Origin of the sequence: Streptomyces sp. NPDC101225 (assembly GCF_044767585.1) — a bacterium.
In the GTDB taxonomy this organism is placed as follows: domain Bacteria; phylum Actinomycetota; class Actinomycetes; order Streptomycetales; family Streptomycetaceae; genus Streptomyces.
Map to the genome: position 1 here is coordinate 1 of NZ_JBIWOE010000002.1, position 57,671 is coordinate 57,671.

The following is a 57,671-nucleotide window of genomic DNA, read 5'->3' on the forward strand; positions in this document are numbered from 1 at the left end:
TGCTGAACAGTGATCTTGGTCGACACGGTTCTAGCAGGAGCTCCATCTCTGCTTCCTACGGCTTGACACACCAACCCCACGCCTAACTACACGGCGTTGGTACTAGCCCCATGTAGCGGCGGGCTTCGGTCCACTCGTCGTTCTGCTCGGCCAGCACCGCGCCGACGAGTCGGATGAGGGCGGTGCGGTCGGGGAAGATGCCGACCACGTCGGTGCGGCGGCGGATCTCCTTGTTCAGCCGTTCCTGTGGGTTGTTCGACCAGATCTGCCGCCAGATCTCGCGTGGGAACGTGGTGAATGCCAGCAGTTCGTGCTGGGCGGAGTCCAAGTGGGCCGCCGCCTTGGGGAACTTGGCCTCCATCGCGTCCAGCACATGTCGCATCTGGGCCTGGACGGCGTCGGCATCGGGCTGTTCGAAGACCGTCCGCAGCAGCGTGGCCACCCACGGCTGGGCGGACTTCGGCACCTGGCTCAGCAAGTTCCTGGCGTAATGCGTGCGGCATCGCTGCCAGGAGGCGCCGGGGAGGACCGCGCCGATCGCGTTCACCAGGCCGGTGTGGGCGTCGGAGACGACCAGCTGGACGCCGGACAGGCCACGGGCGGTCAGGGAGCGCAGGAAGGCGAGCCAGCCGGCGCCGTCCTCGGCGGTGGCGACGTCGATGCCGAGGATCTCGCGGTGCCCGTCCGCGTTGACGCCGACCGCGATCAGCGCGTGAACGTTGATGATCCGGCCGCCCTCGCGGACCTTCTGGGTCAGTGCGTCGACCCAGACAAATGCATACGGCCCGGCGTCCAAGGGCCGGTTACGGAAGGCGGCTACTTGCTCGTCGAGGTGCTTGGCCATCGCGCTGGCCTGGGACTTCGACAGCTGGGTGACGCCGAGGGACTCGGCGAGCTTCTCGACTCGGCGGGTGGACACGCCAAGCAGGTAGGCGGTGGCGACCACCGAGATGAGGGCCTGCTCGGCCCGGCGGCGTCGTTCAAGGAGCCAGTGCGGGAAGTGGCTGCCCTGCCGCAGTTTGGGGACGGCCAGTTCGACGGTGCCGGCGCGGGTGTCCCACTCGCGAGGGCGATAGCCGTTGCGGTGGTTGACGCGTTCGTCGCTGACCTGCCCGAAGTCGGCGTTGCAGAGGGCGTCGGCCTCCGCGGACATGAGCGCGTCGGCGAAGGTCTTGACCATCGCGCGCAGCAGATCGGGACTCGCCGCGGCGAGGTTGTCCTCGGCGAGGCCGTGCAGGGGCAGACTGTCGGGTGCGGTCATCGTGCTGATCTCCTTCGAGGCTTCGACACTTCGAAGATCAGCCGGTGGCCGTTCATCTATGCGGGCCCCATCCCAACGCCGGAGCAAACCCCCGGATCAGGTCGAACCCGTACACCACTTCCCTGGACGTAACCCACGACACAGCGGCCGTTCCGACCCCTCACAAGACGCAGTGAGTCTCCTCCAAACCACGGAGGGGACTCGGAGCCTTTCGATGTCCCGCAGAAGCCCTACGGCGCCTCAGACCCACTCCACCTCTGAATGGATGTCCGAAGCGCCTCCAGGCCTCGGCAAGGGCGTGTGTGGACCGCGCTCCGTTGTCGGGGACCATCGTACTGAGGCGCCAACAGCAGCCAGGGCGGCGACCACATCGTCCTCACTCGCCTCCGCCAGGGCCTCAGCAATCCGCGCAAGAGGTTCGCTCATGTCAGTGCTCGTGACCACCGGAAGCGGGCGCCTGACCAGCGTTCTTGACCGTCAGTGGCAGCAGTTTCTTGCCGGTCGGGCCGATTTGGATGGAAGTGTCCATCTGCGGACAAACCCACCATTACACATTAGCGCAACCGCACTACTCCACCTCGATGCCGTAATCCTGAATGAGCTGCTCCAGTCCGCCCATGTAGCCCTTGCCGCCGAGCACGAAATCCCAGTCACCGCTGGTTCTACGTCGGAAAGAACCGAGCACCAAGGCAGTCTCTTGAGGCCGCCCGTCGGAGACGTCAAGGCGCCCGAGTTCTGCCATCGCGGGGTCGAGGAGTCGGATACACGCGTCCGTGAACCCAGACAGATCCGCCTCCGGGTTGACCTCTGGATCAACGGCAGCCGCCAGAACGAACCGGTCGGCACTCGCCGGCAGCGAGTCGAAGGAGACCCGAATTGCCGCCTTGTCCGGGTGCGCAGCCGGGAGCGCGCATACCGAGCCGTCCGGGGTCTGAGGGTTGTTGAAAAAGACGAAGTGGTCGTCGCTTAGAACTCGGTTGCCGGTGCAGACAAGCGCGCACACATCCAGCGCAACGTTCCCGGACCAGGACATGCCCAACACGTTGTAGTCGTCGGGTGAGGTGGTGGCGCTCTGCGGCACTGGCTGCGGCGCTCGCACTGCCCGTCCCCCCTCCCCCAGGCGTCCGTGCAGTCCATGTCGGTGGAGCAGGTCGATGAGCTCGCTTCCCGAGATGAGTTCCAACGGCTTGCCGTTGGCAAAAGTGTGTGAGCCGGGACCGAACCCTGCTGTCGTCACCAGGACGCCCTTGTTGGCGCCTGCGTCCTGCACCGTGCCGTACAGGTCACGGACAGCCGTCGGGGGCACAGTGTTGCGGTAGCGCTTCACCTGCACGACGATCTTGCCGCCACGGATCGGCGTGGGGTCCACGGCATCGACGTCCACGCCACCATCGTTCGAGCGTTGTGTCGTCACAGCCTGCATTCCCATGGCCCGGAAGAGGTCAGCGACAAGCGACTCGAAAGCGATCGGATCCATCTCGTACAGATCTGGTTCCTCGTCGCCGCCGTGAGTGACCACGCGGTTTCCGACATCCTGCGGCTTGCGGGCAGGCCTCACGGGGCCCAGTTGGTCCGGCCGAGACGCAAGCTGTCCCCGAAGACCGTCGGTCAGGCAACTGACCGCATCCACCTGTTCCAAGTGCAGCCCGGCGAACACCGACCGCTGTGCCATGACAGTCGCCAAGAAGATGTGCGCCTGCCGCCCCGTCGCCGGATCGTGGTCGTCCACGAACCCGTTCAGCGCCACAGACTCAAGTGCATCGAACTCGTCAGCCGCGAACATTTCGTGCGTCACCAGCAGCATGCACTGCGCCAGAACCTCGCGGTACAACGCCCGACGCTGGCCCATGGGACGCGGAGTTTCCTTGTCCTGGTCAACGGTGGGCATATACCGCACCGACTTCGCCTCAGGCACGACCCCGTACCCCGGCAACTCCCAGTCGAGCACCAATTGTCGTGCCGCCGGGTCGTATGCTGCCGCAACCTGCCGGGGGAACCCTTCGGGCCACGCCGTCGAGGAATAGAGGGCCGCCGAGAAGTACTCGACGACGGAGTCAGGGTCCCCCCGTCGAACGCCTTCAGTCACTTCGACAATACCGGCATTGTGCCGACGCACCTCCGACCGCTGTCCTTCTGCCCACTGCTCGTACTCACGCTGCTGTGCCGCTAACTGTTGCTGCCGTTGCGCCTCCGCGGCCTGCGCCGCATGCCAGTCGTGTTCGAAGCGGGCACGCGCCTCGGCCTCCGCCTGAGCCCGCCGACTCGCAGTCCACCCACCCTGGGCTCGGTACTGATTCGGGTCCGGCATGGGAATCGGGACCGCCAGCGGCCCAGGTGAGAAGGGCTGAACCGCTTCAGCGCGCATCAACGAGGCCGCTCTGAAGGCCGGAGCCCGACATCCAGTAGCGAGCACCCCTTGCAGGGACGCCACCTGCGCATCCAGTTCCTCGGTACGCCGCCTGGCCTCCGCTTGCCGATACTCCCGGTGGGTTTGCGCAACATGTCGCTGGTAGGCGCGCGCCTGCCGCGCCTGCTCCCTCTGCCGTCTGGCCTCAGCCTCCAGCTGACGCTGTTGCTGACGTTGCATCTCAGCCCAGACGCCGACAAAACCACTAGAACGACGACTCATGTGCTGCAAGCCCTCCCCAGGACGTCGGCGGCGCCGACCAAGACTCTGGTTGCCCCCACAACCAGGAGTGACGAGACGACTGTATCCAGCAACAGCCGCCCCGCCTACGGACTTGCCAAAGGCAACCCACTTCGACTATCTCCGCAGGTCACCACTCTTATAGCGTAACCATGGGTTCGTCAGACGGCACTGCGAGATCGTTACCGAAACGGCTGAGCCCCCTCCCGTGAAAGGAAGGGGGGCTCAGAAGCTCGCACCACCGCTTAGCCGAGACCCGGAGGGGATCAGACCCACTCCACCTCGGAGTCGACACCCGAGGAGCCGCACGGCACCGGCAAAGGCGTCCGAGGCCCGCACTCCGGCATGAGCGGCCGACGACGCGACGCACCGGCGGTAGCCAACACAGCAGCCACCTCGTCCTCACTCACCCCCGCCAGGACCTCAACCACCCGATCGAGTGCCCCGCTCATGTCAGTGCCCGTGACCGCTGCTCGCAGCGTCCTTCTTGACCGTCAGCGGTAGCAGCTTCTTGCCGCTGTTGCTTACTTGTGGCCAAGTGTCCATCTGCGGGCACACCCCGCAGTCGAAGCAGGGGGTCCAGCGGCAGTCCTCGACCTCCGTCTCGTCGAGGGCGTCCTGCCAGTCCTCCCAGAGCCAGTCCTTGTCGAGGCCCGAGTCGAGGTGGTCCCAGGGGAGGACCTCCTCGTAGGTGCGCTCGCGCGTCGTGTACCAGTCGACGTCCACGCCGAACGCGGGCAGCGTCTTGTCCGCGCACTGCATCCAGCGGTCGTAGGAGAAGTGCTCGCGCCAGCCGTCGAAGCGGCCGCCGTCCTCGTAGACCGCGCGGATGACCGCGCCGATGCGGCGGTCGCCGCGGGAGAGCAGGCCCTCGACGATGCCCGGCTTGCCGTCGTGGTAACGGAAGCCGATGGAGCGCCCGTACTTCTTGTCGCCGCGGATCTTGTCGCGGAGCTTCTCCAGGCGGGCGTCCGTCTCCTCCGCCGAGAGCTGCGGCGCCCACTGGAAGGGGGTGTGGGGCTTGGGGACGAAGCCGCCGATCGACACCGTGCAGCGGATGTCGTTGGACCGGGAGACCTCGCGGCCCTTCTGGATCACGTTCATCGCCATGTCGGCGATCTGCAGGACGTCCTCGTCGGTCTCCGTGGGCAGGCCGCACATGAAGTACAGCTTCACCTGGCGCCAGCCGTTGCCGTAGGCGGTGGCGACGGTCCGGATCAGGTCCTCCTCCGAGACCATCTTGTTGATGACCTTGCGCATGCGCTCCGAGCCGCCCTCGGGGGCGAAGGTCAGGCCGGAACGGCGGCCGTTGCGGGTGAGCTCGTTCGCCAGGTCGACGTTGAAGGCGTCCACGCGGGTGGAGGGCAGGGAGAGGCCGATCTTGTCGTCCTCGTAGCGGTCCGCCAGGCCCTTGGCGATGTCGCCGATCTCCGAGTGGTCCGCGGAGGACAGCGAGAGGAGGCCGACCTCCTCGAAGCCCGTCGCCTTCAGGCCCTTGTCGACCATCTCGCCGATGCCGGTGATCGAGCGCTCGCGCACCGGGCGGGTGATCATGCCGGCCTGGCAGAAGCGGCAGCCTCGGGTGCAGCCGCGGAAGATCTCCACCGACATGCGCTCGTGGACCGTCTCGGCCAGGGGGACCAGCGGCTGCTTCGGGTACGGCCACTCGTCCAGGTCCATGACGGTGTGCTTGGACACGCGCCACGGGACGCCCGACCTGTTGGGGACCACGCGGGCGATACGGCCGTCGGGGAGGTACTCGACGTCGTAGAAGGCCGGGACGTAGACCGAGCCGGTCCTCGCGAGGCGGAAGAGGACCTCCTCGCGGCCGCCGGGGCGGCCCTCCGCCTTCCACTCCTTGATGATCCGGGTCATGTCGAGCACGGCCTGCTCGCCGTCGCCGATGATCGCCGCGTCGATGAAGTCGGCGATCGGCTCGGGGTTGAAGGCGGCGTGGCCGCCCGCCAGCACGATCGGGTCGTCCAGGCCGCGGTCCTTCGACTCCAGCGGGATGCCCGCCAGGTCCAGGGCCGTGAGCATGTTCGTGTAGCCCAGCTCCGTCGAGAAGGAGAGACCGAACACGTCGAAGGCCTTGACCGGCCGGTGACTGTCCACCGTGAACTGCGGGACGCCGTGCTCCCGCATCAGCGCCTCCAGGTCCGGCCACACGCTGTAGGTGCGCTCGGCGAGGACGCCCTCCTGCTCGTTCAGCACCTCGTAGAGGATCATGACGCCCTGGTTGGGCAGGCCGACCTCGTAGGCGTCCGGGTACATCAGCGCCCAGCGGACGTCACAGGACTCCCACGGCTTGACGGTGGAGTTGAGCTCTCCGCCGACGTACTGGATCGGCTTCTGCACATGCGGGAGCAGAGCTTCGAGCTGCGGGAACACGGACTCTGCGGCCGCAGCGACTTCGGCAGGCATCTCGCAAACCTTCGGGGGCTGGACGGAACTGACAGGGGTGACCATCTAGCCTAACGCGACGCCGCGCCCGCCCCGACCGCCCGGATCGCCGCGGGCCGGCCGGAACCGCGCCGCCCGGTCGGCCGGTGCGCGCGCCTCAGACCCGCATCCCGCCCGTGACCTCGCGCCACGCGCCCGGCAGCTGCGCCTCGTCCGCCGCGGCGCGTGCCTCCTCGCGGCCGTAGAGCAGGCCGTAGGTGAAGACGTTCTCCCCCGCCGCGTGGGCGACGGCCGACAGCTCGCGCAGGGTCTGGCGGGTCATGACGCTGTCCTGGTGGTCGCCGAGCAGGTTCTGCAGCGACTTCATCGACTTGGCCAGCACGGTCGCCGGGTCGCCGAGGGAGGCGATGGCGGCCTCCGCCGAGTACCGCGTGCGCTTGGCCTTCTTGCGCGCCTCGTGCAGGGCGAGGTCGCGCTCGGTGCCGGGTTCCGCGGCGACGGCCCGTTCGACCTGGGAGGCCAGCTTTCCGAAGTCCTTGCGTACGGCCTTGGCGATCACCTGCTGCGGGCTGCCGGCGGCCGCCCGGCGCAGCGGCGGTGCGGAGACCAGCGCGTCGACGCTGTCGAGCAGCGCGAGGTACCGCCGGGAGTCCAGGACACCGATCAGCCGGCGTCGCGATCCGCTGTGCCGGGCGTGCATCGAGGTGCGCAGGCGGGTGCGGACGGGGCCGAGGACCAGCGTGCGGGGCAGCTCGTTCAGCGCCGCGGTGAGGCGTTCGGTCAGGACCTCCTGGTCCCGGTCCACGCCGAGCTCGGCGGCCAGCCACTTCAGCTCCTCGCCGACGGGATCGGTGACGGTCCGGTCGAGGACCTTGGCGTACGAGCCGAAGGCGCTGCGCATGCGGCGGGTGGCGACGCGCATGCGGTGCACGGAGTCGTACGTGTCCTGCCGTACGGCCGGGTCGAGCTCGACGAGGGCGTCCCGCTGCTCGCGGATGTAGGCGAGGACATGGTCGCCGGCCGTCTCCGCAGCCCCGGGCCCCTGCCCCGCGCCGGCCGTCTTCCCGGCCGTCTTCCCAGCCGTCTTCCCGGCCTTCTTCCCGGCGTCCCCGCCCTTCCCCCTGTCCCCGGCCTTGCCGACCTTCCCCGCCTCCTCGGCCTTCCCGCCCTTCCCGGCCTTCCTGGCCTTCCTGCTCTCCCTGGCCTCCCCGCCCGTACCGGCCTGCCCGGCCTGCCCGGCCTGCCCGGCCTCCTCGCCCTTCTGGGCCTTCCCGGCCTCCTGGGCCTTCTCGGCCTTCCCTCGTGGAGCCGTCTCCGCCAGCGCCCGGGCCAGCTTCGACGCCGAGCCGGAGGGCCGTACGCCCGCCTTGCGCAGCCGCTTGTCGACCTTGTCCAGGAAGGCCGGGTCGCCGCCGTCGGCGAGCTCCACCTCCAGCTCGGTCCACTGGGCGACGCCGCCGTCGCCGGTGAGCCGCTCCGCGCGCACGGCGTCCACGCTGACCTCCGCGAGCAGCCGGCCGTCGGCGTCGACGAGGTCGCGGATGTCGCGGTCGGACCGCAGCCGGACCACGGGCAGCAGTTCGGCGTCGCGGACGCGGGAGCGGACCAGGCCGGCGAGACTGCGCGGCAGGCTGTCGGAGAGCGGGGCGTGGATCTCGTCGCGGACACCGGGAGCGACGGGGAACTTCAGGTGCCAGCCCGCGTCGGCACCGCCGGTGCGGCGGCGCAGCGTGATGGCGGAGGCGGCGAGGCGCTCGTCGGCGGTGTCGTAGTACGTCGCGTCGAGATGCGCGACGCCCTTGTCGACGACCGCGTCGACCCCGGCCACGCCTGTCAGATCGGGCAGACCGCTGTCGTCGGACTCGTACTTCCGCTCGATCTCACGCTTTGTGTCCGCCATGACCTGAATCTAGTGGGATTCGTCCCCGAGCGGCAGGGCCTCTTGGGGACGAATCCCAGGCAAACACGCATGCAACACCAGGTGCGCTACGCCGACATGGGCCGCTGCGCCTTGATGGACTGCAGCAGTCCCACCGCTATCCAGACCGCGAACATCGACGAGCCGCCGTACGAGACGAACGGCAGCGGCAGGCCCGTGACCGGCATGATGCCGAGGGTCATGCCGACGTTCTCGAAGATCTGGAAGGCGAACCAGGCGACGATCCCGGCGGCGACGACCGTGCCGTACAGCTCCGTCGAGTCGCGGGCGATGCGGCAGGCCCGCCACAGGATCACGCCGAGGAGCAGGATGATGAGCCCCGCGCCGACGAAGCCGAGTTCCTCCCCCGCGACGGTGAAGACGAAGTCCGTCTGCTGCTCGGGCACGAACTGGCCGGTGGTCTGCGAGCCGTGGAAGAGGCCCGCGCCGGTCAGACCGCCCGAACCGATCGCGATGCGGGCCTGGTTGGTGTTGTAGCCGACGCCCGACGGGTCGAGCGCGGGGTTGGCGAAGGCGGCGAACCGGTTGATCTGGTACTGGTCCAGGATGTGCAGCTGCCAGACGGCGACCGCGCCCAGGGCGCCCGCCGTGATGAGGCCGAACACCCAGCGGTTGGAGGCGCCGGAGGCGAGCAGCACGCCGAGGATGATGACCACCATCACCATGACCGACCCGAGGTCGGGCATGAGCAGCACGATCAGTATCGGTACGGCGGCCAGGCCCAGGGCCTGCAGGACGGTGCGGTGGTCGGGGTACTTCTTGTCGCCCGCGTCGACCCGTGCCGCCAGCAGCATCGCCATGCCCAGGATGATCGTGATCTTCACGAATTCCGAGGGCTGGAGGGAGAAGCCGCCGCCGAGCACGATCCACGAGTGCGCGCCGTTGACCGTGGAGCCGAGCGGGGTGAGCACCAGCAGGATCAGGAAGACCGAGAGGCCGTACAGGATCGGGATGACGGTGCGCAGCGCGCGGTGGCCGACCCAGACCGTGGCGACCATCAGGGCGAACCCGATGCCGGTGTTCATCAGGTGCCGGATGAGGAAGTAGTACTGGTCGCCCTGGTTGATCTCGGTGCGGTTGCGGGTCGCCGAGTAGACGAGGACCATGCCGATCAGCGACAGCGCGAGCGCCGCGAGCAGTATCGGCCAGTCCAGCCGGCGGGCGAGCGAGTCACGCGCGAAGATCCGCGTCCAGCCCGCCCGCTGGGGCCCGTATCCCGAGACGGAGAAGCTGTTGCCGGTCATGCGAGCATCCTCCGGTTCCCGCGCCTGCGCGCCCGCCTGCGGGTGTTCCGGTTCGTCGCGGTCGGTGAGGCCGTGGTCGCGGCCGGCTGGGTCCCGCCCTGGTCGGCCGCGCCCTGCTCCTGGGCCTTCTTGAGGTCCTTGACCGGGTCCTTGCCGACCTTCGGGGAGGTGATCGTGCCGTCCGTCCTGACCTTCGGCAGGCCCTTCTGCGGGGTGGGCAGCAGCGCCTTCTTGTGGTCGATCGAGCCGTCGGCCTGGACGCCGTAGAGGGCGCTGTAGATGTGGCGCACCGCCTCACCGGAGGCGCCGGAACCCGTACCGGCCTGGGCGATGGTCATGATGACCGTGTAGTCCTTGGAGTACGTGGCCAGCCACGAGGTGGTCTGCTTGCCGTAGACCTCCGCGGTACCGGTCTTGGCGTGCAGTTTGATCTTGTCCTGCGGCCAGCCCTGGAACTTCCAGGCGGCGGTGCCGCTGGTGATGACGCCCGCGAGCGCCTTGTCCATGCCCTTGAGGGTGGCCTTGCTGACCGGGAGCTTGGCCTTGACCTTCGGCTTGATCGGCGTGACCGTCTTGCCGTCGGCGCTGATGACCGCCTTGCCGATGGTGGGCACGTACTCGGTGCCGCCGTTGGCGAGCGCCCCGTAGATCATCGCCTCCTGGATCGGGGTGAGCAGCGTGTCACCCTGGCCGATGGAGTAGTTGATCGAGTCGCCCTCGCGCATCTTGTTGCCCTCGAGGCAGTTCTCGTAGGCGATCTTCTCGACGTAGGTGCCGTTCTTCTTGCCGGACTTGCACCAGGCGTCCTTGTTGGCCTTCCAGTAGTCCTGCTTCCACTGGCGGTCCGGGACGCGGCCGGAGACCTCGTTGGGGAGGTCGATGCCGGTCTGCTTGCCGAGGCCGAACTGGTGGGCGGTCTTGTAGAAGTAGTCCTTGGGCTGGCCCTTCTTCGGGTTGATGCCGCCGTCCTTCTTCCACTCGCGGTCGGCGAGGCCGTAGAAGACGGTGTCGCAGGAGACCTCCAGGGCGCGGCCCAGCGAGATGGGGCCGAAGTTCTCGCCCTCGAAGTTCTTGAAGACCTGGCCGCCCACCGAGTACGAGCTGGTGCACGGGTAGCCGCCGTCCCAGACGTAGCCGGCCTCGACCGCGGCGGCCGTGGAGACCACCTTGAAGGTGGAACCGGGCGCGGACTGACCCTGTATGGCGCGGTTGAGCAGCGGGTAGTCGGAGCCCTTGCCGGTGAGCTGCTTGTAGTCCTTGGCGGAGATGCCGCCGACCCAGACGTTCGGGTCGTAGGTCGGTGCCGAGGCCATAGCGACGATGCGGCCGGTCTTGGCCTCCATCACGACGACGGCACCCGAGTCGGCCTTGTAGTTCTCGCCGGTGATCTTGTCGTACTGCTGGCGGGCGGTCTTCATGGCCGTGTCCAGCTCGTACTCGGCGACGCGCTGGACGCGGGAGTCGATGCTGGTGACGAGGTTCGAACCGGGCTGGGCCGCGTCCGACTTGGCCTTGCCGATGACCCGACCGAGGTTGTCGACCTCGTAGCGGGTGACGCCGGCCTTGCCGCGCAGCTCCTTGTCGTACTGGCGCTCCAGGCCGCTGCGGCCGACCTGGTCGGAGCGCAGATACGGCGAGTCGGTGTCCTGGGCCTTGGTGAGCTCCTCGTCGGTGACCGGCGAGAGGTAGCCGAGGACCTGGGCGGTGTTGGACTTGCCGGGGGCCGGGTAGCGGCGCAGCGCCTCGGGCTCCGCGGTGATGCCGGGGAAGTCCTCGGAGCGCTCGCGGATCTGCATGGCCTGGCGGGCGGTGGCCTCGTCGGTGATGGGGATCGGCTGGTAGGGCGAGCCGTTCCAGCACGGCTGCGGTGTCTTGGCGTCGCACAGCCGGACCCGCTGCATGACCTCCGTGGGATCCATGCCCAGGACCCCGGCGAGCTTGGTCAGGACGGCCTTGCCGTCGTCCTTCATCTTCAGCAGGTCGGTACGGGAGGCGGAGACCACCAGGCGGGTCTCGTTGTCGGCGAGCGGGACGCCGCGTGCGTCCAGGATCGAGCCGCGCACGGCGGGCTGGACCACCTGCTGGACGTGGTTGCCGGACGCCTCCTTGGCGTAGGCGGAGCCCTCGCGGATCTGCAGGTACCACAGCCGGCCGCCGAGGGTCCCGAGCAGGGAGAGGACGAGAATCTGGATGACGACGAGGCGGATCTGGACTCGTGGGGTCCGTCCGGTCTCCGGAATGTTAGTCATGGGCGAGGCCCAGTCCCTCGGGGGTGGTGGTGGGAGACGGGTGGTGGGCGGTGGTCACTGCGGCTGCCTCCCCCTGTCGGTGTGCGTACGAGTCATATCCGACGGACCTGTGAACGACGGCCGTCAACTTCCGCGCCCTCACAGCCGCTTGACGCCCTTGATGCGCCCCACGCGCGCGGTGCGGGTTCTGGCCCTGGTCTTCAGGCCGCCCAGGGCGCCGCGCTGGCCGCCGACCTTGAGGCCGGTGCCGGCGGAGATCCAGCCGGAGGAGATGTCGCTGGTCTTCTTGGACGAGGAGGACGCCTCCGCGGCGAGCGGGTCGTTGTCGGCGCGCCGGGCGAGGAACATGACCCCGGGGACCACGAAGGGCGCGAGGAGCAGGTCGTAGAGCGCCGCCGTGAACAGCAGGCCGACGAGACCGACATGGCGGGCCGCGGTGTCGCCGACCAGGGTGCCGACGCCCGCGTACAGCAGGGTCGAGCCGATGGCGGCGGCGACCACGACGGCCATCGGGCCGGTGGCCGACTTCAGCCGCCCGTGGTCCGGCTTGGCCAGTCCGGCGAGGTAGCCGATGACGCACAGCACCAGGGCGTAGCGCCCGGCTGCGTGGTCGGCGGGCGGCGCGAGGTCGGCGAGCAGGCCGGCGCCGAAGCCGACGAGGGCGCCGCCGACATGGCCGTAGACCAGTGCCAGGCCCAGCACGGTCAGCAGCAGCAGGTCGGGCACGGCGCCCGGCAGGTGGAGCCGGGCGAGGACGCTGACCTGAAGCACCATGGCCACCACGATCAGGGCCGCGGAGAGCAGGATCCGGTTGACGCGCATGGGGATTCAGCTCCTACTGCTACGGGGTCTGGCCGGCGACGGGCGCACTGGCCGAGGGGGTGACCGTGACGGTGACCGTCGGCGTGGGGGTCGGCTTGGGCTTCTTCGGCAGGACCGTGTCGCGCGGGTCCTTCTTCGGGGCCACGACGACGACGCCCACGACGTCGAGCTTGGTGAAGCTGACGTACGGCGTGACGTACAGGGTGCGGGTCAGGTCGCCGCCGGACGGGTCCACGCGCGAGACCACGCCGACCGGCACGCCCGGTACGAAGGGCTTGTCCGCCTGGGAGCCGAAGGTGACGAGCCGGTCGCCCTTCTTCACGTCCGCCTTGCTGTTGAGCAGTTCGACACGCAGCGGACGGTCACCCTGTCCGGAGGCGAAGCCGAGTTCGTCGCTGTTCTCCATGCGGGTGCCGACGGTGAAGTCCGGGTCGTTGGCGAGCAGGACGGTCGAGACGTCGGGGCCGACGTTGGTGACCCGCCCGACCAGACCGTCGCCGTTGAGCACGGTCATGTCCCGCTTGATGCCGTCGTTGGCGCCGATGTCGAGGGTGACCGTCCAGGAGAAGCCCTGCGCCGCTCCTATGGCGATGACCTGGGCGCCCTTGATGCCGTACTGCCCCTCGGCGGCCACCTTCAGCATCGTGTCGAGCTGCTTGAGCCGACTGGCGTTGCGGTCGTCGCTGCCGAGCTTCGCCTTGAGGGCCGCGTTCTCCGTCTCCAGACGGGCGAGCCGGTCGTGGCGGGTGCCCGAGTCGCGGACCGCGGAGACCGCGTCGCCGACCGGGTTGACCGCCGACGACACGCCGTTCTCGACCGGGCCGAACACCGTGGCCGCCACCTGGCGGGCGCCGTCGACCGGTGAATCCTGCCCACCGCGGATGTCCACCGTGATCAACGCGAACGCGATGGCGATCAGCAGCACCAGGAGCAGCCGGCTCTCTCGTGTGTCCCTCACGTGCGGCGGCCGTGCCTTCCTCATAGGAATGTGCAGAGGTTTGGGTGTTCAGATGTTGGGGTGTGCAGAGGCTTACGCGTGAGCCTATGCCTCCATATCAACGATCCGCCGCACGAGAGGAGGTCGTCTCGTACGGCGGAATCGAAGCGTTACGTCATCTGCGCGGCTGGGCGTCCAGCACCTGCTGGAGCGCCTCGAACTCCTCCACGCACTTGCCGGATCCGAGCGCCACGCTGTCCAGCGGATCCTCGGCGATGTGGATGGGCATGCCGGTCTCCCGGCGCAGCCGCTCGTCGAGTCCGCGCAGCAGCGCCCCGCCGCCCGTCAGTACGATCCCCCGGTCCATGATGTCGCCGGACAGCTCCGGCGGGCACTTGTCGAGGGTCGTCTTGACGGCGTCGACGATGGCGTTCACCGGCTCCTCCATCGCCTTGCGGACCTCGGCGGCGGAGACGACGACGGTCTTGGGCAGCCCGGACACCAGGTCCCGGCCGCGGATTTCGGTGTGCTCGTCGGAGTCGAGTTCGTACGCCGAACCGATCGTGATCTTGATCTGCTCGGCCGTCCGCTCACCGAGGAGGAGGCTGTACTCCTTCTTGATGTGCTGGATGATCGCGTTGTCCAGTTCGTCCCCCGCGACGCGGATGGACTGGGCGGTGACGATGCCGCCGAGCGAGATGACCGCGACCTCGGTGGTGCCGCCGCCGATGTCCACCACCATGTTGCCCGTGGCCTCGTGGACCGGCAGGCCGGAGCCGATGGCGGCCGCCATGGGCTCCTCGATGATGTGCACCTGGCGCGCGCCCGCCTGGGACGACGCCTCGATGACGGCACGGCGCTCGACGCCCGTGATGCCCGAGGGCACACAGACGACGACCCGCGGCCGGGCCAGATACCTCCGCTTGTGGATCTTCAGGATGAAGTAGCGGAGCATCCGCTCGGTGATCTCGAAGTCGGCGATGACGCCGTCCTTGAGAGGTCGTACGGCAACGATGTTGCCAGGAGTCCGGCCGATCATCTTCTTCGCCTCGGCGCCGACCGCGAGGATGCCACCGGTGTTGGTGTTGATCGCGACGACGGACGGCTCGTTGAGTACGATCCCGCGACCCCTGACGTACACCAGCGTGTTGGCGGTCCCGAGGTCGACAGCCATGTCACGGCCGATGAACGACATTGAGTTCCCCATCAGGATTCGTCTGGCCTTCCTGGGAGCTTTTGAGGGCTTTTCAGGTAGGCGAAGTGGGTGCTGTGACGTGAAGGCTTCCATCGTAATGGCGCCTGCACGAACACTGCGTAAGGGTCTCCGCCATTGTCAGCAGATGCTGGGTGCGTTCGCTTGGTGAGAGGGGCGTTCGGGGGCTCTCGTTCCCTCGATCGCCACGCATATGCCAGAAGATCGAGGGCAAACGTATCGACCTCGTGCTTCCTCCGGCCCTGAGGTCACGCGCGTCCGGGGAAGAAGATCTTCACCTCGCGCTCGGCGGACTCCTCGGAGTCGGAGGCGTGGATGAGGTTCTCCCGCACGATCACGCCGTAGTCGCCACGGATGGAGCCGGGCGCGGCGGCGATCGGGTCCGTCGGTCCGGCGAGCGCGCGCACGCCCTCGACGACCCGCTCGCCCTCGACGATCAGCGCCACGACGGGGCCGGAGGCCATGAACTCCACCAGCGGCTCGTAGAAGGGCTTGCCCTTGTGCTCGCCGTAGTGCTGCTCCAGCGTGTCCTGGTCCAGGGTGCGCAGCTCCAGCGCCGTGATCCGCCAGCCGGCCTTGCGCTCGATGCGGCCGATGATCTCGCCGGTCAGGCCACGGCGGACGGCGTCGGGCTTGAGCAGGACGAGGGTGCGCTGGGTCACGGCGGTGCTCCTAGGGATCAAGGGCGTTGCGGGTGTTCGCGGTCCTGTCGCCGAACTCCCGTCGTGCGCCCGGACGCCGGGCAGGCGGGTGTTCGACGACAGGCCCGAGATTACAGGGCGTGTCCGGAGCCGTGTCACGCAGCGTCAGGAGTGGAGGAGGCGGCCTCCGCCGCGAACCGCGCCTTCGCCTCGTCGATCTTTCTGCCGTAGTGCACCGAGGCCCACCACAGGGCCGCGAAGACCGCGCCCAGGAAGAACATCGTCGGGACGGCGAAGCCGGAGGCGACGAGCGCGGCCTGGAGGATCCAGCCGAGGGCGATGCCGCCCGGACGCGTCACCACGCCGCACAGCGCCAGGCACAGGAACATCGCGACGCCGCTGACCGTCCACACCGTCGCCGTGGTCAGGCCGGGGTCCTTCATGGCGACCAGGCCGGCGAAGCCGATCACGAAGAACTCGCCGATCAGGGTCGAGGCACAGAGCGTACGCACGGGTGGTCAGCCCCTTCCCAGGAGCAGTCGGGCCTCGCCGACGGTGATGACGGAACCGGTGACGAGCACACCGCCGCCCGCGAACTCGCCCTCCTCCTCGGCCAGCGTGATCGCGGCCTCCAGGGCGTCGGGCAGCCGCGGTTCGACCTGGACGCGCTCGTCGCCGAAGACCTCCACGGCGATCGCGGCGAGCTCGTCGGCGTCCATCGCGCGGTGACTGGAGTTCTGCGTGACGACGACCTCGGCGAAGATCGGCTCGAACGCCTCCAGGAGCCCGCGTACGTTCTTGTCGCCGCTCGCGCCGACCACGCCGATCAGCCGGCTGAAGTCGAACGCCTCCCCCACGGCCTCGGCGGTGGCGCGGGCGCCCGCCGGGTTGTGGGCCGCGTCCAGGACGACGGTGGGCGAGCGCCGTACGACCTCCAGGCGGCCGGGCGAGGAGACGGCGGCGAAGGCCTTGCGGACGGTGTCGATGGCGAGCGGCTCGGGCCGCTGGGCGCCGACGCCGAAGAACGCCTCGACGGCGGCGAGCGCCACGGCGGCGTTGTGCGCCTGGTACGGGCCGTGCAGCGGGAGGTACACCTCGTCGTACTCGCCGCCCAGGCCGCGCAGGGTGAGCAGCTGTCCGCCGACGGCGACCTGGCGGGCGACGACGCCGAACTCGAGCCCTTCCCTGGCCACCGTGGCGTCGACGTCGACGGCCTTCTTCAGCAGCACCTGGGCCGCGTCGACGGGCTGCTGGGCCAGGATGACCGTGGCGTCCTGCTTGATGATCCCGGACTTCTCGGTGGCGATCTCGCCGGGCGTCCCGCCGAGCCGGTCGGTGTGGTCGAGGTCGATGGGGGTGACGACGGCGACGTCCCCGTCGATGACGTTCGTGGCGTCCCAGGAGCCGCCCATGCCGACCTCGACGACCGCGACGTCCACCGGCGCGTCGGCGAAGGCGGCGTACGCCATGCCGGTCAGCACCTCGAAGAAGGACAGCCGGTACTCCTGCTGGGAGTCGACCATCTCGACGTACGGCTTGACGTCCTCGTACGTCTCGATGAACCGCTCGGCGCCGATGGGCGCCCCGTCGAGGCTGATGCGCTCGGTGATCGACTGGACGTGCGGGGAGGTGTAGCGGCCGGTGCGCAGCTCGAAGGCGCCGAGCAGGGCCTCGATCATGCGGGCCGTGGAGGTCTTGCCGTTCGTCCCCGTGATGTGGATCGAGGGGTACGAGCGCTGCGGCTCGCCCAGCACGTCCATCAGCGCGGCGATCCGGCCGACCGACGGCTCCAGCTTGGTCTCGCCCCAGCGGGTGGCGAGCTCCGCCTCGACCTCGCGCAGGGCCTTGTCGAGCTCGGGGTCCTCCGGGCGCGCGGGCACGTCCGCCTCCGGCGGACCGCCCTGGGTGCGCAGGGTGCGGCTGCCGGCCTCGATGACGGCGAGATCGGGATCGCGGTCTTGTTCGGCGGCGATGATCTCGTCGAAGGGGTCGCTTTCACTCACAGGGCCAGTTTAGGCGTGCGCCCACGGGGAGGGGCGGCTGGTCCCGTTCGGCGGGCGCGGGGAAGTCTGTGGCTGATCGCGCAGTTCCCCGCGCCCCTGGAAAAGCGGCTACTGCTGGGGCAGGCGGTCCAGCTGGGCCTGGATGCGGGCGATGTCCTCGTCGGCCTTCGCCAGGCGTGTGCGGATCTTGTCCACGACGTGGTCCGGGGCCTTCGCGAGGAAGGCCTCGTTGCCCAGCTTGGCGTTGGCCTGCGCCTTCTCCTTCTCGGCGGCGGCGAGGTCCTTGGCGAGGCGCTTGCGCTCCGCCGCGACGTCGATCGTGCCGGAGAGGTCGAGGGCGACCTCCGCGCCGCCGACCGGCAGGGTGGCCGTGGCCGTGAAGGCCTCGCCCTCCGGCTGCAGGCGCAGCAGCTGGCGGATGGCGGCCTCGTGCGGGGCGAGGGCCGTGCCGTCGAGGGACAGCCGCGCCGGGACCCGCTGGCCGGGCTGGAGGCCCTGGTCGGCGCGGAAGCGGCGGACCTCGGTGATGACCGACTGGAGGGACTCGATCTCCCGCTCGGCGGCGGCGTCGCGGAAGCCGCTGTCCGCGGGCCACTCGGCGACCACGACCGACTCGCCGCCCGTGAGGGTGGTCCAGAGGGTCTCGGTGACGAACGGGACGACCGGGTGCAGCAGCCGCAGCGTGACGTCGAGGACCTCGCCCAGGACCCGCCGGGAGACCTTCGCGGCCGCCCCGCCCGCCTGGAACGTCGTCTTGGACAGCTCGACGTACCAGTCGAAGACCTCGTCCCAGGCGAAGTGGAAGAGCGCGTCCGACAACTTCGCGAACTGGTAGTCCTCGTAGAGCGCGTCGACCTCGGCCACGACGGAGTTGAGCCGGGACAGGATCCAGCGGTCCGTGGACGACATCTCGGCCGCGTCGGGCAGCGGCCCCTCGACCGTCGCGCCGTTCATCAGCGCGAAGCGCGTGGCGTTCCAGATCTTGTTGGCGAAGTTGCGCGAGCCCTGGACCCAGTCCTCGCCGATCGGGACGTCGACGCCGGGGTTGGCGCCGCGCGCGAGGGTGAAGCGGAGCGCGTCGGAGCCGTACTTGTCCATCCAGTCCAGCGGGTTGACCGCGTTGCCGAAGGACTTCGACATCTTCTTGCCGAACTGGTCGCGGACCATGCCGTGCAGGGCGATGGTGTGGAACGGCGGGGTGCCGTCCATCGCGTACAGGCCGAACATCATCATCCGGGCGACCCAGAAGAACAGGATGTCGTAGCCGGTGACCAGGACCGAGTTCGGGTAGAACTTCGCGAGCGACTCGGTCTGTTCGGGCCAGCCGAGCGTGGAGAAGGGCCACAGGCCGGAGGAGAACCAGGTGTCGAGGACGTCGGTGTCCTGCTTCCAGCCCTCCGCCTCGGTGCCGGGCGGCTGCTCGTCGGGGCCGACGCAGACGACCTCGCCGTTCGGGCCGTAGAAGACCGGGATGCGGTGGCCCCACCACAACTGCCGCGAGATGCACCAGTCGTGGAGGTTGTCGACCCAGTCGAAGTAGCGCTTCTCCATCTCCTGCGGATGGATCTTGACGCGGCCGTCGCGGACCGCGTCGCCGGCGGCCTTGGCGAGCGGGCCGACCTTGACCCACCACTGCATGGACAGGCGCGGCTCGATGGTGGTCTTGCAGCGCGAGCAGTGGCCGACGGAGTGGACGTAGGGCCGCTTCTCGGCGACGATCCGGCCCTCGGCGCGCAGCGCGGCGACGATCGCCGAGCGGGCCTCGAAGCGGTCCAGGCCCTGGAAGGGGCCGTGGACGGTGATGACGGCGTGCTCGTCCATCACGGCGATGGCCGGCAGGTCGTGGCGCCGGCCGATCTCGAAGTCGTTCGGGTCGTGGGCCGGGGTGACCTTGACGGCGCCCGTGCCGAACGCGGGGTCGACGTGCTCGTCGGCGACGACGGGGATGGAGCGCTCGGTCAGCGGCAGCTTGATCTGCCGGCCGATCAGGTGCCGGTAGCGCTCGTCGCCGGGGTGGACGGCGACGGCGGTGTCGCCGAGCATCGTCTCCGCGCGCGTGGTGGCGACGACGACCGTCTCGTCGCCCTCGCCGTACTTGATGGAGACGAGCTCGCCGTCGTCGTCCTGGTACTCGACCTCGATGTCGGAGATCGCGGTCAGGCAGCGCGGGCACCAGTTGATGATGCGCTCGGCGCGGTAGATCAGCTCGTCGTCGTAGAGGCGCTTGAAGATGGTCTGGACGGCCTGGGAGAGGCCCTCGTCCATGGTGAAGCGCTCACGCGACCATGCGACGCCGTCGCCCAGGCGGCGCATCTGCCCGGAGATCTGGCCGCCGGACTCGCCCTTCCACTGCCAGACGCGCTCGACGAACGCCTCGCGGCCGAGGTCGTGCCGCGACTTGCCCTCCTTGCCCAGCTCGCGCTCGACGACGTTCTGCGTGGCGATGCCGGCGTGGTCCATGCCGGGCTGCCAGAGGGTCTCGAAGCCCTGCATGCGCTTACGGCGCGTCAGCGCGTCGATGAGGGTGTGCTCGAAGGCGTGCCCGAGGTGCAGGCTGCCGGTGACGTTCGGCGGCGGGATGACGATGGTGTACGGCGGCTTGTCGCTCTTCTCGTCCGCCTCGAAGTAGCCCCGCTCCACCCAGCGCTCGTACAGCGGCCCCTCTACGTCGGCCGGCGCGTACTGGGTCGGCAGTTCGGTGCTGGGCGCTGGTGGCTGCTGCTGAGCGTTCTCGGTCACGCGCTCAGTTTAGGGGTGTCACAGGGCAGTCCCGAAACGCGTTTGTTCTGTAACGGTGGGGGCCCCGGCGGAACGTGCGCCCCCGGCCTGCGCCAGGATGTCGGCAACACATAAGGCATCTGGAGGGGAACCCAGAAATGAGTCACAACCAGCCGGGCCCGTACGGCGGGCAGCCCCAGCAGCCCGGACCGTACGGCCAGCAGGGACCCTACGGCCAGCAGCCGCCGCAGGCGCCCCAGCCCGGCTACGGCTACCCCCAGCAGCCGCCGGCCCAGCCGGGCTACGGCTACCCGCAGCAGCCCCCGCAGGGCGTGCCGCCCCAGCAGCCCGGTTACGGATACCCGCAGCAGCAGCCGTACGGCCAGCAGCCCTACGGCGCCCCGCAGCCCCCGCAGTCCGGCGGCGGCGGCAAGAAGGCCGGCCTGATCATCGGCGCGGTCGCCGTGGTGGCGGCCATCGCGGTGGGCGCGTACTTCGTGATCGGCGGCGGCTCCGGCGGCGGCGGTGCGTCCGTCGCCGACGACGGCGCGCACAAGCTGACGACGCCCGCGACGGTGATCGACGGTCAGTACAAGAAGTCGGAGAACGGCGGCTCCAGCGACAAGATGACCGACGACGACAAGGCCGACTTCGAGAAGTGGGGCGTGCAGAACCCCACCGACGTCAGCGCCGGTTACCAGAAGGGCACCGGGCTCAGCGCGTCCAGCCTGTCCTTCAGCGGCGTCTACGGCACCATCGACGACCCGGAGGCGGTCGTCGACGCGATGTTCGCCAAGGTCAAGTCGGAGTCCCAGAAGGACCAGAGCGGCGACAGCAGCAAGGGCAAGATGCTCGGCAGCCCCGAGAAGGTCTCGCCCGCGGGCTTCAAGAACGGCATCATGAAGTGCCAGGTCGCCCAGATCGAGAACACCGACTCGTCCAGTTCGAGCGCCGGTGCGGCGAAGACCATCAAGATGCCGATGTGCATCTGGGGTGACCACAGCACCGTCGCCGTGGTCACGTCCTTCGGCTTCGCCGAACTCGCCAGCGGCAAGGGCGGTTCGATCGACGACACGGCGGCCACCGCGGCCAAGCTGCGCAACGACGTCCGCGTCAAGGCGTAGCCGCGACGACGTGGGAAGGGCCCGGCGCTGTGGCGCCGGGCCCTTCTTCACGTACCTGTACGGGCGTTACGCCGTCTTCTGCTCCCCCGGCCCCCGGCCGTTGCGGGCGTCGCGCGGGATGAGTGTCGGGTTGACGTTCGAGTGGACCACGTCGGCCGTGACGACCACGCGGGCCACGTCCTTGCGGGACGGGACCTCGTACATGACCGACATCAGGACCTCCTCCATGATGGCGCGCAGGCCGCGCGCGCCGGTCTGGCGGAGGATGGCCTGGTCGGCGATGGCCTCCAGGGCCTCGCGCTCGAAGTCCAGTTCCACACCGTCGAGTTCGAACAGGCGTTGGTACTGCTTCACCAGCGCGTTACGCGGCTCCACCAGGATCTGGAGCAGCGCCTCGCGGTCGAGGTTGTGGACCGAGGTGATGACGGGGAGGCGGCCGATGAACTCGGGGATCATCCCGAACTTCACCAGGTCCTCGGGCATGACGTCCTCGAACTGGTCCTTGGCCTCCAGCTCGCGCTTGGAGCGGATCGTCGCGCCGAAGCCGATGCCCTTCGCGCCGGCCCGGGACTCGATGATCTTCTCCAGGCCCGCGAAGGCACCGCCCACGATGAACAGCACGTTCGTCGTGTCGATCTGGATGAACTCCTGGTGGGGGTGCTTGCGTCCGCCCTGCGGCGGGACCGAGGCCGTGGTGCCCTCGAGGATCTTCAGCAGGGCCTGCTGGACGCCCTCGCCCGACACGTCGCGTGTGATGGAGGGGTTTTCACTCTTCCGCGCGACCTTGTCGATCTCGTCGATGTAGATGATCCCGGTCTCGGCCTTCTTGACGTCGTAGTCGGCCGCCTGGATCAGCTTCAGCAGGATGTTCTCGACGTCCTCGCCGACGTAACCCGCCTCCGTCAGCGCCGTCGCGTCCGCGATCGCGAACGGGACGTTCAGCATGCGGGCCAGGGTCTGGGCGAGCAGCGTCTTGCCCGAGCCCGTGGGGCCGAGCAGCAGGATGTTGGACTTCGCCAACTCGATCGCGTCGTCACGGCCGTTGGCCCCGCCGTTCTCGCCGGCCTGGACGCGCTTGTAGTGGTTGTAGACCGCCACCGAGAGGGCCTTCTTGGCGGCCTCCTGGCCGACCACGTAGCCCTCGAGGAACTCGTAGATCTCGCGGGGCTTGGGAAGCTCCTCCCAGCGCACCTCGCTGGTCTCCGCGAGCTCTTCCTCGATGATCTCGTTGCAGAGGTCGATGCACTCGTCGCAGATGTACACACCGGGCCCTGCGATGAGCTTCTTGACCTGCTTCTGGCTCTTGCCGCAGAACGAGCACTTGAGCAGATCGCCGCCGTCACCGATGCGTGCCACGGTGTGCTTCCCCTTCGCCTGGGAGACGCCTAGATCCAGCGGCTCCTGGTGCTGCCTTCATCCGACGGTACCTTGCCGAGCCCCCCGTTCGGGCCCCCCTTGGCGCGGTTCACTTCGACGTGCAGCGTGTCAAAGCACACCAACCGTGCCAAGGGGCGGCAGACGATACAGCGTCCGTGTCCCTCCGTGTCAGCGGACGGACGCGTTGTTCATCTTCCGGGTGGAGATGATCTGGTCGATCAGGCCGTACGACAGCGCGTCCTCGGCCGTGAGGATCTTGTCGCGCTCGATGTCCTCGCGGATCTTCTCGATCGGCGTGGTCGAGTGCTTGGCCAGCATCTCCTCCAGCTGCGACCGCATCCGGAGGATCTCGTTGGCGGCGATCTCCAGGTCGGAGACCTGACCGCGGCCCGTCTCGCTGTAGGGCTGGTGGATCAGCACGCGGGCGTTCGGCAGCGCCATGCGCTTGCCCGGCGTACCGGCGGCCAGCAGGACGGCGGCGGCGGACGCCGCCTGGCCCATGCAGACCGTCTGGATGTCGGGCTTGACGAACTGCATCGTGTCGTAGATGGCCGTCAGCGCGGTGAAGGAGCCGCCCGGGCTGTTGATGTAGACCGAGATGTCCCGGTCGGGGTCCATCGACTCCAGGCACAGCAGCTGCGCCATGACGTCGTTGGCGGAGGCGTCGTCGATCTGCACGCCGAGGAAGATCACCCGCTCCTCGAAGAGCTTCGCGTACGGGTCGTACTCGCGGATGCCCTGCGAGGTGCGCTCGACGAAGCGCGGGATGACGTAGCGGGACTCGGCGGCGGGCCCCGTGTACTCGGCGCGGGTGCGGTCGTACAGGCCGCTGCCGGGGAAGTCGTTCACTGTCTGTCTCCTAGGAGCTGTGGCGGTCGGCTGGGGGCTGTCCGGAGGGCCTCAGGCCGCACCGGTGCCGCCGCCGCCCGGCATTCCGGCGGCCGTCGGGATGACGTCGTCGATGAGGCCGTACTCCTTGGCCTCGAAGGCGTCGAACCAGCGGTCACGGTCCGAGTCGCGGGTGATCTGCTCGACCGACTGGCCGGTGTGCTGCGAGGTGAGCTCGGCCATGCGCTTCTTCGTGTGCAGCAGCCGCTCGGCGTGGATCTTGATGTCGGAGGCCGAACCGGCCAGACCGGCGGAGGGCTGGTGGATCAGGATCTCGGCGTTCGGCAGCGCGAAGCGCTTGCCGGGGGTGCCCGCGCTGAGCAGGAACTGGCCCATCGAGGCCGCGAGGCCCATGGCGATGGTCACCACGTCGTTCTTGATGAACTGCATGGTGTCGTAGATCGCCATGCCGGCCGTGATCGATCCGCCGGGGCTGTTGATGTAGAGGTAGATGTCCTTGTCCGGGTCCGCGGCAAGGAGCAGCAGCTGTGCGGTGATCTTGTTCGCGATGTCGTCGTCGACCGGCTGGCCGAGGAAGATGATCCGCTCGTTGAGCAGCCGGTTGTAGACCTGGTCGCCGAGGCCACCACCGATGGAAGGCTCGCCGGCGGCGGAGGGCATCAGATTCGTCACGTATCCACCTGCTCGTCTTACGACGGCGCCGGGCCGTCTTCACGTGTTCCCATCCGGGGGGCTGGGCAGTCCGGGACTTCCCTGCCCCCGTACTCATGGACCCTAACGCGCTGGTCCCTTCGGGGAATCCCGGAGAGTGGGGTGTTCGCCGGGGGCGTAGCGCCTGCGGACGCGGGGCCGGCGGCACTCCTCCACCGTACGACGACGGGCCCCCGGGGGCGTGTCCCCGAGGGCCCGTCCTGGGACCTGCCAGGCGCCGTGGGCGTCAGCCCTCGGTCTTCTCGTCGGCGTCGGCGGCGCCGGCCTCGGCGGCGACGTCGGCGGCCGACTCGGTCTCGTCCTCGTCGTCGAGGTCGACGACCTCGCCGTTGGTGTCCTTGACCGTGGCCGACTCGACGACGACCGCGAGGGCCTTGCCGCGGGCGACCTCGCCGACCAGGAGCGGAACCTGGCCGCCCTCGACGACGGCCTGCGCGAACTGGTCGGGGGACATGCCGGAGGAGGCCGCGCGCCGCATGAGGTGCTCGGTGAGCTCCTCCTGGTTGACGTTGAGCTTCTCCTGCTTGACGAGCTCGTCGAGGACGAACTGGGTCTTGATGCCCTTGACCGCGGCTTCCTTGGTCTCGGCGTCGAACTCCTCCTCGGTCTTGCCCTGGATCTCCAGGTACTTCCCGAGGTCGAGGCCCATCTGGCCGAGCTGGTGGTGCTCCAGGTTGTGCTTGCGGGTGTTGATCTCGTCCTCGAGCAGCTTCTCGGGGACGGGCACCTCGACCAGCTCCAGCAGCTTCTCCAGGACGCGCTCCTGGGCCTGCGTGGCCTGGTCGTACTGCTTCATGTTCTCCAGGCGCTTGCGGCTGTCCGCCCTGAGCTCCTCGAGGGTGTCGAACTCGGACGCCAGCTGGGCGAAGTCGTCGTCCAGCTCGGGCAGTTCACGCGCGGCGACCTGGGTGACCTTGACGGTGACCTCGGCCTCCTTGCCGGACGCGGAGCCGCCCTTGAGCTCGGAGGTGAAGGTGGCCTCGCCACCGGCCTCCAGGCCCTTCACGGCGTCGTCGATGCCGTCCAGCAGCTCGCCGGAGCCGATGGTGTAGGACACGCCGCTCGCCACGCCGTCCTCGAGGACCTCGCCCTCGACCTTGGCCTCCAGGTCGATCGTGACGACGTCGCCGTCCTCGGCGGCACGCTCGACGGGCGAGGTCGACGCGAAGCGCTCACGCAGCTGCTCCACGGACTTCTCGATGTCCTCGTCGGTCACCTCGACGGCGTCGACCTCGACCTCGATGCCGGAGTAGTCCGGGATCTCCAGGGCGGGGCGGACGTCGACCTCGGCGGTGAAGTTCAGCGTCTCGCCGTCCTTCAGATCCGTGATGTCCACCTCGGGCTGGCCCAGGACGTTCAGCTCGGCCTCGTTGACCGCCTCCGTGTAGAACTTCGGAAGCGCGTCGTTGACCGCCTCCTCCAGGACCGCACCGCGGCCGAACCGCTGGTCGATGACGCGCGCCGGGATCTTGCCCTTCCGGAAGCCCTTCACCGTGACCTGCTGGTTGATCTTCTTGTACGCCGCGTCGAGGCTGTCCTTGAGCTCCTCGAAGGGCACCTCGACAGTGAGCCGAACCCGGGTCGGGTTCAGGGTCTCCACGGCGCTCTTCACGGTTCGGTCTCCTTGTGGCTGACTTCTGGGTTTCTGCCGGAGCCAGACTGGTCCGGCGGATTTCGCCGCCCGGAGGACTTCGTAGAGGAGAGACACACGGGCGTGCAGCTTGCATAGTAACGGCAGCGGCGACACGCCCCAAAGGCGATCACGTGACACGATCACCCGGGGTGATCGGGCCCGAGGCCGGTGTTGACCGGTGCCGACCGATGCCGGCCGGTACCGACCGGCGCTGGTCGGGGTGGCGGGATTTGAACCCACGGCCTTCCGCTCCCAAAGCGGACGCGCTACCAAGCTGCGCCACACCCCGTCTGGTGCGACACGTAGGGTACATGCCCGCGGCCAGTGCGGACGCCGTATTTCCGGGGCGGCGGCTGCGGGCCGGTGCGGGCGGGGAAGGGGTGTGCGCCGAGCGCGTCCGACCCGCTACGATGCATACCGCGGCACGATCACCGATGCGTGGCGCACGTTGTGCGGGCGTAGCTCAATGGTAGAGCCCCAGTCTTCCAAACTGGCTACGCGGGTTCGATTCCCGTCGCCCGCTCTGTACGGCCCAGGCCCGGGCAGCGGGTATTCACCCGCTGCCCGGGCCTGAGCCCTTTCAACGGCCGGATCGGTCGACCTGTCGTATCGTTCCCGGTCGTTGTGCGAACAAGGGGGAGGGAACATGAGCAGGTCCATCGGGCGAAGACACATGGTGGCGCTGGCCTCGCTGGCCGTCTGCGCGACTGCGTGCGGCGGCGGGCACGCCGAAGGCGCCTCGACGCCGAGCGCGACGGTCGGCCGGGGCGCGGAACGGAGTGCGCGTGTGCTGACACAGCGGCAGCTCGAAGATGCCGTCGTGGACGCGCACGACCTTCCCGGGGTCCAGGTCGAAGAGGTCGGGGCGGGCACGCAAGGCGCGGGCAACGGCGTCATCCACGCCGCACGCCGCACGACCACCGAGCCCTCGCTGTGCGCTCCGGTCAGCGCCGCGGTGGACGGGGCCAGTGGTTACAGCCCCGTGGGCAGCGTGCAGCGCGTCGCGGGCGCAAAGGGCCGCTCCACGCTCCTCACCCTGGTGTCGTACCGCTCCGCCGACGGCGTGCGGGTGATCAACGAGCTTCGCACGGCCTTGAAGTCCTGCACGGCGTACACGGCGGGCCCCATGAAGGCCGCCTACGAGGATGTCGAAGCCGTCGACGGCCCACCGCAGGGCGACGACGGGGTCGCTTTCCGGCTCAAGCTGACCGTGGAACCCGGCGAGGACGGCCTGAAGCTCCCCATCAGCGTGATGGCGGTACGGCACGGCTCCACCCTGGCGATCTACAAGGCGCTGTCCGACGCTCCGGGAACGTCTGCGAGCATCCCGAGCGATCTCGTCGACGCCCAGTCGAGAGTGCTGGACGCCGCCGTGCACACCACGCGGTAGCCCTGCCCGGACCGCGAGGCGCGGGGCGACCGCGGCACCACCCGGATCGGCTCAGCGCCTGCGGTGGCTCATCCACGAGAGATCTTCACCGCTGTTGCCCACGGCTCCGCGCTTCCAGGCGCGCAGATCGCGCCGCACCTCCCGCGCGTCGATCTCCATGCTGCGGCTGTCCCGGTTCCTGCTGCCGCGGTGCCGTGCGCGTCGGTCGATGAGGACGCTGTAGGCGAGGAAGCCCAACAGGACCAGCGCTGCGGGCACGAGGAGAATCATGCATCCGATGGTCCGACCGCTCACCTTCGCTGTCCAGTCCGGAGGGCCCGGTCGGAGGCCGGCGCGGCTCAGAAACTGATCGAGTTGATCGTCTCGGCTATCGAGTTCAGGAACCGGTTGATGGACGGCGCCATGCCGGTGGAGGCCAGGAAGAAGCCGAAGAGGATCGCCACGATGGCGGGGCCGGCCTTGATCGAGCCTCCCCGGATCAACACCACCAGGATGATCGCCAACAGAAGCACCACTGACAGTGAAATGGCCACAACTGATCACACCCTAGGTCGGTCCGCTCTCCCGGCCCGGGGGTGCCGGCGCCCGCGCACCCCCGCCAGAACCATCGTGCCACCAACGAGGCCCTGGTATGCGACACCTGAGGCATCGTCGGGCACACCGTGTCGGACCTCTGCCCCGAGCGTGTGGCCGCGGCCCGCGGGCGGGTCCAACTCGGCCCGCCCGCACAGCATTTCGAGGAAGCACCCGCACAGGGAATTCGGTGGGCCCGTTTCCATTTCCCCACAACGCGTTCGCAGGCATTTCGAATGGTCGCCACAGATACCCGACAGCCGTCAACGACCGGCCCTGCAAAGGCGAATGAAGTGGACATTCCACCGGAGTCGCCTCCAGGTCATATGCCCCGTTTAGTCGGGACGAGTCGTGACAACCAGGACATGTAATGGTGTGCCGACCATCACCCGCACAGGGAAGTCGACTTCCCTTAATACTGGGTACTCGAAGCCAATAAGCAGGAAAGACGTGGGGAGTTTTACGACAACCCACAGACGACGCTAGGGTTCCTCAGATGTTTCACGCTGCCTCGTCCCCCGCATGTGCAGCGAGGTCCGGGACCGCCTCCCCCCGTTGTCGGGGGGAGCGCCTGTGACGAACTCGTTGCCGCCGCACGGCCACAACAGCACACCGCTCCCCGCCGCAGACGCCCCGGCCTCCGGAGCGCCGGCTCCTCGCCGCCCCCCGCAGGACCAGCAGGCCCCGCCCGCCAGATCCGGGAAACAGCGCGACGCGTTCTTCGACAACGCGAAGTACCTGGCGATCCTGCTGGTGGCCATGGGCCACTCCTGGGAACCGCTGAAGGGTGACAGCCGCATCCTGGAGGCCGCGTACACCGTCGTGTACGCCTTCCACATGCCGGCCTTCATCATCATCTCCGGCTACTTCTCGCGCAGTTTCGACATGCGCCCCGACCGCCTCAGGCGCCTGGTCACCGGCGTCCTGGTGCCCTACGTCGTCTTCGAGACGGCGTACTCCCTCTTCAAGCGCTACGGCGATCACGACCCGGGCATGGACATCAGCCTGCTCGACCCCTGGTACCTCACCTGGTTCCTGGTCGCGCTGTTCGTCTGGCGCCTGACGACACCCCTGTGGAAGAACCTGCGGTGGCCGCTGCCGGTCGCGCTCGGCGTCGCGATGCTGGGCTCGGTCTCGCCGGAGATCGGCAACGACCTCGACCTGCAGCGGGTGCTCCAGTTTCTGCCGTACTTCGTGCTGGGTCTGTGCATGCGGCCCGAGCACTTCCAGAAGATGCGCACACGGGCGACGCGGATCGCCGCGGTGCCGGTGTTCGCGGCCGCCCTGGCCTTCGGCTGGTGGGCGGTGCCGCGGATGAACGCCGCGTGGTTCTACCACCGCGACGCCGCCCAGGAGCTGGGCGCCCCGTGGTGGACCGGACCGGTCATGGTGCTCGCGCTGTTCGGCTGCTCGCTGCTGCTGACCGCGTGCTTCTTCGCCTGGGTGCCGCGCCGCAGGACATGGTTCACCGCGCTGGGCGCGGGCACGCTGTACGGCTACCTGCTGCACGGATTCGTGATCAAGGCCGGTGACTTCTACGGCTGGTTCGACCACGGGTGGCTGCACGGGCCGCTCGGCGAGATCGCGGTGACCCTCGCCGCGGCCGCCGTGGTGACGGCGCTGTGCACGGCTCCCGTGCGGCGGACGTTCAGGTTCGCGATGGAGCCCGAGATGACGTGGGCCTTCCGGCGCGACGCGTCGGAGCCGGCCCGCGAGCGCGAGAAGCAGCAGAGACAGCGCGAGACGGCGAACGTCTAGCGCGAGGGCTGCCCCAGACCGAGAAGTGTGCGCATCCGCGCGTACTTCTCGGTCAGTCGTGTGCGGGTCGCCTCGTCGTCCAGGCGGGCGAGGCGGGCCGGATCGGCGTTGTGCGCCAGGTCCGCCTCCTTCACCAGCAACGCGCCCGGCGTGGCGAGGATCCGCCCCGCGTACTCCTCCGGCGTCTCCCCCGCCCGCTTGGTGACCGCCCGCACGATGTCCTTCGTACGGCGGCTCAGCGCGGCCTCCTCCAGCCACCGCGCGGAGAGCGCGTCGTCCTCGACGGCGTCGTGCAGCCAGGCCGCCGCGATCTGCTCCTCGTCGCCGCCGCGGGCGCGGACGCCTCGCGCGACGGCGCTCAGGTGCTCGGCGTAGGGCCGTCCCGCCTTGTCGGTCTGCCCCGCGTGGGCGGCACGGGCGGTGGCCTCGACGTCGGCCAGGGTCATCGGCGTTCGGGATTTTCCGGTCACTCGTCCAGTGTCTCCCCGCGCAGCGCCGCGCGGGCCGGGAGGGTCGCGGCCGTCACCCCCAGGACGACGATCGCGCCGGCGAAGCAGCCGTAGACGAGGGGCGGGACGTACGGTCCCCGTCCGGTCAGGCCCTTCGTCATCGGGACCAGGGTGGCCAGCGCGATGGCCGTGCCGAGCGCGATGCCCGCGACGGCGACCAGCAGGGCCTCCCAGCGGATCATGCGCAGCACCTGGCGGCGGGTGGAGCCGATGAGGCGCAGCGTGCCGAGTTCGCGCCGGCGGTCCAGGACGGTCATCACCAGCGTGTTGACGGCGGCGACGGCCGCGAAGCCGCCGAGGACGCCCGCCATCACGGAGTTGGCCCAGGCGTTGAGCTCACGGTCGAGGGAGCGGGCGGTGGTGTAGCCGCCGCGGTCGAGGACGGTACCGAACCGCCCCAGCCCGGCGGCCGTTCCGCCCTTCGTCCACAGCTCGGTGTCGTAGGCGGAGGTGACGTGCGGGGCGAGGTCGGCGTGGGCCATCGTCACCTGGGACAGTCCCATGCCGCGCCCGTAGGTGGCCGCCACCACCGGGGCGGCCCTGGTGCCGTCGGGCAGCCGGAGGTGGAGGCGGTCGCCGACCTCGACGTGGGCGTTGCCGGCGAGCCGGGCGTCGATCGCGATCTCGCCGCGCTGCAGGGACAGCCGGCCGTGCCCGACGTCCAGGTCCTGCACCGCGGCGAGGCCGCGGGCGGTGCCCGTGACGCCCTGCGCGGAGGCCGGCTCCAGGCCGCCCGGGGCCGGGACCAGTACGGAGGTCCTCAACAGGCCCACCGCCGCGGTGACTTCGGGGCTGCGCCCGGCCTGTCGTACGGCGTCCCGCGGCAGGCCCGGATCGGCGGTGACGATGTGGTCGGCGAGGACACCGGCGTGCTGCTGGTCGGCGGTGACGCGTTCGGTGCTGGTCTGCATGAAGATCAGCACCGACGAGAACGCCATGGCGAGCACGATCGGGGTGATCGCGGAGGCCAGACGGCGGGCGTTCGTCCGGGAGTTGGCGGCGGCGAGCGCGGCCGGGGCGCCCGCCCCGCGCAGTGGCAGGCCGAGCAGGCAGGCGCAGGCGCGGGCCACCAGCGGGCCGAGCAGTGCCACGGCCAGCATGAACAGGAAGACGATGCCCAGGGCCGCGTTGGCGGCGTCCTCGCCGGTCAGCGAGGCGGACAGTGCCGCGCAGACGCAACCGCCGGCCGCGGCGGCGATGCCGAGGGGCGTACGGATCCAGCCGACGCGCAGCCGCTCCACGGAGGCCTCGCTCAGCGCCTGGCCGGGCTTGATGCGCGAGCTGCGGTGGGCGGCCGCGTAGCCGGAGAGCAGCGCGGTGAGCAGGACCGCGCCGGCCGCGGAGACGAGGGGGATCCAGGAGACGGACAGGCCGACCGCCTCCGGCACGGCGCCCTTGTCCCGCAGCTGCCCGAACCACCAGCGGGCCAGGGCGATTCCGGGCAGGCAGCCGAGTGCCCCGGCCAGGGGCGCCACCAGGAGCGCCTCGGTGGCGATCGTGCGGCGGACCTGGCGCGGAGTGGTGCCGATCGCCCGCAACAGGGCGAACTCACGGGCCCGTTGGCCCACGGCGAGGGCGACCGTACCGGCCGCGGTGAACATGGCCACCAGGGTGGCGACGCCGCCGAAGGAGCCGCCGATTCCGACGAGCGTCTCCCTCGCCTCGCCGAGCGAGGGGTCCTCGACGGTGCCCCGGTCGTCGCCGGTGTGCACGGTGGCGTGCCTCCCGAGCGCGTGCGCCACCCGGGACCCGAGGGCGGCGGTGGAGACGCCGGCCTCGGGGAACACCACGACGGCGTCGATCCGTCCGGGGTGGCCGGACAGGCGTACGGCCTCGTCGTCGGCGAACCAGGCCGCGGGGTCGGGGGTGCCGGCGACACCCGAGACGCGGTAGGAGCGCGTGCCCGCGGGGGTGGTGAGGGTGAGGTGCGAGCCGACCGCGGTCCTGCCGCCGGCCACGACGACCTCGCCCGGCCGCGGCGGGCGGCCGGCGGTGAGCTTCTCCCCGGAGAAGGCGGTGGAGGCCCAGTTGTGGACGCTCAGGGGGCCGTGCGGGCCGCGGCCCGGGAAGGTGACGTCGGCGACGGCCGTGCGGGCGCCGGGCGCCGCGGCCGCCTTCGCCACCAGGGAGGCGTCGAGGCGGGCGCGGTCGGGCAGCGGCTCGCTGTCGGCGTCGTCGCCGTGGCCGTAGGGAGCGGTCTGGGCGGCCGCGGCCACCACGGGGGCGGCGGCGTAGCGGGCGGGCGGGACGGTGGCGCGCAGGCCGGTCTCCAGCAGGATGCCGCAGGCCGACACGACCGTCGCGGCCATCATGAGCGCGACGAACGTACCGGCGAACCCCGCGGGGCGGAAGCGGAGCGCCGCGCGGGCGAGGCCGTTGGGGGTGAGCATCACGCCGCCGCCGGTGCGGGGGCGGGGCGCGCGGTCAGAGCCGTCATGCGGGCGGCGATCCGGTCGGCCGGAGCGCGGTCCAGCCGGTCGGCGATCTCGCCCTGGGCGAGGAACAGGACGTGGTCCGCCCAGGCGGCGGCCGAGGGGTCGTGGGTGACCATGACGACCGTGGCGCCGTGGGCGTCGACGGCCCGCCGCAGCAGGGAGAGGATCTCGGCGGCGGTCGTGGTGTCCAGGGCGCCGGTGGGCTCGTCCGCGAAGACCACGTCGGGCCGGGTGACCAGCGCGCGGGCGATCGCGACGCGCTGCTGCTGGCCGCCGGAGAGCTGACCGGGGCGGCGGCGGGCCTTGTCCGCGAGGCCGACCTGGGCCAGGACCTCGGCGGCGCGGCGGCGGTCGGGGCGGCGGCCCGCCAGGCGCGTCGGCAGGACGACGTTCTGCTCGACGGTGAGCGACGGCAGCAGGTTGAACGCCTGGAAGACGAAGCCGAGGCGGGTGCGGCGCAGCGCGGTGAGCCTGTTCTCCTTCATGCCGGTGATCTCGGTGCCGCCGAGCCGGACGGTGCCGGAGCTGGGCCGGTCCAGGCCCGCCGCGCACTGCAGGAAGGTGGACTTGCCGGAGCCGGAGGGCCCCATCACGGCCGTGAAGCTGCCCCGGGGCAGGCTGAGGTCGATGCCGCGCAGGGCGTGCACGGCGGCGCCGCCGCGGCCGTAGCGCTTGCGGACTCCGTGCAGTTCTACGGCCCAGTCGCCTGACATGCCTGTTTCCTTCCGGTCCGGGGTGGTGCTTCGAACCTACGGACCGCGGGGTGGGGCGGGCGATGAGGGCGGCAGGCGGATGCGGGCGGGGGTAAACCCCACCCGCCGTCCTCCGGATGCTCAGCGCGGGGCCGGCGGCCGGGCGGTGACCGTGGGCCCCTCGCGGCAGATGAGCAGCAGCGCGCGGTCGTCGTTGACGTCCTTGGCCACCGCCTCGATGAGGTGCCAGGCGGCGCCGTGGAAACCGCCGGCGACATAGCGGTCGGCCTCGCCGGTGAGGCGGTCGATTCCTTCCACGATGTCGCGGTCGGAGGTCTCCACGAGGCCGTCCGTGAACAGCATCAGCACGTCGCCGGGGCGCAGCGAGCCCTTCACGGGGTCGAACTGCGCGCCGTCGTAGACGCCGAGGAGCGGGCCCTCGGCGGCCTTCTCCTCCCAGCGCCCGCTGCCCGCGCTGAGCTGGAGGCCCGGGGGGTGCCCGGCGGAGTACAGCTCGTAGTCCCCGGAGTCGAGGTCCAGGACGAGATGGATGGAGGTGGCGAACCCCTCCTGCCAGTCCTGGCGCAGCAGATAGCCGTTGGCCGCCGGGAGGAAGGCGTGCGGGGGCAGCGAGCCCAGCAGGCCGCCGAACGCCCCGGACAGCAGCAGCGCCCGCGACGCCGCGTCCATGCCCTTGCCGGAGACGTCCGTCAGGACGACCTCCAGCGTGCGGCCGCCGCCGGTGCGGGCGGCGACCACGAAGTCGCCGGAGAAGGACTGGCCGCCCGCCGGGCGCAGCGCCATCTCGCGGTGCCAGCCCACCGGCAGCGTCGGCAGCTTGCTCTGCACCCGGATGCGTTCGCGGAGGTCGAAGAGCATGGTGCCGCCGCGCCGCCAGGGCACGCCGACCCTGCTGCGGAACTGTGCGATGAGCAGGCCGAAGAAGCCGCAGGCGGCGACGACCAGCACGACGCCCGGGGTGACCCCGGACGAGCCCTGGGTGTAGGGCCCCAGCTTCACCGACTCCACGATCAGCGCCGTGGCCGCGGCCGCGTACAGCCCGAGCAGGCTGGCCGGGCGCAGCAGCAGCCCGCCCGCCACGATCGGCAGCACCAGCACGGCCGGGGAGCACCACACGGAGTTGGCGAGCGTGACGGCCGCGATCACCGGCACCATGAGGAGCAGCCCCGCCAGCGCGACCCAGTCCGAGCCGTCCCCGCGGAAGTAGTCGACGGCGCTTCTGCGCAGGCCGACGCGGACCCGGTGCCACTGCATCTTCAACCGGGCCGTGAACGTCTCGGCTTCCGCGCGCCGCTCTCGTCCTGCTGCCATCAGTTCGGGACCCTATCCATCGGACCAGCTGCTTGGCACGGGAGGTCCCACTTGTCCCCCGTCCGAGGTTCAACTTCACAGTGAACTTCACAGAAAGCCGTCGCGGGCCCGCGAGGACGAAATTCCCTCGCTCGTCCCGCAATGCCCTGGTAGGCATGGTTCATGGCGACTGACTTGCGCGTGCTGCGGCAGGACGACTGGGACGAGTGGTACGACACCTTGCTCCGTGCCTTCGGTGGGGTCCCGGAGCCGGCCGAGGAGCGCGCGTTGTTCCGCGAACTCACGCAGACGGACCGCTCCCTGGGCGCCTGGGACGACGATACGTGTGTGGGGACGGCGGGGGCATTCCGTTTCCGGCTGACCGTGCCCGGAGGTGCGGCGGTGCCCGCGGCGGGCGTGACCATGGTCAGCGTGGCCGCCACGCACCGGCGGCGCGGTGTGCTGACGTCCATGATGCGGCGGCAGTTGGACGACGTGCGCTCCTGGGGCGAGCCGCTGGCCGTCCTGACCGCCTCCGAGCCCGCGATCTACGGCCGGTTCGGGTACGGCGTCGGCACGTTCCACGTCAACGCCGAGATCGACACGAGCCGCGTACGGCTGTCCGTACCGCCCGGCACCGATGACGTACGGCTGCGGTACGCGTCGCCCGCCGATGTGCTCGGCGCGTGCGAGGCGGTGTACGCCCGGCTGGTGCCGCGGCGTGCGGGCATGCTGGCGCGGCTGCCGGGCTGGGAGCGGCTGTGGCTGCTCGACCCGGAGAGCGAGCGCGACGGCGCGTCACCGCTGCAGTGCGTGCTCGCGGAGCGGGACGGCGAGACCGTCGGGTACGCCCGCTTCCGGATCAAGCCGGGCTGGGAGCCGGCGGGCCCCAGGGGCACGGTCGTCCTGCAGGACCTGGAGGCTCTGGACGCGGCGGCGCACGCGGCGCTGTGGCGGTTCCTGTTCGACATCGACCTGACGTCGAGGGTGAGCACGCGCGGGCGGCCGGTCGGCGAGGGCTGGCAGCATCTGGTCTCCGACATCCGCCGCTGCTCACTGCTCGTGCGGGACTCGCTGTACGTACGGCCGGTGGACGTCGGGGCGGCGCTGGAGGCGCGCGCGTACCAGGCGCCGGTGGACGTGGTGCTGGACGTCGAGGACGTCTTCTGCCCCTGGAACACCGGGCGTTGGCGGCTGACCGGCGACACGAAGGGCGCGTCCTGCGCGCGCACCGAGGACGCGGCCGATCTCGCGCTGTCCGTACGGGAGTTGGGCTCGGCCTATCTCGGCGGCGTGACCCTGGACGCGCTCGCCGCGGCCGGGCGGGTGCGGGAGCTGCGGCCGGGCGCGCTCGCGGAGGCGTCGCTGGCCTTCGCGTCCACCGCGGCGCCGTGGCTGCCGCACGGGTTCTAGGGGGGTGTTCCCCTCCGCACGGGTGCTCGCCGTCGTGCGGGCCGGAGGCCGGCGGGGCGTCAGCCCCGCTGGCAGGTGGGGCACCAGAACAGATTGCGGGCCGCGAGGCCGGCGGTGCGGATCTCAGTGCCGCAGATGTGACAGGGCAGCGTGGCCCGCCGGTAGACGTACACCTCGCCGCCGTGGTCGTCCACGCGCGGCGGGCGGCCCATCGCCTCCGGCGTGTGCTCGGGGCGGACGGTGTCGATGCGGTTGTTGCGGACGCCCTCGTGCATCAGCCCGACCAGGTCGGCCCAGACCGCGTCCCACTGGGCCGGGGTGATGTCCTTGCCCGCGCGGTAGGGGTCGATGCCGTGCCGGAAGAGGACCTCGGCGCGGTAGACGTTGCCGACGCCCGCGATCACCTTCTGGTCCATGAGCAGGGCGGCGATCGTCGTACGGCTGCGGGAGATCCGCCGGTAGGCCGCGCGCGGGTCGGCGTCGGCCCGCAGCGGGTCGGGGCCGAGCCGGCCGTGGACCGCCCCCTTCTCGGCGTCCGTGATGAGCGCGCAGGTCGTCGGTCCGCGCAGATCGACGTACGAGGTGTCGTTGGCGAGCCGCAGGCGGACCGTGTCGGTGGGCGGCGGGGCGGGGGCGTCACCGAAGGCGACCTTGCCGAACAGACCGAGGTGGATGTGGACCCAGTCGGTGTCGCGGAAGCCGAGGAAGAGGTGTTTGCCGTGGGCCTCGGTGCGGGTGAGCCCGGCGCCGTCGAGCAGTGCGGCGGCGTCGGAGAACTTGCCCTGGGGGCTGGTCACCCGCGGTGCCGTGCCGATGAAGCGGTCGGCGTAGTCGGACGCCAGCCGGTGGATGGTGTGCCCCTCTGGCACGGTGCCTGAGTCCTTCCCGCCCCTGCGCGGGCGTCAGCCCTGCTGCGGGTGGTGCGCCGGGACGGGGGGCAGTTCGCCGGTCGTCTCGTACTCCGCGAGCATGTCGATCCGGCGGATGTGGCGCTCGTCACCCGAGAACGGGGTGCCCAGGAAGGTCTCGACGAACTTCGTCGCCTCCTCCGTGGTGTGCATACGGGCGCCGACCGCCACGACGTTGGCGTTGTTGTGCTGACGGCCGAGCGACGCGGTCTCCTCGCTCCAGGCGAGCGCCGCACGCACGCCCTTCACCTTGTTCGCCGCGATCTGCTCGCCGTTGCCGGAGCCGCCGATGACGATGCCGAGGGACTCGGGGTCCGCGGCCGCACGCTCGGCGGCCCGCAGGCAGAAGGGCGGGTAGTCGTCCTGGGCGTCGTAGATGTGCGGGCCGCAGTCGACGGGGTCGTGGCCTGCCGCCTTGAGCCACTCGACGAGGTGGTTCTTGAGTTCGAAGCCGGCATGGTCGGAGCCGAGGTACACGCGCATGACTCCGAGTGTGACACGGGTCCCGGCGGGCGGCAGCCCCGGGTGCCGATCAGGGAAAACCATGACGTCGACCACAGAACCTCAAGGAAACCTCAAGTAACAATCCCGTTTCGAAGGTTCACGAATCCCTCAACCTCCGTTTCACTGGTCCGGCCCGTACACCGCTCGTACGGGGATCGCTCACAAGGCGCGAAGGATTTCCCCCATGACTGGTCTCCAGGCCGGACTCAAGAACCGTCATCTGACGATGATCGCCATCGGCGGTGTCATCGGAGCCGGACTGTTCGTCGGCTCCAGCTCCGGCATCGCCACCGCAGGACCCGGCATCCTCCTCTCGTACGCCCTCGTCGGCACCCTCGTCGTGCTCGTGATGCGCATGCTCGGCGAGATGTCCGCGGCCAACCCCACCTCCGGATCGTTCTCGGCGCACGCCGACCGCGCGCTCGGCCGCTGGGCCGGGTTCTCCATCGGCTGGCTCTACTGGTTCTTCTGGGTCGTGGTGCTCGCGGTGGAGGCCACCGCCGGTGCCACGATCCTCGAGAGCTGGATACCGGCCGTCCCGCAGTGGGGCTGGGCCCTGATCGTGATGGTCGTGCTGACCGCCACCAACCTCGTCTCCGTCGGCTCCTACGGCGAGTTCGAGTTCTGGTTCGCCGGGATCAAGGTCGTCGCCATCGGCGCGTTCATCGTCGTCGGCGCGCTCGCGATCTTCGGTGTGCTGCCGGGCGTCCACGCCGACCGGGCGAGCTTCGGCAACCTCAGCGACCACGGCGGCTTCCTGCCCCACGGGCCCGGCGCCGTCCTCACCGGTGTGCTGCTCGTCGTCTTCTCCTTCATGGGCAGCGAGATCGCCACCCTGGCCGCCGGCGAGTCGGAGAACCCGCAGCGCGCGGTCACCAAGTCCACGAACAGCATCATCTGGCGTATCGCGGTCTTCTACCTGGGCTCGATCCTCGTGGTCGTCTCGCTGGTGCCGTGGAACGACCCGGCGATCAAGGAGAAGGGCTCCTACGTCGCCGCCCTCGACTCCCTCGGCATCGCGCACGCCGGCCAGATCATGAACTTCATCGTGCTGACGTCGGTGCTGTCCTGTCTCAACTCCGGCCTCTACACGGCCTCCCGGATGGCCTTCTCGCTCGGCGAGCGGGGTGACGCGCCGAAGATGTTCGCGCGCACGACGTCCCGCGGTGTGCCGAGGGCCGCGATCCTCGCGTCCGTCCTCTTCGGCTTCGTCGCGGTCTTCTTCAACTACAAGTTCCCGGACTCGGTCTTCCTCTTCCTGGTCAACTCCAGTGGTGCCGTGGCCCTGTTCGTCTGGCTGGTCATCTGCTTCTCGCAGCTGCGCATGCGGAGGATCATCCAGGCCGAGGCGCCGGAGAAGCTGGTCGTGAAGATGTGGCTCTACCCGTACCTGACCTGGGCGGCGGCCGGTGTGATCGTGTTCGTGCTGGGCTACATGCTCACGGACACGGAGCACGACGGCCGCGAGACCGTGCTGCTGTCGCTGCTCGTGGCAGCGATCGTGCTGGTCGTCGCCGTGATCAAGGAGAAGGCGCTCGGCGGCCGGACGGCCGTGGCGGCCGAGTCCGCCGCGGCGGCGCCGGACGAGGTCAAGGCCGGCTGACGGACAGGGCGTTGGCCCGAGGGGCCCGCGGCGCTCGCCGCGGGCCCCCTTCCGTGTCCGCGCGATTCACAGCACGACGAAGCTGTCCTTGACCTTGTCGTAGGTGCTGAGCGCCTGGCTCTCGGCACCCGGCTGGTACCAGGTGTTGATCTGGAAGGTCTTCCCCTCCTGCGTGAAGCCCAGCAGCCGGGCGTGCCACGGGGTGCCGTTCAGCGTGAAGGTGTACTCCCAGACGACCGCGGGGTTGCCGCGGAAGGTCGTCCTCTCCAGGCGGATCTTTTGGTAGTTCTGCCCCTGGTGGGCGTTCTGCTCCGACTTCGCCCAGGTGTCCATCAGGTCGCCGCGGGCGACGGACGACGCCGCCGCGAGTTCCTGGGTGCCGTCGGGGGAGGTGTAGTGCACCTCGGAGCCCGTCTTCACGTCACGGCGCCAGCCCTTGGGGGTCGCCCACGCGTAACCGCCCTCGGCGTGCACGCCCGGCGGCAGGGTCTGCGGCCTCGACGTGCCTTCCACGGTGGGCGGCGCGCTGCTGCCCGGCGTGGTGGCGGACGCCGCGGACGACGAGGAGGAGTCCGCGCGGTCGCCGCCGGGCGAACCGGAGTTCGCGAGCAGGACCACGGCCACGACGGCCCCCGCGGCGGCCAGTACGCCGACGGCGGCGAAACCGGCCCGGCGACGGCCGGGACCGGGACCGGACGCGGCGGCGGGACCGGGCGGTTCGGGCTGCGGCGTGCGCAGCGGGTGGGGTCCCAGGGCCGGGCGGGTGGACAGTTCAGGGGTGGGCACCGGGCCGCGACCGGCACCGGGTGGGGCGGCGTACGGCTGCGGGGACTGCCGCTCGGGGACCGTGGGCGGGCGGACCAGGGAGACACCGGCCGGCTGCTGGGCGGACGGGGCCTCGGAGCGGACCTCCGAGCGCACTTCGGAGCGCACTTCGGAGGGCACCTCGCTGGAGGCGTTGACGTGCTGGTGGGCTGAGGGGGGCGCAGGCTGCGGCATCTCCCGCGGTATCGCGTCCTGGACGGGGGCGGGTTCGGGCGCGGATTGGGGCGCGGATTGGGGCGCGGATTGGGGCGCGGATTCGGGTTGGGGTTGGGGTTGGGGTTGGGGTTGGGGTTCGGGCGCCGATTCGGATTCCGATGCGGATTCGGGTTCGGGTCGCCTGGGGTCGCGTGCGGCCCGGACGAGACGGGTGTCCAGGTAGACCGGGGTGGGCCGCTCGGGCTCCACGGCGGGCCCGGGGCCCGCCGCCTCCTCCGCCGCGGGCTCGCCGTTCTCGTCCGCCTCGCCCTCCCGGGCGCCGCCGTTCCCCTCCGCCGCGCCCACGGGAAGCGTCGGCAGGGTCGGCGGGAAGGCGACCGGGAGCAGGGCCTCCTCCAGGTCCGCCAGGTCCGGGCGCACGGAGGGGTCCTTCTCCAGCAGCGCGGCCAGCACGTCCCGCAGGGGACCGGCCGCGGCCGGGAGTCTGGGCTCCTCGTACAGCACCGCGTGCAGCGTGGCCAGGGTCGTGTCGCGGGAGAAGGGGGAACGCCCGCCCAGGGCCGCGCAGAGCGTGGCGCCCAGCGACCACACGTCGGAGGGCGGGCCCTGCGGGCGGCCGGAGATGCGCTCGGGCGCCATGTAGTCGGGGGAGCCGACCAGCATCCCGACCATGGTGAGCGCCTTGGCGTCCTGGATCGCGGCGATGCCGAAGTCGGTGAGCACGACGCGCTCCGCGCCGTCCTCCACCAGGACGTTGCCCGGCTTGATGTCACGGTGCAGCACACCGCGCGCGTGCACCTGGCGCAGGGCGCCCACCAGCCCCAGCCCGATCCGTGCCGCGGCGGCGGGAGCCAGCGGGCCGTCCTGGGCGACGAGCCGTTCCAGGGAGCGGCCGCCGACCAGCTCCATGACGATCCACAGCCGTTCGCCCTCGTCGACGACGTCGTAGACCCGCACCACGTTGGGATGGTCGATCCGGGCGGTCGCCCTGGCCTCGCGCAGGGTCCGTTCACGGCGGGTGCGCGCGTCCTCCGCGTCCAGCCCGTCGATGCGCATCTCCTTGACGGCGACCGGACGGTCGAGCATTTCGTCGGCGGCCCGCCACACCCGCCCCATTCCCCCCTGGCCGATACTCTCGACCAGCCTGTAGCGCCCCGTCACCAGCAACCCTGGAACTCCGCCGCTGCTCGTATTCCCCGGCAATCCGCTACACCCCCTCAATTACCCCTGGAACGCCCCGACTGTCCCACAATGGTCACACTTCATGCCGTACCAGCATAGTGCGGAGAAATCTTGTGGTAGCTCTTCAAGTACTGCGAATTCAGGCGCAGCCAAGGGGGATGTGAACATGAGTTCTCGTCGCATGACGACCATCGCGGGATCGCTGGTCGCGGCATCTTTTTCGACGGTGATGATCCTTTCCTTCACCGCCAGCGCGGACGACCAGGGACCTGGCAGCAGCAAGGGGGGAAAGGCCGTCGACGAGGCCCCGGCAGGCGTGCGGCTGACCACGCTCCTGCCTTCGAAGATCTCGGTCGACAACGGCTCGCAAAAGACGGCGATTACCGCCACGGTCAAGAACGAGGGGACCAAGGACAGCGGAAAGATCCAGCTTTTGGTCGTCGGTTTCGACGGCCTCACGGTCAAGAGCGTGCAAGGCTGCTCCCAGATTGCCGAAAGTAATCTTCCGAAGGGCTCGAACAGCGGTTTCTCCTGCCCGATCGACAATCTCGCGGCCGGTAAGTCGAAGTCGTACGCCGTCGATGCCACCTACGACCTCGGCAAGACCGGCAAGATCTGTCTGCCCGTGACGTCCGGTGACGGGAAGAAGACGTACTGGCAGCAGGGCCCGGTTCCGTTCGGTACGACGAACCCGTCGCCGAACGCCCCGGCCACCCCGCTGCTGCTCGGCACCGACAACAAGCCGGTGGCGCCGGGCGGCGACCAGAAGGAGCTGCCGAAGACGGGCGTCGGGCGGGACGTCCTGCCCCTGGGCGCGGCGGGCGCGGCACTGATCGCGGCCGGTGCGGCCGGGCTGTGGTGGACGTCGCGGCGTCCCACCGGTCAGCTGCGCGGCTGACACCCTGCGGCTGCGCGGCACGACACATCCACGAAAGGCCGGGGTGCCCGCGCACCCCGGCCTTTCCGTCACCCGGACGACGGAAGAGGCCCGCCGGGCCGAGGTCGCGTACGACCCGGCGAGCCTCCTTCGCGGCGGTCCGGCGTCAGCGCTTGCCGATGAGCTTCCACGCGGTGGGCATGACGCCCATCGCCAGGGCCGCCTTCAGGGCGTCGCCGAGGAGGAACGGCGTCAGGCCGGCCGCGATCGCCGCGGACGGCGACATCCCGGCCGCGTGGGCGAGGTAGGGGACGCCGACGGCGTAGATGATCGCCTCGCCCAGCAGCATCGTGCCCGCCATGCGCACGACGGAGCGGTCGGCGCCACGGCGGGCGAGGGCGCCCACGGCGGCGGAGGCGAGCATCATGCCGACGATGTAGCCGAAGGAGACGGAGACGCCGGAGGTGCCGCCGGCGAACCAGGGCACACCGGCCAGCCCGGCGAGCGCGTACAGGACGAGCGAGGCCAGGCCGCGGCTCGCGCCGAGCGTCGTGCCGACCAGCAGGGCGGCGAAGGTCTGGCCGGTCACCGGCACCGGGGAGCCCGGCACCGGCACGGAGATCTGCGCCGCGAGGCCGGTGAGCGCGGCGCCCCCGAGCACGAGGGCCACGTCCCGCAGACGGGTCGCGGGCAGGAGGTCGGCGAGGACCTCGCGGGGGCGGGCGGGGGCGGCGGCGGTGCTCATGAGGACTCCGCGGGTGACGAGGACATGCTGGGACACGGCGACGCTATCCCAGCGGTCGCGGGGTGATCACCGTCAGCGATCGACAAAGGCGGGACGGCGGGCTTGGTGGGCTCCGGACAAAGGATGCGGCATACACCGGGTTCGGCGTGACACCGGTCACGGAGGCAGCGAGGCCGGGCTCACCCCGCGGGCCACGGGCCGCCCTGTGGGATCCCGCCAATCCGATCCCGGCCGGTGCACCCGCGGCGACCTTTTTGTTGCTAGCGTGTACTTGCAAGTCTTTTGCAATAAGAGGTCGGAGGGGACCCTCATGCCCGTCTACACGCTTCCTGAGCTGCCGTACGACTACGCCGCGCTGGCGCCCGTGATCAGCCCCGAGATCATCGAGCTGCATCACGACAAGCACCACGCGGCGTACGTGAAGGGCGCCAACGACACCCTGGAGCAGCTGGCTCGGGCGCGGGAGCAGGAGGACTGGGGGACGCTGAACGGCCTCGAGAAGAATCTGGCCTTCCATCTGTCGGGGCACATCCTGCACTCGATCTACTGGCAGAACATGACCGGCCCGAAGGAGGGCGGCGGTGAGCCGCTCGCGGCGGACGGGGTGGGCGAGCTGGCGGACGCGATCGCCGAGTCGTTCGGCGGCTTCGACAGGTTCAAGGCTCAGCTGACCAAGGCCGCCGCCACCACACAGGGGTCGGGCTGGGGCGTCCTCGCCTACGAGCCGCTGAGCGGGCGGCTCGTCGTCGAGCAGGTCTACGACCACCAGGGCAACGTCGGCCAGGGCTCGGTGCCGATCCTCGTCTTCGACGCCTGGGAGCACGCCTTCTACCTGCAGTACCGGAACCAGAAGACCGACTTCGTCGACGCGATGTGGGCCGTCGTCAACTGGCAGGACGTGGCCCGGCGTCACGAGGCGGCCAGGTCCCGCGCGGACGTACTGCTCCTGGCTCCCTGAGAGCGTCCTGCCTCGTGATCGTCTTCTCACCCTTCACCTGGCAGGCGGCATGACGGAAGCCCCCGCGAGGACAGGACTCGCGGGGGCTTCCCACGAGCTACGCGGGCTCCCGCTCGCACGGCACGTTCAGCGAGATCAGCCCCACCGACCCGGCGTCCAGCCGGAGTTCGCTGACGGCGGCGTTGCGCAGCCGCGGGAACACGCGGCGGTAGTCGCCGAGCGGGATCGACAGCAGCCGGCACAGGACCAGGCGGAGCAGGGTGTTGTGGGCCACCACCAGGACGCGCCCGCCCTCGTGCGCGGCGGCGATGCGCCGCAGGGCGGCGGCGCCCCGTTCGGCGGCCGCCCTCGGGTCCTCGGCGCCGGGGAAGGGATGGGCGACCGGGTCGGTGCGGAAGGCCTCGGCCGCGTCGGGGTCCCGCTGCGCGAACTCGGCGAGCGTACGGCCCTCCACCACGCCGAAGTCGCACTCCCGCAGGGCGTGGTCGCGGTGCGGGGTGAGGCCGAGGGCCCGGCAGGCGGGCTCGGCGGTGGCGATCGCGCGGGAGACGGTGGAGGTCCAGACCGCGTCGACGGGACGGGCGGCGGCCCAGCGCCCGAGCGCCTCGGCCTGCGCGCGCCCCGTGCCGGTGAGCGCCACGTCGCTCACCCCGGCGTAGCGGTTCTCGGCGTGCCAGACGGTCTGCCCGTGCCGGGCCAGCAGCAGCGTCGTACTCATGAGTCCGCAGTATCGCGGCGGGCGGCGCCCTCCAGGGTCTGCCGGAGCCGGGCGTGCGCGTGTCCCGCCACCGGGGACGGGAGCCAGCCGCGGGCCGTCAGCTCGTCGATCAGGCGGGCGTACGGCTCGGCGAAGCGGGCGGTGCGGCCGGGGCGGGGTTCGAGGCGGGTGGCGATGCGGACCATGCGGTCGGCGACGTCCGCCAGGGGGCCCGAGCCCGTCCCGTGTGCGGCCAGCGCGGCCATGCCCAGCGCGGGTTCGGTCTGCGCGGGGACGCGGACCGGGCGGCCGAGGATGTCGGCGCGCAGCTGGTTCCAGTACGGGCTGCGGGCGCCGCCCCCGGTGAAGGTGAGCGGGCCGTCCAGCGGGGCGCCCAGGTGGTGCAGGTAGTCCAGGCAGAGCCGTTCGGCGAAGGCGACGCCCTGGAGCAGCGCGGCCCACAGGTCGGCGTCCCCCGCCGGCTCGCCCAGCACCAGGGCGGAGGCGGCGGGCGCCAGGAACGGGAACCGTTCGCCGGGCGACACCAGCGGGTAGGCCACCGCGCCGGCGGGCTCGTACGCGGCCGCCCGCGCGTCCATCGCCGCCGGGTCGGCGCCCGCGAAGGCCGCGGTCAGCACGCCCGCGCCGACGCTGGACGCCCCGCCGGGCAGCCAGCTGCCGTCCGGCGCCCGGTGGTTGTAGACCACGCCGGACGGATCGTGGACCGGCTCGGCGGCGGCGCCCTTGAGGACGAGGGTCGTGCCCAGCACGGAGTTCCAGCAGCCGGGGCGCAGCGCGCCGGACGCGATCTGCGCCGCGCAGCCGTCGGTCATCCCGGCGACGACCGGTGTGCCGGCCGGGATGCCGGTGGCCTCGGCCGCGGCCGGGCAGACCTCGCCGAGCAGGGTGCCGGGCCGGACGACGTCGGGCAGGGTCCGAGCGGGCAGGCCCATGACGTCCGGCCAGGCCTCCCGTCCGACGTCGTAGGCCGTCTTGAGGGCGTGGCTGGAGTCGGTCGGCACCGGTTTGCCGACGAGGCGGGCGGTGATGACGTCGGGCTGGTGGGTGATCCGCCCCCGCCCGTACTCCTCCACCAGCCAGCGCGCCTTCGGCAGCGCCCAGGTGTCCTGCACCGCGAGCCCGGCCTCCCGCGCCCGCGCCCCCTGCGCCGCGGCCCGCCCGTCATCGTACATGAGCCCGGGGCTCAGCGGCCGCCCCGCCCCGTCCGTCAGCAGCACCGTCCCGGAGGTCCCGCACACCGCGAGCCCGCCGATCCGGGGGCCCGCGACCGGGCCGAGGGCGGCCCGGGCGGCGGTGCGGACCCCCTCCCACCAGTCCCCCGGGTCCTGCTCGTGGCGCTCCCGCTCGCGGCGCCCGCCGATCGGCGCCGAGCCGCCGCCGAGGACCGTCCCGTCCCCGGTGACGGCCAGCACGCGGACGCTCTGCGTCCCGAGGTCGATCCCGAGCCACGCCTCCCGCTCGTCCCGCATCCCTGCCTCCCGGACATCTCGGACCGGCCCGTGAACTTCACGCCTCCCTCCGATATTGACGCGTGTTCTTCGCCCGCGCGAGGGATTGACGCGCAACGTCCGCCGTTACACCCTCTGTTGGCGGGCCGACCGGACGTGTCGCCCCCACCGCCCGGCGCACCGGACCCGCCCCCCACGGAGGTCGCGGATGGACACGCACCCGCCCGGCCGCAGACGGCTCCCCGGGCCCACCGTGGTCCGCTCCGGCGCCGGCCCGGCCGGCGGGCGGCCACCCGTCGCCGGTGGCCCCGCGCGGCGACACGGCGGACCTCGGTGCCGACGATCCGGTACGACTCACGGTCCGGCCTGAGAACCTGCTGCTGTCCGGGGCCGACCGACCCGGGCGCCCAGGACGACTGATCGGGACACGATGAGCAGCAACAGCAGCGCGCATCAGCAGGGACCGGCGGCCCGGCAGGCCGTCATGGCCGAGCAGGTCCTGGCCGACGGCTCGGCGACGGCGGCGGAGCTCGCCGAGCGCTTCGGGGTGAGCCTGATGACCATCCACCGGGACCTCGACGAGCTCGAACGGCAGGGAGTCGTACGGAAGTTCAGAGGCGGCGTGACCGCGCAGCCGTCCGGTGTCTTCGAGTCCAACGTGCAGTACCGGCTGAAGGCGATGCGCGCCGAGAAGGCCGCCGTCGCCGCGCACGCGCTGGCGTCCATAGAGCCCGGCATGGCGATCATGCTCGACGACTCCACCTCCACCCTGGAGATAGCCCGCCACCTGCGGCTCGGCGAGATCACCCCGCTGACCGTGGTCACCAACTTCCTGGAGGCGATCAACCTGCTGGCCGACCAGCGGGGCATCCAACTGATGGCGCTCGGCGGCGACTACGACCCGCTGCACTCGTCCTTCCTCGGGGTGTCCTGCGTGGAGGCGGTCGAGCAGCTGCGCGTGGACGTGTGCTTCACCTCGACGTCGGCCGTGCACGGGGGTTACGCGTACCACCAGGAGCAGCACATCGTGTCGGTGAAGCGGGCCATGCTCGACGCGGCCGCCCGCAACGTGCTGCTGATCGACCACACCAAGCTCGCCCGGGTCGCGCTGCACCGGGTCGTTCCGCTGTCCCGCTTCGACCTGCTCCTCGTCGACGACGGGGCGTCGGCCGAGGCGCTGCGGGATCTGGACGAGCACAAGGTCCCGTACGAGATCTGCGCCACGAGAGGCACGAAGGGCAGCGATGACCGAGCTGGAACCACGTGATCCGCGCGAGACCCACCCGCGGACGGCCGCCGAGCCGCGCCCGGCCCATGGCCTCGACGCCGAGGCAGGGGGCTCCCCGCGATGAGCGAACCCGTGCGTGTCGTCGCCGCCGGCGACCACTTCATCCTGCCGTCGCTCATCACGGCGGCGCTCACCCACGAACTCGACTGCGATGTGACGGAGTTGACCCTCGGCTGGCCGCTGGAGCCGTTCGGGCCGGTGGCCGAGGTGACGGAGGCCGTCGACGCCGAGGACGAGCTGATCGGGGCGCTGGCCGGAGCCCGGGTGCTGGTCACGCAGATGGGCCCGGTGACGGAGCGCGTCCTGGCGGCCTGCCCGGACCTGCGGCTGGTGGTCGTCTGCCGGGGCGGCCCGGTCAACGTCAACCTGGACGCGGCCGCGCGGCACGGCGTCCGCGTCTGCTACGCCCCCGGCCGCAACGCCGCCGCGACCGCCGAGTTCACGGTCGGCCTGATGCTGGCGGCCCTGCGCCGCATCCCGCAGGCGCACCACCTGCTGGCGGGGCAGGGCAGCTGGGAGGGGGCGGCGTACTACACCTACGAGCACAGCGGCCTGGAGCTGGAGGACCTGCCCGTCGGGCTCGTCGGCTACGGCGCCGTCGGCAGCCGCGTCGCCCGCGCGCTGTGCGCCTTCGGCGCGCAGGTGATGGTGTACGACCCCTACGTGCGCGGCCAGATCTTCGGTCTGCGCCTGCGCTCGCTCGACGAACTCCTGCGCCGCTCCCGGGTCATCACCCTGCACGCCCGGCTGACCGCCGAGACCCGCGGCCTGATCGGGGCCCGTGAGCTCACGCTGCTGCCCGCGGGCGGGGTGGTGGTGAACGTGGCGCGCGGGGGGCTGGTCGACGAGGCAGCGCTGTGCGACGCGCTGGAGAGCGGCCATGTGTCGGCGGCGGCCCTGGACACCTACGGGGAGGAGCCGGTGCCCGCGGGCTCGCGGCTGTTCGGCCTGGCCGACCGCGTGGTGATGACGCCGCATCTGGGCGGGGCCTCGCGCGCGGTGGCGGAGAAGGCGGCCCGGATCGCCGCCGAGGAGGTGGGGCGCTGGGGGCGCGGGGAGCCGCTCGCGCACTGCCTGACCTGACGCACCGCCTGATCTGACGCACTGCCTGATCTGACGAACTGCCTGACCTGACGCGCCGGGAGGCGAGATGTACGTCGGTATCGATGTGGGCACGTCCACGGTGAAGGCCGCCGCCTTCGACGGCGACGGGCGTGAACTGTCCGTCGCGGCCCGCCCGGTGGGACTCACCCTGCACGGGGGCGTGGTCGAGCAGGACATGGAGGAGGTGTACGCGGCCGTCGTCGCGGTCCTCGGGGAGCTGACGTCGCGGGTCGCGGAGCCGGTGGAGCTGGCCGGGCTGACCGGGCAGGGCGACGGGGTGTGGCTGGTCGACCGGGAGGGGCGCCCGGTGCGGCCCGCGGCCTCCTGGATGGACGGGCGGGCACATGAACTGCTCGACCAGTGGCTGGCGGACGGCACCTTCGAGACGGTGTTCCGGCGCACGGGCAGCGCCATGTTCCCCGGCTGCCCCGGACCGCTGCTGGCCTGGTTCGACCGCTACGAGCCCGCGTCGCTGGACGCCGCGAGCACCGCCCTGTACTGCAAGGACATGGTCTTCCGCCGGCTGACGGGCGCGCCGGCGGCCACGGACGTGTCGGACGCGTCGATGCCGTTCCTCGACCCGCGCACCCGGGCGTACGACAACCGCGTCGTGGAGCTGCTGGGCCTCACGCACCGTCGCCGTCTGCTCGCCCCGGTCCGCGACCCGATCACGACCGCCGAGGCCGCCGAGGGGCTGCCGCCGGGCACCCGGCTCGCGAACGGGCCGTACGACCTGCCGTCCTGCGCGCTGGGCGCGGGGGTGACCGCGTCCGGCGACGGTCTGCTGATCGTCGGCACCTGCCTGGCCAGTCTCGTCGCCACGACCGACCTGGACCTCACCGGGGAGCCGGCCGGGCTGTACATCTCCACCGACCGTCCCGGCCACTGGCTGCGCGCCATGCCGGCGATGGTCGGCACGGCGGCCCTGGACTGGGTGCTGACGACGACGGGCGTCCGCCACGAGGAGGTCGACGCGCTGCTGGCGCAGACCCCGCCCGGTGCGAACGGCGTGCGCGTGCTGCCGTACTTCGCGCCCTCCGGTGAGCGTGCGCCGTTCGTCGAGCCCCGGCTGCGCGCCGAACTCACCGGCGTCTCCCTGGAGTCCACGAAGGCCGACCTGATCCGTGCGACCTGCGAGGGGATCGGCTACGCGGCCCGCCACTGCCTGGAGGCCGCCGGCCTCACCGGCTCCCTCGCCGTGTGCGGCGGGGGCACCCGCAGTCCCGCCTGGATGCGCCTGCTCGCCGACGCGCTCGGCCGCCCGCTCAGGGTCGTCGAGGGTGAGGTGGGTGCGCGGGGCGCGGTGCTGGCCGCGGCGCAGCGGTACGGGGTCCGTCTCGACGCACGGGCCTGGACGCGCCCGACCGCGGTGGTGGACCCTGACCCGACCCGCGCGGCGTACTACACGAAGGCGTACGAGAACCACCTGTCCCGCCTCGCAGAGGCCCGCGGCCGGACCCGCGCCTGACCGACTCCGCGACCGCGAGGAGGCTTCGATGACCGAGATCGAACGGGAGTGCCCGACCTGCCGCAGCAGACAGAGGTTCCGCCGGCTCAACACCGCGGAGCAGTCCGCGGTCCGCGAGAAGAAGGGCCCCCGGTTCTACGTGGGCAACCTGTGGCGCTGCACGGCCGTGCGATGCCTGTGGTACCAGCCGTATCTGAACAGGGGGAAGGGCGGCCTCCTCCCCGAGGGCTTCCGCGAGGAGGCCGCCCCGTAGCGACCGCTACAGGTTGCTGAAGTCCGGGCCCACCGTGCGGGTGCGCTTTATCTCGTAGAAGCCGGGGACCGAGGCGACCGCGAGGGTGCCGTCCCAGAGCTGGGCGGCGGCATCGCCCTTGGGGGCCGGCGTGACGACCGGACCGAAGAAGGCCAGCTGCTCGCCGTCCGCGCCGGGGACGGCGATGACCGGGGTGCCGACCTCCTGGCCGACCTTGTCGATGCCCTCCTTGTGGGAGGCGCGCAGTTCGGCGTCGAACTCGAAGTTCTCCTGGTCGGCGTAGTCGATCAGGTCGGCGGGCAGGCCGGCGTCGGCCAGGGCGGCGGCGATGGCCTCGGTGGTCGCGCCCTCGCCGTTGTTGTGGAAGCGGGTGCCGAGCGCGGTGTAGAGCGGGCCGAGGACGTCCGCGCCGTGCTTCTGCCAGGCCGCGGTCACCACGCGCACCGGCTTCCACGCCTTGGTCGCGAGCATGTCCCGGTACGCCTCGGGCAGCGTGTCCAGCTTGTCCTCGTTGAGCACCGCCAGGCTCATGATGTGCCAGCGCACCTCGATGTCCCGGACCTTCTCGACCTCCAGCACCCAGCGGGAGGTCATCCAGGCCCACGGGCACAGCGGGTCGAACCAGAAGTCGACGGGCGTCTTGGCGGAGGTGGTCGCGGTCTCGGGCATGGGTCTCCTCGGGAAAGTATCGGTTTCAACGAGCAACGCCGGGCATCACCGCCCCATTCCCGGTGACCGCCCGATTCCCGGGTGCCCACGGTCAGGAGCACATGGCAGGATCGGCCCTGTCCAGATACCGAACGCCAGCCGAGGGAGTACCGCCCGTGCCCGGTGAGAATCTGACCCGCGACGAGGCCCGGGAGCGGGCCGCCCTGCTGTCCGTCGACGGGTACGAGGTCGCCCTGGACCTGCGTTCGGCGGTGGGCGAGGACGACGGGGACGGCCCGCGCACCTTCCGCTCCGTCACCACGATCCGCTTCCGCAGCAACGAGCCGGGAGCCGCCACCTTCGCCGACCTGATCGCACCGACTGTGACCTCGGTCTCACTCAACGGCCGCGACCTCGACCCCGGTCAGGTCTTCGACGGCTCCCGCATCCTCCTGGAGGACCTCGCCGCCGAGAACGAGCTGGTGGTGGACGCCCGGTGCGCCTACTCCCGCACCGGCGAGGGCATGCACCGCTTCGTCGACCCCGAGGACGGCGAGGTGTACCTGTACACCCAGTACGAGCCGGCCGACTCCCGCCGTGTCTTCGCCAACTTCGAGCAGCCCGACCTCAAGGCCCCCTACCGCTTCGAGGTGCGCGCCCCGGAGGGCTGGACGGTCTGGAGCAACGGCGTGGGCGAGCGCACCGACGGCGTGTGGCGGTTCGCGGAGACCAAGCCGATCTCGACGTACATCACCTGTGTGGTGGCGGGCCCCTACCACTACGTGACGGACTCCTACACGCGGACCTTCGACGACGGCACGACGCTGGAGATCCCGCTCGGCGCCCTGTGCCGCAAGGGCCTGGCCCCCTACTTCGACGCCGACGACGTCTTCCTCGTCACCAAGCAGGGCCTGGACTTCTTCCACGACCACTTCGACTACCCGTACCCCTTCGGGAAGTACGACCAGGCGTTCGTCCCCGAGTACAACCTCGGCGCGATGGAGAACCCCGGACTGGTCACCTTCCGCGAGGAGTTCATCTTCCGCGGCAAGGTCACCCGGGCGTCGTACGAAGGCCGGGCGAACGTCGTCCTGCACGAGATGGCGCACATGTGGTTCGGCGACCTGGTCACCATGGAGTGGTGGGACGACCTGTGGCTGAAGGAGTCGTTCGCGGACTTCATGGGCGCCTTCTCCCTGGTCGGCGCCACCCGCTTCACCGACGGCTGGATCACCTTCGCCAACCGCCGCAAGGCGTGGGCCTACCGCGCGGACCAGCTCCCCTCCACGCATCCGGTCACCGCCGACATCCGCGACCTGCAGGACGCCAAGCTCAACTTCGACGGCATCACCTACGCCAAGGGCGCCTCCGTCCTGAAGCAGCTGGTGGCCTACGTCGGCCAGGACGCCTTCCTGGAGGGCGCCCGCCGCTACTTCAAGCGGCACGCCTACGGCAACACCCGCCTGGGCGACCTGCTGTCGGCGCTGGAGGAGACCAGCGGCCGGGACATGGCCACCTGGGCGCGCGGCTGGCTGCAGACCGCCGGCGTCAACTCCCTCACCCCGCAGGTGCTGCTGACCACCGACGGCCGGGTCGACGAGCTCGCGGTGGTGCAGGAGGCCGCCGAGTCGCACCCCGCACTGCGGCCGCACCGCGTGGCGGTGGGCCTGTACCGCCAGGAGGACGACCGCCTGGTGCGGTACGCGCGCGCCGAGGTGGACGTCGACGGCCCGCGCACGGTCGTCACGGAGCTGTCCGGCGAGCAGGCACCCGAGCTGGTGCTGGTCAACGACGACGACCTGACGTACTGCAAGATCCGCTTCGACGAGACCTCGCTGGCCGCGCTGCGCGAGCGCCTGGGCGCGATCACCGACCCGCTGGCCCGCGCCCTGTGCTGGTCGGCGCTGTGGAACATGACGCGGGACGCCCTGCTGCCGGCGCCCGACTTCATCGACCTGGTGATGCGGTTCGGGCGGCGGGAGTCCGACATCGGCGTCCTGCAGATGCTGCACGCGTGGGCGAACTCGGCGCTGGTCCACTACTCGCCCGCGTCGTGGCGGCCGCGCGGCGGGGAGATGCTGTCCCACGCCGCGCTGCGGGACCTGCGGGCGGCCGAGCCGGGCAGCGAGCACCAGCTCGCGTGGGCGCGGTTCTACGCGACGGTGGCCTCGGCGCCGGACGACCTGAGCCTGCTGCGGGGCCTGCTGGAGGGCACCGAGAAGATCGACGGCCTGGACGTCGACCAGGAGCTGCGCTGGACGTTCCTGGAGCCACTCGCCGCCCACGGGGCGGTGGACGAGCCGGTGCTCGCGGCCGAACTGGCCCGTGACGACACGGCGTCGGGCAGGCGCCACCAGGTCCGCTGCCTCGCCGCCCGCCCGTCGGCGGCGGTGAAGGCGCAGGCATGGGCCCAGGTGGTGGAGTCCGACACGCTGTCCAACGCCCTGGTGGAGGCGACGATCGCGGGCTTCACCCAGTCCTCGCAGCGCGAACTGCTCGCGCCGTACACGGAGAAGTACTTCGCGGCGATCGAGCGGCTGTGGACGCAGCGGTCCATCCAGATCGGCATGGACGTGGTCCGCGGCCTGTTCCCGTCGCTCCAGGACTCGCCCGCGACGCTGGAGGCGACGGACGCGTGGCTCGCCGCGCACGAAGGCGCCGCGCCCGCGCTGCGCCGGCTGGTGCTGGAGGCGCGGGACGATCTGGCACGGGCCCTGCGCGCCCAGGCTTTGGCCAACGACTGATCGGCCCGTGACCGTTACGGAATCCGGTCAATAAGACCCGTAACCCCTGGTCCAACCCGAATGGACCAGGGGTTTTCCGTCCCCTATCGGCACCCGAACACCCGTCCTTTAGTAATGCCTTGTCCGCATTTGTCGACGGGCGTGTAACAGCGGTTAAAGAACCGACCGGACGCGGGAAACCCCGAGTCATGAACCACAACACCCCGCTCCCCCCGGCTTCCCCCCGCCCCCTGCGTCACCTCTCCGAGGTGCACCGGCGCGTGCTGACGACGGCTCAGCTGCGCGCTCACGGGGTCTCGTCGGCGGAGATGAACGAGCAGTGCCGCGCCGGCGGTGCCTGGCAGCAGATCCTCCCGGGTGTCTTCCTCCTCCACCCGGGCCCGCCGACCAGTGAGGAGCGGCTGCACGCGGTGCTGATGTACGCCTCCCGCGAGTCGACGCCGGGGGTGCCCGCCCAGCCCGGCCCCGACGAGCCGCACCGGCCCGTCTACGCGGAGGCGATGATCACCGGCCTGGCGGCCCTGACGCTCTACGGCTTCACCTCCGCCCCGCCGCTGCTGTCGCTGGAGAAGATCGACGTCCTGGTCCCCCGGCTGCGCCGCCTGCGCTCGACGGGCTGCGCGCGCATCGTCCGCACGCCGTCGCTGCCGACCGCCCGCGCGGTGACGGGGGTTCCGGTCGCACCGGTGCCGCGCGCGCTCGCCGACGCGGTCTCGGAGCTGGCCGACGCCTCCACGGTGCGGCGGCTGCTGACGGAGGCGGTGCGCGGCGGCCACTGCGAACCCGCCGCGGTGGTCCGCGCCTTGAACCAGGCGAAGCTGCTCGGCCGTCCGCACGTGGTGGACGCGGTGGACTCCCTGCTCGCCGAGGGCCGGGCGATCGCGGAGGACCGCCTGTACCGGATGGTCCAGGAGTACGGTCTGCCCGACCCGGTGTGGAACGTCGACCTGCGCCTGCCCGGCGGCCCGCACCTCGGCGGCCTGGACGCCTACTGGCCCGAGCAGGCGGTCGCGGTGGAGCTGGACACCCGGGCCCCGCGCCAGGACGAGGACGCGCTGTGGTCCGAATACGCGCGCAAGCGCGAGCACCTGGAGCGGCTGGGCATCACGGTCGTGCACATCACGCCCAGGAAGCTGCGCGACTCGATGGAGCAGCAGGCGGCGGTCGTCCGCACGGCGCTGATGGCGTCCGGCGACCGGGAACCCGCCGCCTATGTCGTGGTGCTGCCCCGGTAGTGACGGACCGGGGCCGTATCAGGAGGGGAGACGAGGGGCCGCCGGGACGTCCGGGCGGCCCCTCGTCGTGCTCACCCTCCGCAGAACTCCGCCCGGATCACGCGGTCGGTGTCGCCCATCCAGTCCCCGTTGAGGTTGAGCGCCAGCGAGTGCCGCCCGTCGGACGTGGTCACCGCGTCGGACGTGGAGCCGTGGATGCCGCCGTCGTGACCCCACACGTGGACCTCGCGGCCGCCGCAGGACAGGGTGCGGTCCATCAGGCCCAGCCCGTAGCGGATGTCGGGCGCGCCCTCGATCCGCACGGTGGTCTTCATCTCCTTGAGCTGGTGGGGCGGGAGGAGCCGGCCGCCGAGCAGGGCCGCGTAGAAGCGGTCGAGGTCGGCGGAGTCGGAGATCATCTCGCCGGAGCCGTAGGCGATGGCGGGGTTCAGGGTGGTCACGTCGTACGTCGGGCCCGTCGCCGTCCGCGCGAGCTTGGAGTAGGCGCGGCTGCTGGGCTGCGGGACGGTGACGCGGGTGCCGGGGACCGAGGTGGCCCGCAGGTGCAGGGGCGCGATGACGCGGTCGCGGATCTCGGCGCCGTAGGGGCGGCCGGTGACCTTCTCGATCACCATCGCGGCCAGCAGGTAGTTGGTGTTGGAGTAGTTCCACGAGGTGCCCGGCGGGAAGTCCGGCTCGTGGGACATCGCGATCGCCAACAGGTCGGCCGGGGATGTGCGGTCGTAACGGTGCTCGAAGAAGCCGTCCTTGAGGAAGTACCTGCTGCCGAAGTCCTTGTCGGCGGTGTAGTTGTAGACGCCGCTCGTGTGGTTGAGGAGCTGCCGGACGGTGATGGCGCGGCCGTCGTGGCCGTGGCCGCGGACCGCTCCGGGCAGCCACCTGTCCACCGTGTCGTCCAGCGACAGCCGGCCCTCCGCCTCCAGCTGGAGCAGCACGGTGGCGACGAAGGTCTTGGTGATGCTGCCCACCCGATAGCGGTCCCGGGCCGAACGGGGCGCTTTCGTACGGAGGTTGCCCACACCCGCGGTCGTCGACCAGGTGGCGTGTCCCTCCCTCGCGGTGAGCGTCACCCCGGGCACGCCCTCCCGCACCACCGCCTCGGCGGCCCGCCGGGCCGCGTCGTGGCCGCGGGCGGGCGCGGCCGCGGTCGCGGGGCCGGCCAGGGCCGCGGACAGTGCCACGGCCGCCGCCGCGACCAGGGCCGTACGGACACCTCTGCTCATGACTGCTCCTCCCCCGTCTCACTCTGCTCTCACCGTGCTCTCGCTCGGCGACGAGCGCGCACGGGGGATCAGACCCGGCCCACGGCCCGCAGGTTGACGTGCCGTGGAGCGGTTGGGCCGGTTTCAGCCCTTCTTGAGCACCAGCTCCGTGTTGCGGTCGTGCGCGGCGCCGCCCAGGACCGTGCTGGCGCCGGGCGCGTTGAACGACACCTCGCGGTACAGGGCCGCGAGGCCCGTCTGCGTGAGGTCCGAGAAGTCGGTGCGGTGCGGGGCCGCCGACTCGACCAGCGTGGTGAACAGGGAGATCGTGCCGTCCTTGTTGTCCGCAAGCTCGACGACCCGGGCGAGCTGCGGATGGTCCACGTGGGAGGCGGTGGAGATCTCCCAGAAGGAGCCGCCGGCCGTCGACGCGTGCGCGGTGATGTCGTTGCGGTGGATGTGGCCGTTCACCCAGGCGAGGACGCTGCGGTGGCGGCCGAGGGCGGCGAGGACCTCCTGGCCGTCGTGCCGGCGCTCGCGAGGGCGGGCCGGGTCGACGTGGTTCGTGTTCGTCATCGTCCTGCTGGTGTGGTGGCTGAAGACGACCACGTACGAGCCGTTTCTGTCGCTGTCCTTGAGCTGCCTCTCCAGCCAGTTCAGCTGGGCCGTCCCGATGGAGCCCTCGTAGTGGCCGCCCGGGTCGGTGGTGTCGAGGCTGATGCCCACGACGTCGTCGGCGATGCGGAAGGCGTAGTACTGCGTGCCCGCCCGGAGGTTGGCGCTGGAGTAGCCGTGCCCGACCGGGCCGAGACCGCGGTACGCCGGGTCGAGGTGGGCCTTGAGGTAGTCCGCCGGGGTGTACGGCGCGCGCTCGGGGTCCGGCGTGACCGAGCGCATGTCGCGCGCGTGGGCCTTCAGCAGGTCGCGGAAGGCCAGGCCCTTCGGGTCCTTCCCGCTTTTGATGTGGTGCTGCAGCTTCCCCGCCTCCGACGCGGGCAGCGACATCAGCTTCCGTCCGCCGACCGCGTACTCGGCGAGCCAGGAGTCGCCGTGGCCGAAGCAGCCGAGCGGCATGGCGTCGTGGTTGCCGACCGTGGAGTACCAGGGCAGGTTCAGGCCGGGGCTCCGCACCTCGCGGATCGCTGCGGCCAGGTAGCCCTGAAGGTGCGGGAAGCCGAGCCGCTTGTCGCCGTCGCGCACCGAGGAGTCGGGCTGCCAGTAGGTCTTCAGGCCGCTGTTCTGGACGCCTTCGTAGTGGCGCGGGTCCCCGGTGTTGGGCGTGATCCGCCCACCGCTCATGATCGTGAGGAACCACTCCAGCTCGGACTTGGCGTTGTTGTCCGTGTTGTCGCCGGTCGTCATCGCGAAGTGCAGCGGGGAGCCGGTGACGGGGGCGCCGCGCAGCGCGTTGATCCGCTCGACCAGCGAGATCGCGCCCTGCACGGTCAGCGCCTCGTGCGGGCGCCAGGCGTGCCGGTCGGTGGAGCGCAGGTACTCCAGGCGCATCGGGTGCTGGGCGTCGATCAGGTGCAGGTCGGTGAGCTGCACGAACGCGGCGAGCGCGGTACGGCGGCCGGCCCGGCCCGCCTTGGGCGCGGCCAGGTCGGCGCGCACCACCCGGGCCCAGCCCGGACCGTCGCCGAGGCGGCGGTAGCCGGAGCCGGAGCGCGGGACGGCGACACTCGCGAGGGTGGTGCCCCTGGTGTACGGCGCGAGAGGCGCGGCCGGGGCCCGGCGCGACTGCGCCACCACCCGGGTCGCCTCCGAGCCGGTGTCGGTGGCGGCGTGGCCGTCGGCCGGCCGCAGGGCGTATCCGACGCCCGTGGAGACGGCCGCCGCACCGGTGGCGGCGAGGACGGTACGGCGGTTGACCGCCGGGATGCTGGCGGCGACAGAGCGTATGCGCGACATGGCGCGATCTCCCCGAGTGCGAACGCGTCGGCAGTGGTCGCG

At 70.9% G+C, this 57,671-nt stretch carries 44 protein-coding genes, 2 tRNA genes and 1 pseudogene; 14 read left to right on the top strand and 33 right to left on the bottom strand.

Features of this window, described 5'->3' with window-relative positions:
* Positions 1-103 precede the first annotated feature (103 nt).
* From ACIRPX_RS02800 to ACIRPX_RS02860, 13 genes and pseudogenes are all read right to left on the bottom strand, one after another.
* Positions 104-1,261: pseudogene (locus tag ACIRPX_RS02800) on the bottom strand (IS256 family transposase); the annotation flags it as partial.
* Positions 1,262-1,829: 568 nt separating this feature from the next.
* Positions 1,830-3,890 carry a restriction endonuclease gene (locus ACIRPX_RS02805; RefSeq protein WP_404187503.1) on the bottom strand — a complete coding sequence of 687 codons (2,061 nt, stop codon included), beginning with the start codon at positions 3,888-3,890 and terminating at the stop codon, positions 1,830-1,832.
* Between the two features lie 471 nt (positions 3,891-4,361).
* On the bottom strand, positions 4,362-6,332 hold the full coding sequence (locus ACIRPX_RS02810; RefSeq protein ID WP_404187504.1) for a TIGR03960 family B12-binding radical SAM protein: 1,971 nt from the start codon (positions 6,330-6,332) through the stop codon (positions 4,362-4,364).
* Between the two features lie 136 nt (positions 6,333-6,468).
* Positions 6,469-8,211, bottom strand: coding sequence for a CHAD domain-containing protein (locus ACIRPX_RS02815; protein WP_404187505.1), 1,743 nt, complete (start codon positions 8,209-8,211; stop codon positions 6,469-6,471).
* An 86-nt stretch (positions 8,212-8,297) separates the two neighbouring features.
* The gene (gene rodA, locus ACIRPX_RS02820; RefSeq protein ID WP_404187506.1) at positions 8,298-9,494 is read right to left on the bottom strand and encodes a rod shape-determining protein RodA; all 1,197 of its coding nucleotides are present in this window, start codon (positions 9,492-9,494) and stop codon (positions 8,298-8,300) included.
* Positions 9,491-11,743, bottom strand: coding sequence for a penicillin-binding protein 2 (mrdA, locus tag ACIRPX_RS02825; protein WP_404187507.1), 2,253 nt, complete (start codon positions 11,741-11,743; stop codon positions 9,491-9,493). The genes rodA and mrdA overlap by 4 nt, the downstream gene beginning before the upstream one ends.
* 138 nt (positions 11,744-11,881) lie before the next feature.
* Positions 11,882-12,565, bottom strand: coding sequence for a rod shape-determining protein MreD (gene mreD, locus ACIRPX_RS02830; RefSeq protein WP_404187508.1), 684 nt, complete (start codon positions 12,563-12,565; stop codon positions 11,882-11,884).
* 19 nt (positions 12,566-12,584) lie between these two features.
* Entirely contained in the window at positions 12,585-13,523 is a 939-nt protein-coding gene (gene mreC / locus ACIRPX_RS02835; protein ID WP_404187509.1) for a rod shape-determining protein MreC, read from the bottom strand.
* Between the two features lie 154 nt (positions 13,524-13,677).
* Positions 13,678-14,697, bottom strand: coding sequence for a rod shape-determining protein (locus ACIRPX_RS02840; protein ID WP_365962333.1), 1,020 nt, complete (start codon positions 14,695-14,697; stop codon positions 13,678-13,680).
* Positions 14,698-14,963: 266 nt separating this feature from the next.
* On the bottom strand, positions 14,964-15,377 hold the full coding sequence (gene ndk / locus ACIRPX_RS02845; protein ID WP_404187510.1) for a nucleoside-diphosphate kinase: 414 nt from the start codon (positions 15,375-15,377) through the stop codon (positions 14,964-14,966).
* Positions 15,378-15,511: 134 nt separating this feature from the next.
* Positions 15,512-15,868 (bottom strand): DUF4233 domain-containing protein, encoded by a 357-nt coding sequence (locus ACIRPX_RS02850; RefSeq protein WP_404187511.1) that lies wholly within the window; start codon positions 15,866-15,868, stop codon positions 15,512-15,514.
* Between the two features lie 6 nt (positions 15,869-15,874).
* Positions 15,875-17,359: a bifunctional folylpolyglutamate synthase/dihydrofolate synthase gene (locus ACIRPX_RS02855; RefSeq protein ID WP_404187512.1), complete on the bottom strand. Its 1,485-nt coding sequence runs from the start codon at positions 17,357-17,359 to the stop codon at positions 15,875-15,877.
* A 108-nt stretch (positions 17,360-17,467) separates the two neighbouring features.
* A complete protein-coding gene (locus ACIRPX_RS02860; protein ID WP_404187513.1) occupies positions 17,468-20,098 on the bottom strand; it encodes a valine--tRNA ligase in 2,631 nt (876 codons plus the stop codon).
* Between the two features lie 137 nt (positions 20,099-20,235).
* On the opposite strand from ACIRPX_RS02860, the gene ACIRPX_RS02865 reads away from it, so the two are divergent.
* Positions 20,236-21,201: a hypothetical protein gene (locus tag ACIRPX_RS02865; RefSeq protein ID WP_404187514.1), complete on the top strand. Its 966-nt coding sequence runs from the start codon at positions 20,236-20,238 to the stop codon at positions 21,199-21,201.
* Between the two features lie 66 nt (positions 21,202-21,267).
* Here the strand turns inward: ACIRPX_RS02865 and clpX are convergent, their stop codons facing one another.
* The 5 genes from clpX to ACIRPX_RS02890 form a co-directional block, all read right to left on the bottom strand.
* On the bottom strand, positions 21,268-22,557 hold the full coding sequence (gene clpX, locus ACIRPX_RS02870) for an ATP-dependent Clp protease ATP-binding subunit ClpX (protein ID WP_404187515.1): 1,290 nt from the start codon (positions 22,555-22,557) through the stop codon (positions 21,268-21,270).
* Between the two features lie 189 nt (positions 22,558-22,746).
* Positions 22,747-23,427 (bottom strand): ATP-dependent Clp protease proteolytic subunit, encoded by a 681-nt coding sequence (locus ACIRPX_RS02875; RefSeq protein WP_016435180.1) that lies wholly within the window; start codon positions 23,425-23,427, stop codon positions 22,747-22,749.
* Positions 23,428-23,478: 51 nt separating this feature from the next.
* The gene (locus ACIRPX_RS02880) at positions 23,479-24,087 is read right to left on the bottom strand and encodes an ATP-dependent Clp protease proteolytic subunit (RefSeq protein WP_055570713.1); all 609 of its coding nucleotides are present in this window, start codon (positions 24,085-24,087) and stop codon (positions 23,479-23,481) included.
* 277 nt (positions 24,088-24,364) lie between these two features.
* Positions 24,365-25,750, bottom strand: a complete 1,386-nt coding sequence (gene tig / locus ACIRPX_RS02885) for a trigger factor (protein WP_404187516.1) — start codon at positions 25,748-25,750, stop codon at positions 24,365-24,367.
* 233 nt (positions 25,751-25,983) lie between these two features.
* Positions 25,984-26,060: transfer RNA gene (locus tag ACIRPX_RS02890), tRNA-Pro, on the bottom strand.
* 163 nt (positions 26,061-26,223) lie between these two features.
* Here ACIRPX_RS02890 and ACIRPX_RS02895 point away from each other — a divergent pair.
* Together ACIRPX_RS02895 and ACIRPX_RS02900 are read left to right on the top strand one after the other, a co-directional pair.
* Positions 26,224-26,294, top strand: a tRNA-Gly gene (locus ACIRPX_RS02895).
* A gap of 123 nt (positions 26,295-26,417) precedes the next feature.
* Complete coding sequence (locus tag ACIRPX_RS02900; RefSeq protein ID WP_404187517.1) at positions 26,418-27,161, top strand: hypothetical protein; 744 nt, start codon at positions 26,418-26,420, stop codon at positions 27,159-27,161.
* A 51-nt stretch (positions 27,162-27,212) separates the two neighbouring features.
* On the opposite strand, the gene ACIRPX_RS02905 is transcribed toward ACIRPX_RS02900, so the two are convergent.
* Complete coding sequence (locus ACIRPX_RS02905; protein ID WP_404187518.1) at positions 27,213-27,431, bottom strand: hypothetical protein; 219 nt, start codon at positions 27,429-27,431, stop codon at positions 27,213-27,215.
* A gap of 68 nt (positions 27,432-27,499) precedes the next feature.
* Positions 27,500-27,694, bottom strand: coding sequence for a hypothetical protein (locus ACIRPX_RS02910; protein WP_026178055.1), 195 nt, complete (start codon positions 27,692-27,694; stop codon positions 27,500-27,502).
* Between the two features lie 613 nt (positions 27,695-28,307).
* Between ACIRPX_RS02910 and ACIRPX_RS02915 the strand changes: the two genes are divergently transcribed.
* Positions 28,308-29,492 (top strand): acyltransferase family protein, encoded by a 1,185-nt coding sequence (locus ACIRPX_RS02915; protein ID WP_404187519.1) that lies wholly within the window; start codon positions 28,308-28,310, stop codon positions 29,490-29,492.
* On the opposite strand, the gene ACIRPX_RS02920 is transcribed toward ACIRPX_RS02915, so the two are convergent.
* The 4 genes from ACIRPX_RS02920 to ACIRPX_RS02935 form a co-directional block, all read right to left on the bottom strand.
* A complete protein-coding gene (locus tag ACIRPX_RS02920; protein WP_404188241.1) occupies positions 29,489-29,938 on the bottom strand; it encodes an HD domain-containing protein in 450 nt (149 codons plus the stop codon). The two genes, ACIRPX_RS02915 and ACIRPX_RS02920, sit on opposite strands and share 4 nt — an antisense overlap.
* A gap of 20 nt (positions 29,939-29,958) precedes the next feature.
* Positions 29,959-32,391, bottom strand: coding sequence for an FtsX-like permease family protein (locus ACIRPX_RS02925; protein ID WP_404188244.1), 2,433 nt, complete (start codon positions 32,389-32,391; stop codon positions 29,959-29,961).
* A complete protein-coding gene (locus tag ACIRPX_RS02930) occupies positions 32,391-33,149 on the bottom strand; it encodes an ABC transporter ATP-binding protein (protein WP_404187520.1) in 759 nt (252 codons plus the stop codon). The genes ACIRPX_RS02925 and ACIRPX_RS02930 overlap by 1 nt, the downstream gene beginning before the upstream one ends.
* Positions 33,150-33,269: 120 nt before the next feature.
* Complete coding sequence (locus ACIRPX_RS02935; RefSeq protein WP_404187521.1) at positions 33,270-34,460, bottom strand: PP2C family protein-serine/threonine phosphatase; 1,191 nt, start codon at positions 34,458-34,460, stop codon at positions 33,270-33,272.
* Positions 34,461-34,622: 162 nt separating this feature from the next.
* Here ACIRPX_RS02935 and ACIRPX_RS02940 point away from each other — a divergent pair, with 162 nt between their 5' ends.
* Positions 34,623-35,852: a GNAT family N-acetyltransferase gene (locus tag ACIRPX_RS02940; protein WP_404187522.1), complete on the top strand. Its 1,230-nt coding sequence runs from the start codon at positions 34,623-34,625 to the stop codon at positions 35,850-35,852.
* Between the two features lie 59 nt (positions 35,853-35,911).
* On the opposite strand, the gene ACIRPX_RS02945 is transcribed toward ACIRPX_RS02940, so the two are convergent.
* Both ACIRPX_RS02945 and ACIRPX_RS02950 read right to left on the bottom strand, forming a co-directional pair.
* Positions 35,912-36,721, bottom strand: a complete 810-nt coding sequence (locus tag ACIRPX_RS02945; RefSeq protein WP_404187523.1) for an Fpg/Nei family DNA glycosylase — start codon at positions 36,719-36,721, stop codon at positions 35,912-35,914.
* A 33-nt stretch (positions 36,722-36,754) separates the two neighbouring features.
* On the bottom strand, positions 36,755-37,243 hold the full coding sequence (locus ACIRPX_RS02950; protein ID WP_404187524.1) for a ribose-5-phosphate isomerase: 489 nt from the start codon (positions 37,241-37,243) through the stop codon (positions 36,755-36,757).
* Between the two features lie 205 nt (positions 37,244-37,448).
* On the opposite strand from ACIRPX_RS02950, the gene ACIRPX_RS02955 reads away from it, so the two are divergent.
* Positions 37,449-38,867 (top strand): amino acid permease, encoded by a 1,419-nt coding sequence (locus ACIRPX_RS02955; RefSeq protein WP_404187525.1) that lies wholly within the window; start codon positions 37,449-37,451, stop codon positions 38,865-38,867.
* A gap of 66 nt (positions 38,868-38,933) precedes the next feature.
* On the opposite strand, the gene ACIRPX_RS02960 is transcribed toward ACIRPX_RS02955, so the two are convergent.
* Positions 38,934-41,009 (bottom strand): protein kinase, encoded by a 2,076-nt coding sequence (locus tag ACIRPX_RS02960; RefSeq protein WP_404187526.1) that lies wholly within the window; start codon positions 41,007-41,009, stop codon positions 38,934-38,936.
* A 187-nt stretch (positions 41,010-41,196) separates the two neighbouring features.
* On the opposite strand from ACIRPX_RS02960, the gene ACIRPX_RS02965 reads away from it, so the two are divergent.
* Positions 41,197-41,928, top strand: coding sequence for an LPXTG cell wall anchor domain-containing protein (locus ACIRPX_RS02965; RefSeq protein ID WP_404188246.1), 732 nt, complete (start codon positions 41,197-41,199; stop codon positions 41,926-41,928).
* A 145-nt stretch (positions 41,929-42,073) separates the two neighbouring features.
* Here the strand turns inward: ACIRPX_RS02965 and ACIRPX_RS02970 are convergent, their stop codons facing one another.
* The gene (locus ACIRPX_RS02970; RefSeq protein ID WP_404187527.1) at positions 42,074-42,652 is read right to left on the bottom strand and encodes a biotin transporter BioY; all 579 of its coding nucleotides are present in this window, start codon (positions 42,650-42,652) and stop codon (positions 42,074-42,076) included.
* A 310-nt stretch (positions 42,653-42,962) separates the two neighbouring features.
* Here ACIRPX_RS02970 and ACIRPX_RS02975 point away from each other — a divergent pair, with 310 nt between their 5' ends.
* Positions 42,963-43,610 (top strand): superoxide dismutase, encoded by a 648-nt coding sequence (locus tag ACIRPX_RS02975; protein ID WP_404187528.1) that lies wholly within the window; start codon positions 42,963-42,965, stop codon positions 43,608-43,610.
* 97 nt (positions 43,611-43,707) lie between these two features.
* Here the strand turns inward: ACIRPX_RS02975 and ACIRPX_RS02980 are convergent, their stop codons facing one another.
* Together ACIRPX_RS02980 and ACIRPX_RS02985 are read right to left on the bottom strand one after the other, a co-directional pair.
* A complete protein-coding gene (locus ACIRPX_RS02980) occupies positions 43,708-44,328 on the bottom strand; it encodes a histidine phosphatase family protein (protein WP_404187529.1) in 621 nt (206 codons plus the stop codon).
* Positions 44,325-45,797 carry an FGGY-family carbohydrate kinase gene (locus ACIRPX_RS02985; RefSeq protein WP_404187530.1) on the bottom strand — a complete coding sequence of 491 codons (1,473 nt, stop codon included), beginning with the start codon at positions 45,795-45,797 and terminating at the stop codon, positions 44,325-44,327. The genes ACIRPX_RS02980 and ACIRPX_RS02985 overlap by 4 nt, the downstream gene beginning before the upstream one ends.
* A 409-nt stretch (positions 45,798-46,206) precedes the next feature.
* Here ACIRPX_RS02985 and ACIRPX_RS02990 point away from each other — a divergent pair, with 409 nt between their 5' ends.
* From ACIRPX_RS02990 to ACIRPX_RS03005, 4 genes are all read left to right on the top strand, one after another.
* The gene (locus ACIRPX_RS02990; RefSeq protein ID WP_404187531.1) at positions 46,207-47,043 is read left to right on the top strand and encodes a DeoR/GlpR family DNA-binding transcription regulator; all 837 of its coding nucleotides are present in this window, start codon (positions 46,207-46,209) and stop codon (positions 47,041-47,043) included.
* Between the two features lie 81 nt (positions 47,044-47,124).
* On the top strand, positions 47,125-48,147 hold the full coding sequence (locus tag ACIRPX_RS02995) for a 2-hydroxyacid dehydrogenase (protein ID WP_404187532.1): 1,023 nt from the start codon (positions 47,125-47,127) through the stop codon (positions 48,145-48,147).
* Positions 48,148-48,214: 67 nt separating this feature from the next.
* Positions 48,215-49,636, top strand: a complete 1,422-nt coding sequence (locus ACIRPX_RS03000; RefSeq protein ID WP_404187533.1) for an FGGY family carbohydrate kinase — start codon at positions 48,215-48,217, stop codon at positions 49,634-49,636.
* A gap of 28 nt (positions 49,637-49,664) precedes the next feature.
* Positions 49,665-49,889, top strand: coding sequence for a hypothetical protein (locus tag ACIRPX_RS03005; protein ID WP_404187534.1), 225 nt, complete (start codon positions 49,665-49,667; stop codon positions 49,887-49,889).
* Between the two features lie 6 nt (positions 49,890-49,895).
* On the opposite strand, the gene ACIRPX_RS03010 is transcribed toward ACIRPX_RS03005, so the two are convergent.
* Complete coding sequence (locus ACIRPX_RS03010) at positions 49,896-50,558, bottom strand: DsbA family protein (RefSeq protein ID WP_404187535.1); 663 nt, start codon at positions 50,556-50,558, stop codon at positions 49,896-49,898.
* A gap of 155 nt (positions 50,559-50,713) precedes the next feature.
* On the opposite strand from ACIRPX_RS03010, the gene pepN reads away from it, so the two are divergent.
* Together pepN and ACIRPX_RS03020 are read left to right on the top strand one after the other, a co-directional pair.
* Complete coding sequence (pepN, locus tag ACIRPX_RS03015; RefSeq protein WP_404187536.1) at positions 50,714-53,281, top strand: aminopeptidase N; 2,568 nt, start codon at positions 50,714-50,716, stop codon at positions 53,279-53,281.
* Positions 53,282-53,469: 188 nt separating this feature from the next.
* Complete coding sequence (locus ACIRPX_RS03020) at positions 53,470-54,516, top strand: hypothetical protein (protein ID WP_404187537.1); 1,047 nt, start codon at positions 53,470-53,472, stop codon at positions 54,514-54,516.
* A 71-nt stretch (positions 54,517-54,587) separates the two neighbouring features.
* Here ACIRPX_RS03020 and ACIRPX_RS03025 read toward each other — a convergent pair whose 3' ends face one another.
* Positions 54,588-55,739, bottom strand: a complete 1,152-nt coding sequence (locus ACIRPX_RS03025; RefSeq protein WP_404187538.1) for a serine hydrolase domain-containing protein — start codon at positions 55,737-55,739, stop codon at positions 54,588-54,590.
* A 123-nt stretch (positions 55,740-55,862) separates the two neighbouring features.
* Positions 55,863-57,629: a TIGR03767 family metallophosphoesterase gene (locus ACIRPX_RS03030; RefSeq protein WP_404187539.1), complete on the bottom strand. Its 1,767-nt coding sequence runs from the start codon at positions 57,627-57,629 to the stop codon at positions 55,863-55,865.
* Positions 57,630-57,671 lie beyond the last annotated feature (42 nt).

Excerpts from the sequence above, each read along its gene's own strand:
- ACIRPX_RS02805 (WP_404187503.1), bottom strand. The coding sequence starts at position 3,890 with ATGAGTCGTCGTTCTAGTGGTTTTGTCGGCGTCTGGGCTGAGATGCAA.
- ACIRPX_RS02810 (WP_404187504.1), bottom strand. The coding sequence starts at position 6,332 with ATGCCTGCCGAAGTCGCTGCGGCCGCAGAGTCCGTGTTCCCGCAGCTC.
- ACIRPX_RS02815 (WP_404187505.1), bottom strand. The coding sequence starts at position 8,211 with ATGGCGGACACAAAGCGTGAGATCGAGCGGAAGTACGAGTCCGACGAC.
- rodA (WP_404187506.1), bottom strand. The coding sequence starts at position 9,494 with ATGACCGGCAACAGCTTCTCCGTCTCGGGATACGGGCCCCAGCGGGCG.
- mrdA (WP_404187507.1), bottom strand. The coding sequence starts at position 11,743 with ATGACTAACATTCCGGAGACCGGACGGACCCCACGAGTCCAGATCCGC.
- mreD (WP_404187508.1), bottom strand. The coding sequence starts at position 12,565 with ATGCGCGTCAACCGGATCCTGCTCTCCGCGGCCCTGATCGTGGTGGCC.
- ACIRPX_RS02840 (WP_365962333.1), bottom strand. The coding sequence starts at position 14,697 with ATGTCGTTCATCGGCCGTGACATGGCTGTCGACCTCGGGACCGCCAAC.
- ACIRPX_RS02865 (WP_404187514.1), top strand. The coding sequence starts at position 20,236 with ATGAGTCACAACCAGCCGGGCCCGTACGGCGGGCAGCCCCAGCAGCCC.
- ACIRPX_RS02880 (WP_055570713.1), bottom strand. The coding sequence starts at position 24,087 with ATGCCCTCCGCCGCCGGCGAGCCTTCCATCGGTGGTGGCCTCGGCGAC.
- ACIRPX_RS02900 (WP_404187517.1), top strand. The coding sequence starts at position 26,418 with ATGAGCAGGTCCATCGGGCGAAGACACATGGTGGCGCTGGCCTCGCTG.
- ACIRPX_RS02905 (WP_404187518.1), bottom strand. The coding sequence starts at position 27,431 with ATGATTCTCCTCGTGCCCGCAGCGCTGGTCCTGTTGGGCTTCCTCGCC.
- ACIRPX_RS02920 (WP_404188241.1), bottom strand. The coding sequence starts at position 29,938 with ATGACCCTGGCCGACGTCGAGGCCACCGCCCGTGCCGCCCACGCGGGG.
- ACIRPX_RS02925 (WP_404188244.1), bottom strand. The coding sequence starts at position 32,391 with ATGCTCACCCCCAACGGCCTCGCCCGCGCGGCGCTCCGCTTCCGCCCC.
- ACIRPX_RS02930 (WP_404187520.1), bottom strand. The coding sequence starts at position 33,149 with ATGTCAGGCGACTGGGCCGTAGAACTGCACGGAGTCCGCAAGCGCTAC.
- ACIRPX_RS02935 (WP_404187521.1), bottom strand. The coding sequence starts at position 34,460 with ATGGCAGCAGGACGAGAGCGGCGCGCGGAAGCCGAGACGTTCACGGCC.
- ACIRPX_RS02940 (WP_404187522.1), top strand. The coding sequence starts at position 34,623 with ATGGCGACTGACTTGCGCGTGCTGCGGCAGGACGACTGGGACGAGTGG.
- ACIRPX_RS02950 (WP_404187524.1), bottom strand. The coding sequence starts at position 37,243 with ATGCGCGTGTACCTCGGCTCCGACCATGCCGGCTTCGAACTCAAGAAC.
- ACIRPX_RS02955 (WP_404187525.1), top strand. The coding sequence starts at position 37,449 with ATGACTGGTCTCCAGGCCGGACTCAAGAACCGTCATCTGACGATGATC.
- ACIRPX_RS02965 (WP_404188246.1), top strand. The coding sequence starts at position 41,197 with ATGAGTTCTCGTCGCATGACGACCATCGCGGGATCGCTGGTCGCGGCA.
- ACIRPX_RS02970 (WP_404187527.1), bottom strand. The coding sequence starts at position 42,652 with ATGAGCACCGCCGCCGCCCCCGCCCGCCCCCGCGAGGTCCTCGCCGAC.
- ACIRPX_RS02975 (WP_404187528.1), top strand. The coding sequence starts at position 42,963 with ATGCCCGTCTACACGCTTCCTGAGCTGCCGTACGACTACGCCGCGCTG.
- ACIRPX_RS02980 (WP_404187529.1), bottom strand. The coding sequence starts at position 44,328 with ATGAGTACGACGCTGCTGCTGGCCCGGCACGGGCAGACCGTCTGGCAC.
- ACIRPX_RS02985 (WP_404187530.1), bottom strand. The coding sequence starts at position 45,797 with ATGCGGGACGAGCGGGAGGCGTGGCTCGGGATCGACCTCGGGACGCAG.
- ACIRPX_RS02990 (WP_404187531.1), top strand. The coding sequence starts at position 46,207 with ATGAGCAGCAACAGCAGCGCGCATCAGCAGGGACCGGCGGCCCGGCAG.
- ACIRPX_RS02995 (WP_404187532.1), top strand. The coding sequence starts at position 47,125 with ATGAGCGAACCCGTGCGTGTCGTCGCCGCCGGCGACCACTTCATCCTG.
- ACIRPX_RS03000 (WP_404187533.1), top strand. The coding sequence starts at position 48,215 with ATGTACGTCGGTATCGATGTGGGCACGTCCACGGTGAAGGCCGCCGCC.
- ACIRPX_RS03005 (WP_404187534.1), top strand. The coding sequence starts at position 49,665 with ATGACCGAGATCGAACGGGAGTGCCCGACCTGCCGCAGCAGACAGAGG.
- ACIRPX_RS03010 (WP_404187535.1), bottom strand. The coding sequence starts at position 50,558 with ATGCCCGAGACCGCGACCACCTCCGCCAAGACGCCCGTCGACTTCTGG.
- ACIRPX_RS03020 (WP_404187537.1), top strand. The coding sequence starts at position 53,470 with ATGAACCACAACACCCCGCTCCCCCCGGCTTCCCCCCGCCCCCTGCGT.
- ACIRPX_RS03025 (WP_404187538.1), bottom strand. The coding sequence starts at position 55,739 with ATGAGCAGAGGTGTCCGTACGGCCCTGGTCGCGGCGGCGGCCGTGGCA.
- ACIRPX_RS03030 (WP_404187539.1), bottom strand. The coding sequence starts at position 57,629 with ATGTCGCGCATACGCTCTGTCGCCGCCAGCATCCCGGCGGTCAACCGC.